Below are 57,671 nucleotides of genomic sequence, written 5' to 3'. Positions count from 1 at the left end.
CTTCCTGTTCGGCCGTTAGCTCGGCAGTGCGCAACAGCTTTTGCAGCCGGTCGGCGTCGGTGCGCAACAGTACGCCGGGCGCCTGGCCGTAGCGGTTGCTCAGGTAAGCTCCCGCAAAGCATAGTAGAGCAGCCAGCAACAATACTGGCGGTAGAAAGCGGGCGAACTTCAACAGGAGTAGATTTGGACGGCACCACGCGGCCCCGCAGGAACCGGCACCCAACAAAAATGCCGCCAATTGGCGGCATTTCCTAGTTATCGGGCTTCTCTATGCGGTGGTGAGGCAAGGAACCAGCCAGGTGTGGGTCGTAGGTGATTCCGCCAAACAGGTAGAGCATCACAACCCGCGCGTAGCGGAACAACAGCGGCGTAAGGGCCACTACCACCGCTGCCACACTCGTCATATAGACCCACACGGGCGGATCGTGCGCAAGGTAGAACAGCAGGATTCCCGTGAGGAAGACAATAGCCGTAGAAAAACCGTAGCTGATGTACATGGCGCCCCAGTAGAAGCCTACTTCCGGCTCATAATGCTGCCCGCACACCGGGCAGCTTTCATACATAGCATCGAACTTCCTAAGGTGCAGGGCGGAATACCGGAACAGCGGGCCCCGATGACAACGGGGGCACTTCTGGGCCAGCATAGCCAGCAGCCCTGACCCAGTGGAGCCGGCCATTACTTGCGGGCCAGTTTCTTTGCCTTGGTGTTGCGGTACCAGAAGTAGCCTACCGCTCCTACCAGCAGGTAAGGAATAGCAGCCATGTACAGAATTCCTTTATTCAGACCGGAGAAATCGTAACCGTCCTTCTCGGAGCGGGCCGATTCTACCTGGGTTTTGCACATGGTGCATTGCGCCGCCGCCGTCTGAGGCGACAGGCTGAACAGAGCACCCAGCACGAGGGCAAACAACACAGTCAACAATGCCTTTTTCATACTTCTTCAACTCCGTTTGAAAGCGAATGGTTTGCGCATTCCCCCAATGAACAGGCGCTTTTTGAACCGTTATCTAGCTGTAGTAGGGTGAAATCATGAAATACACGATAACGCCCGTAATTGACACGTAGAGCCAGATAGGATACGTCCAGCGAGCAATACGACGGTGCTTCTGAAACTGCTCAGTAAGTGCGAAGTAAAGCGTGAACAGCACCAGCGCCACCGTAACGGCTGCCAGCAGGATGTGCGTAATCAGGATGAAGTAGTAAACCGTCTTGATCAGCCCTTCGCCGCCAAACTTCGTGCTGGGCACCTGTGAGTGATACGCCACGTAGGATACCAGAAATAAGGACCCCATCAGAAAAGCGGAGCCCATCATGGCGCGGTGCTTGGCTACATCCTTGCGCCGGATGAAGTAGTAGCCGGCCATCAGCAGCAGTGCAGTAAGCGAGTTGAGCACCGCATTTACGGCCGGCAAAGCCTTCACCTGTGCTCCTTCAATCCGGAACACATTGGGAAAGTAGTACAGGACGGCTACTGCAATGGGAATAACTGCGCCCAGTACAGCCGCCAGTACTTTGTATTTGGTGCTGCCAGGGACGGAGGCAGGACTATTCGTGTTCATAAGTGTACAACAGCACGTTGATTTCCGTCATCAGACGTTCAACGTCTTTAGGTTTCATTCCGTCATAGATGCCCCGCACACGATGTTCCCGGTCTACGAGGTACAGGTTCTGGCTGTGCACAATGCCAGGGCCGGCCCCAATAGGAGCATCAAGTCGAAACTCTTCCGTAGCTAACCGGTAAAGCGCGGTTTTGTCACCGGTCAGGAAAAACCATTTGCCGGCAATGGCGCCATACTGCTCGGCGTAGCGCTCCAGTACCGCTACGGAGTCGTGGGCCGGATCTACGGTATAGGATACCAGCTTCACGCGCGGCTCGTGCCGGAACTTTTCCTGTACCCGGGCCATCTGGCTATTCATGCGGGGGCAGGCACCAGGGCAGGTGGCGAAGAAGAAGTTGGCAACGTACACACCGCCGCCCACATCCTGCTGCGTAATCTCGCGGCCCGACTGTGAAGCAAACCGAAAATCAGCCAACTGGTGAAAAACAGTATCGCGCCGCCACTTTCCTTCCACCAGTGTCGAATCGACACGGTCGGGCAGGAAAGTGGGCAGCGCGTAACGGTTGGTGCCGAAAGTGTATAGAAACACGAAAGCCAGCACCGGGACCAACAGCATGAGGCCCAACAACAGGACGTGTTTGGGCCTCATGAAATTAGTTGAATACGTTCCAGAACGAGTTCTGATATGAACCCTCCGTAATCAGGGCGATGAGCAGCCATACGAGCAGCGCCATCGGAATGAGGATGGTCCAGATCAACGATTTCACTTCATGCTTCAGGTGCATGAATTCAGCCACAATGAAGAAGGCTTTGAAAATCGTGAGGATGATGAAGATGGCGTTGCGGAGCGTGCCCGGGTCCATCAGGAATACGAACACAAATTCGAGTGCCGTAATACCTACCAGCACGAAGAAGGTTTTCCAGATCCAGCCGGTATTCGGTTTTGGAATCTCGCCGGTATGCGTCGTATGCTCGGTGCCTACGTGATTAGCCATGGTACAGGAAGTAACTGAGTAGCGGGAGCAGGAAGCAGCGGCTTATTCAGCCGCGCCTAGTAGCTCTGCCACCCGTGGAATTATACGAGGTAGAAGAAGGTGAAAACGAACACCCACACAAGGTCTACGAAGTGCCAGTACAGGCCGATTTTCTCTACCATCTCGTAGTGGCCGCGCTTCTCAAACGTGCCGTTGGTAGTAGCAATGAAAGACCAGACCAGCAGGCAGACGCCGGAGAATACGTGTGTACCGTGGAAACCCGTGATAAAGAAGAACAGGTCTGCAAAAAGCACCGGGCCATATTGGTTGACCGCCAGGTTGGCGCCATACACGGTAGTACCGTCCAGCATTTTGGTACCTTCGTCGGTGCCGTGGATGAAGTGGCTCCATTCCCAAGCCTGTGAGCCGAGGAAAGTAGCCCCAAACAGAATCGTCCAGAGCAGCCATTTCTGCACATCCTTCTTGTCCATGCGGTGGCCGGCTTCTACGGCCAGTACCATCGTCACGGAGCTGAAGATAAGAATCATCGTCATCAAGGCCACAAAGCCCAGTGGCACACTCTGCCCATGCAGGCCCGGAAAACCGTCGAATACCTTGTCCGGAACGGGCCAGTATGCCGTCGAAAATTCGAAGACTTTGCCGGCAGCGGCATCAAAAGCCGGGTAGCGGTGACGGATCAGGCCGTACGTGGTCAGGAAGGCGGCGAACGTGAAAGCGTCCGACAACAGGAAGAACCACATCATCAGCTTGCCGTAGCTGGCCTTGAAGGGCTCATTGCCTCCGTCCCAGTTGCCGCTACGCGGCCGGTCAGCGGCGTCGGCAGAGGAGAGAGGCTGCGTCGTGGAAATGGTGGACATAAAGTGCGGGGTAAGACGAAACTAGTGGTTCAAAAGTAGGAACAAATACAGGTACAACCAAAGCGCGCCGAGGAAGTGCCAATAGATGGTGCAGTTGGCAATAGGCATCATTTGCCGCGAATGCACCTGATAGCGAAGTGTTTTCAGGTATGTTTTTGCGAGAAAAATCAGCCCGGTGATGAGGTGAAAACCGTGCACGCCCATCAATACATACACAAATGAGCCCGAAGGGTTGGCATCTACGCCCCCAAAATATGTCCGGCCAGCCACTAAATCGGCCCAAGAGAACCATTGTCCTACCAAAAAGGCGAGGCCCAGCAGCACAGTCAGGCCCATGGCCAGCTTCACGCGGCCCAACTCGTCGCGCTTAGCCGAGGCGTACGCCCACTGCATGGTCGCGCTGCTCAGCACAATAACGATGGTGTTGTAGAGCAGGCTGATTGGCAGGTCGAACTCGCGCCAGTTTCCTTCTTCACGGCGCACAATAAAGCCGCTGGTAAAGGCTGCAAACATCATAATGATGCTCACAATCATCAGAATCAGGAGCAGCCGCATAGGATGCAGGCCGGTACCGGGTTCTTTTTCTTCCAAAGTTTCTACGCTTTGCATAGGTTTCAGGCAATGGCCTATCAGTTGCGTAGTACGCAGCTGGTAGGACGGGTTACAATTTATCGAGAACTAAGGCTATCTGCACGATAGGCAGATACAGGAAAGAGCCAAACATGATGCGCATGGCAGCCTTCTTAGTGCAAGTGCGCATCAGGTAAAAAGTTTGCATCAGAAACAAAACGCCACACACTACCGCAATCAGAGCCGAAGTTTTACCTGCCATACCAAACTGTAGCGGCAGCAGGCTCAAGGGAATTAGAAGCAGGGTGTAGGTCATGATCTGAAAAGCGGTGCGCAGATCCTTGCGGCCCGGTGATGGCAGCATCTTGAAGCCGGCGGCCCGGTAGTCATCATCCAGAACCCACGCAATAGCCCAGAAGTGCGGAAACTGCCACATAAACTGGATTCCGAACAGAATCCAGCCGCCGGCACTTTCTGCGCCCACAAGGGCATTGGTGGCTGCCACCCAACCAATAAAGGGAGGCAAGCCACCCGGAATGGCGCCCACAAACACGCAGATTGGCGAAATCTGCTTAAGCGGGGTGTAGATGAAACCGTACAGAATCAGCGAAATCAGCGACAGTGCCGCGGCCAGTGGATTGAAGAAATAAGCCAGCATGGCTAGCCCTGCCCCTCCCAGCACCACTGCAAATACCCAGGCCTCGGATACGCTTAGAATACCCAATGGCAACGGCCGTTTGGCCGTACGCTTCATCAGCTTGTCCAGATCTATTTCGTAGATCTGGTTGATGGTGTTTGCGGAGCCGGTCACGGCCAGCCCTCCTACCATCACCAGCAATGCGCGTCCCCAGTCAAAAGCCTGAGCGCCCAGCAGGTAACCAATAGCGCTGGAAAAAGCTACGGTCAGTGCCAGCCGAAACTTGATTAACTGGAAATACGCCCTGGCTTTGGTCATTAGGAATAGAACAACACGGACGGCGGAAGGACTCCAAACCGGGCCGCAAAGTTACGCAACAACGCTCGTACTACCGGCCTGAAGCCCAGCTTTCGTCTGGCGCTTGTAGTGAATGATGGTCAGAAACTGAACGCCGAACAATACAGTAGCAACTGTCAGGTGCACGGGCTGCACGGCTGCGGGCAATGCGAAGTAGGCCAGCACCATTCCCGCTACTATTTCGAGGGCTAGCAGCACCAGCACAGCAGCGGCTAGCCGCTGCAGCTTGATGTTACGCGTCGAATACAGTTGGGAAGCAACGTAGAGGTTCAACAACAGCAGCACGATGGAGAATGACCGGTGTAAGTAGAACGTGCTACCTAGCTGCTCTACCCACCCCGCACGGTTTGCGTAGCTGGCAGCTGATGCCACTACATCAACCTGCTCCCGCACCTGGGTACCCAGCATAATCTGCCCAAACGTTAATAAAAGGGCAGCCCATAGCCAGAACGTTAGACTGACTTGAGGTGTACCCTCATTGGTTCCACTTGGCTGTTCTCTGGCCAGTTGCGAACGGTCTACGGCATAGATAAGCAGCGCCACAATAAGCAGCGCTAGCGCCATATGCACCGTCACCATTTCTGGAAGCAGGTTGGTGGAGACTACCAAGGACCCCAGCCAGCCCTGAAATCCGGTTAGCAGAAAGGATACAAACGTGAGCCAGAACACTACCGGGGCGCGACGCCAGTAAGGCAAGGCCAGCGCCACTGCCAGAAAGATGAACACGCCAATTAGTGCCCCAAGCAGCCGGTTGACATATTCAATCCAGGTTTTAGTAACGTTAAAATCAGTTTCGATGAACTGCGTAGGGTGCGCAAAAATCTGAGCGGCTACCTCTTCGAATCCAAGGCCACTCAGCGTTTTAGCAATGCGCTGGTTCTTCGCAACTCGCTGCTCGGTGTAGATTTCCTTGTAGTTGGCCGGGAGCTGGCTCACATCCGTAGGCGGCACCCAGGTTCCGAAGCACTTCGGCCAGTCTGGGCAGCCCATTCCGGAGCCTGTACTCCGCACAATACCCCCTACCAGGATCAGCAGATATACTGCCACGACGGTCAGGATACCAAAGAACCGGAAACGGCTTACAAAAGCAGGTTGAATCATAGATACTTGTTGCACGTGTTTCTGTGGCGCACTGACTTTAGAACGTCAGGCGGAGTAATGACAGCGCAGACTTTTAAGGGCACAGCAATACTCCTTTCAGGAGTTTCTATGGGCACACAATGAAAACGGGCCGCCGTATGTACAGCGGCCCGTTTCAGGGTTGTTGCCAGATGGCGGTTACTCCATTTCGCTCTCGTAAGGCAGATTCGAGGACTGCGTTTTCGAGAAAGGCACGTTCTGAGGAATGAAGTCCTCTTCAGCACCAGGCTTGCTGTAGTCGTATGGCCAACGATACACAGCTGGAATTTCGCCGGGCCAGTTGCCGTGGCCAGGGTGCAGCGGCGTAGTCCATTCCAGAGTCGTCGAGCGCCAAGGATTCTCGGTAGCGCGACGGCCGCGGAAGATGCTGTAGAAGAAGTTGAAGATGAATACAAACTGAGCGAAGAACGCCAGGATTGCAGCAATAGAGATGAATTTGTTCAGGTCAGCAAACTGGCTGAAGGAATCAAAGCCTGTCCAAGCGTAATAACGACGGGGGAAACCGGCAATACCTACGTAGTGCATTGGCATGAACACCAAGTACACTCCAATGAACGTCAACCAGAAGTGGATGTAACCGAGCTTCTCGTCCATCATACGACCGAACATTTTCGGGAACCAGTGATACACACCAGCAAACAGACCGAAGAAGGCCGAGCTACCCATTACCAAGTGGAAGTGAGCTACCACAAAGTACGTGTTGTGCATCTGGATATCGAGGGCCGCGTTGCCGAGAATAATACCCGTCAGACCACCCGAAATGAACAGCGACACAAAGCCAATCGAGAACAACATAGCGGTAGTGAACCGGATATTACCCCGCCACAAAGTAGCCAGCCAGTTGAACGTCTTTACGGCCGATGGCACGGCAATAATCAGCGTCAGGAACATGAACACCGAACCCAGGAAAGGATTCATGCCGGTCACGAACATATGGTGAGCCCATACAACGAATGACAGCAAGGAAATACCCAGCAGTGAGCCAATCATAGCACGGTAGCCAAAAATTGGCTTACGGGCATTGGTAGCCAGAATCTCCGATACCATACCCATAGCAGGCATAATAACGATGTATACTTCCGGGTGACCAAGGAACCAGAACAAATGCTGGAAAAGCACCGGCGAACCACCCGTGTGGTTCAAAGCCTGTCCGGCGATGTAGATATCCGAAAGGAAGAACGACGTTCCGAATGAACGGTCGAAGATCAGCAGCAAAGCAGCCGAGAAAAGTACCGGGAACGACAGCAGACCCAAAACAGCCGTCAGGAAGAAAGACCAAATGGTGAGCGGCAACTTGCTCATGCTCATACCGCGGGTACGCAGGTTGATTACGGTGGTGATGTAGTTAACACCACCCAGCAGCTGCGATACGATAAACAAGGCCATCGACACCAGCCACATCGTCATACCCATGCCCGAGCCGGGAATGGCTTGTGGCAAGGCGCTCAGTGGTGGGTAGATTGTCCAGCCTGCTGAAGCAGGGCCAGTTTCAATGAACATCGAGCTGAACATGATAATGCCCGATACAAAGAAGAACCAGTACGAGAGCATGTTCATGAAGCCCGAGGCCATGTCACGAGCTCCTACCTGTAGTGGAATCAGGAAGTTCGAGAACGTACCCGACAGGCCAGCAGTCAGCACAAAGAATACCATAATAGTACCGTGCATCGTCACCAGAGCCAGATAGAAATCAGGGCTGAGTTTGCCGGCTTCGATCCATTTGCCAAATACCGGCGTCAGCCATTCCATCGTGGCCTCCGGCCAGCCGAGCTGTAGACGGAACAAGCTGGAAAGGGTACCGCCCAGGATAGCCCAAAAAATACCCGTTATCAGGAATTGTTTGGCAATCACCTTGTGGTCCGTGCTGAACACATACTTGAACAGCCAGTGCTGGTCGTGGTGATGATCGTCGTGGTGCAGGTGCTCTTCGTGCGAGATGCCCGGCTCGGTTACCCCGACGCCGCCCTGCACTTGAGTGGAAAGATTAGCAGCCATAGAAAGCGTTGATTAACTGCGTTGAATTAGAGCGAAGCTTTGGTAGCGGGCGTCGCTACGGCAGCGGCAGCCTCTTTCACAACCAACTTTTCCTCTTTCTGTTTGAAAGAAGCTAATACATCTGGATTCTGCTCCGAGAACGACTTTTGCTGGGCATACCAAGCAACATAATCGTCTGGCTCATCCACTACGATGTTCAGTTTCATGGCGAAGTGGCCACGGCCGCAAATCTGGTTGCAGGCTAGCTCGTAGTTGAATTTTGGGTTGCCAAGCTGCGCACGCATCTCGTCCGTGGTTTTGGTAGGCGTGAACCAGAACTTGGTAGGCATACCTGGCACGGCGTACATCTGCACCCGGAAGTGCGGCATATACACCGCGTGCAACACGTCGCGCGAGCGGATCTTCAGGAGCACCGGATGCCCTTTGGGAACGTGGATTTCGCCGGCAATAAAGTCGTCGAGCCCGCTCTTGTCCGTCAGATCAAAGCCAAATTCGTTGGTAGCATCAATCAGCCGGTAGTTCACAACACCCAGCTTCTGGTCAGTACCGGGGTAGCGCACCAGCCAGTTGAACTGCTTGCCCATCACTTCCAATACGACCGAGTCTTTGGGAGCGGGACCAGTAATGCGGGTCCACTCTTTCCAGCCGGCAAATACCAGACCTGCCATTACGATGGCCGGAATCACCGTCCAGATGATTTCGATTTTGTTGTTGTGCGGGAAGAAGTAAGCCCGACGGCCTTCTTTGTGCTGATACTTATACGAGTACACAAACAGCGCAACCTGGGTCAGGACAAACACGATGCCGATGATAATCATCGTGGTCCAGAACATCCGCTCCGTTGCGTGGCCATGGACCGACGCAATAGGAGGATTCATTTTGTTGAAATTGTCGCCGAACGACCAGGCAAAGGCCGCACCACCGATGACCATGAATAGGATCATCAGCACCGCATTGACGCGGTTGCTCATCCCGAAGTCACGGGCAGAGCTGCCCGAGAAAATCGAGGTCAGGATCTGGAGGCGAAACAGCAAGCCGAAAACGACGAGCAGCAACACCAACACCAGCAGAATACCAAGAGCAGTCATTAGGTAAAGGAAGAGGTGAGATTTGAGAGGTCAGAAGTGAGAGATGGTTATACTGTTCAGTCTAACTTCTCACTTCTCAATACTCAGGTCTAAGATTAGGTGGTATGATGAACGCTCTCGTCGAGGAACGGGTGATGCAACGGCACCAGCGAAGCCTGGGCGAGGCGTTTGGTCATGAGTAGCAGGAAGCTACCCAGAAACACCAATGCAACGCCGAACTCAATGATGAACCCATTATTCTCCTGCATAGTTGCAGGCATGATCATCAAATAAAAGTCGAACCAGTGGCCAATGAGGATGGCAATGGTTACGATCTTAAGCATGATCATCTGACGCTTCGCATCACGCGTCATCAGCACCAAGAAGGGGAAGACGAAGTTGATGAGCAGGTTGAAGAAAAACAGCCATGTATACTGACCATTGAACCCGCCAAGACGCTGGTTGAAGTAGACTGCTTCTTCCGGCAGGTTGGCATACCAGATCAGCATAAACTGCGAGAACCATACGTAGGTCCAGAAAATGCTGAAGCCAAACATGAACTTACCCAGGTCGTGCAGATGGCCCGCCTGTACCCAGCGCAGATAGCCAGCCTGCTTCAGCAGAATAGTGCACAGCGTGGTGGCAGCAATGCCCGAAACCCACCACGAAGCGAATACATACCAGCCGAACATCGTCGAGAACCAGTGCGTGTCAATCGACATCACCCAATCCCAGGCCGAAATAGACGAGGATACTGCGTACAGCACGAGGAACAGAGCCGATACATTGATGCACTTGTGGAAGTACTCAGTACCGCCGTTCAGATCCTCAGCCAGCGACAGGTCGCGAAGTTTCTTGGTGAAGTAGGCCCAGATGCCGATGAAGACGATCATACGGCCCAGATAGAATCCCAGATTCAGGAAACCTGATTTACCGGCAATGAGGGCGTCGTAGTTAGCATTGCCCTTATCCATGATACCAGGCATTGTCCAATGGAAAATGTCGTGGTTGATGAGGCCGATGCAGAAGATAACTACCATCAGGATGCCACCGGGCACTACCCAGGCACTGAGAGCTTCGTTCACACGCTTAATCAGTACTGACCAGCCTGCATAGGCAACGTACTGAATAGCCATGAACACCGTACCGATGGTCGAGACACCCGTGAAGAACACGTTGTTGTGCCACAGGCTCACGATAAGGCGCTTGAGCCAGAGCGGGCTACCATGATGGCCAGTGCCTTCATGACCGGCACCAGCCGCGCCATGAGCAGCAGCTGCACCTTCATGATGCTCACCGCCGATGTTGAGGTAAGCGACGATTAATCCAACAACCAGCAGTAATACGCCAGCCAGAATAATCATCATGAATTTTTTACGAGTACCGGCTGAAACCTCCAGGTATTCCGCCGTAACGCCTTCATGTTGCGTCAGAGTTGCCATAGTGGATTAGTTAGCGGTTCCGTTACGTGCCTGGTCTCCTTGGCCCGGAGTTTCCGAAGCCTTATCTGCCTGCGCCTCTTGAACAGGCGCCTGCGTTTGTGTGTCAGTGGTTTGCGTAGAGTCAGCTGCAGTTACGCCAGCACTCGAAGCACCTTTTGCTTTCAGCAAGTCAGCAGCACCGTCCGGGCCTTTGCCTTCCTGCAGCACGCGCACGTACATGGCAATCTTCCAACGCTCTTCGGGGTTCACCTGCGAACCATGTGGCATCATGCGGCCTTTGCCCCATTGAATGACATGGTACACGTGGCCCTCGTTCATGGTTTTGTAAGCGCCTGCTGAGTAGTTCGGCACACCTTTGAACTTGATACCTACAGGGCCCTGGCCGTCGCCTTGCTCGCCATGGCAATGCTGGCAATTGCGCAGATACAGTGCTTTGCCTTCCTCCAGACTCTCCTTTGAGTAGGAATATGGATTGCGCAAGGTGGTTTCAGCGGTAGCTAAATCCTCTTTGGCTATGTGCGAGTAGTAGTTAGCTTTCCCACGAGCAACAGTACCCACTACCGGGGTGCGCTCATTGGTACCCATCGGGTTGATGGTATTGGCATTCACCTGACGCAGCGGATCGTACGGAATAGACTCGTACATCTCCGGCGCGTACTCAATGCCAGGATCATCGGCGCGGTTGCAGCCGGTGGTCAGCACCGAGGCAAACAGGATTGCCGACGCTTGCAGACCTAGTTTCAGCGAATGCGTCATTAGAATTTGGTCATTTCTTTTTCGTTCACCTCTGAGGCGCCATTGGCGCGCAACAGCTGCGTCAGATGGTTCAGGTCGGTCTTCTCGTTCAGCTCGATGGCCACTACAAACTTGTCATCAGTAGAGCGGACGTCCAACACGGGCGTTTTCCAGCGCGGATACAGCTTGCTGATGGTGTAGAAGGTAATCACCATGCCATGGCAGCAGAAGAATACCGTCAATTCGAAGGAAACCGGAATGAAGGCAGGTAGCGCAATGTGCGGCTTACCACCGATGATCATAGGCCAGTCGAAACCGAGGGTATAGATCTGCAGCCACAAAGCGAAGCTCAGACCGATAACCCCATAGAAGAAGGCTGCGATAGGCAGACGAGACCGTTCGATGCCAAGTGCATCGTCCATGCCGTGAATAGGGAACGGGGTGAAGACCTCGTAGATTTTCACGCCCGCCTCGCGGACGTTTTCAACGGCGTGCAGCAGCACGTCTTCGTCTTCGAAGATGCCGAGGGCGAAGCGCTTAGTCATGCTTATCGTAGTTTACGGGAGCCGAAGCCGGCACACCATGGGTGGCAGTTTGAGGAGTTGTGTGATGTGGATCATGGCCGGTATAGGTCGGGCCGTTATCTACCGTGTACTTCAGCACCGACTTCACTTCCGCCATGTTGATAACAGGGAAGAACTTGGCGAAGAGCAGGAACAGGGTGAAGAACAGACCCAGCGTACCAACATAGATGCCGATATCGATGATAGAAGGCGAGAACATTGCCCAGCTCGACGGCAGGTAGTCGCGGTGCAGCGAGGTTACGATAATCACGAAACGCTCGAACCACATCCCGATGTTCACGATGATGGATAGCACGAAGGTAGCCGGGATGCTGTAGCGGATACGACGGAACCACACCAGCTGGGGCGAAATAACGTTGCAGGTCATCATCGACCAGTAAGCCCACCAATAAGGACCGGTTGCGCGGTTGATGAAGGCGTACTGCTCGAACTCAACGCCCGAGTACCAGGCAATGAAGAACTCGGTGATGTAGGCTACCCCTACGATAGAGCCGGTTACCATCATGATTTTGTTCATGAGGGCAATGTGTTCCAGCGTGATGTAGTCCTCCAGTTTGAATACGACCCGCGTGATGAGCATCAGCGTGAGTACCATGGCGAAACCGGAGAAGATAGCTCCCGCTACGAAGTAGGGAGGGAAGATGGTAGTGTGCCAGCCCGGAACAACTGAGGTTGCAAAGTCCATCGATACGATGGTGTGTACCGAGAGTACCAGTGGCGTCGAAACGCCGGCCAGAATCAGCGAAACCGTTTCGTAGCGGCTCCAGTGCTTGGCCGAGCCTTTCCAGCCCATGCTCAGCAGCGAGTATGCTACTTTGGCAATCGGACCTTTAGCCCGGTCACGGATAGTGGCGAAATCAGGAACCAGACCTGTGTACCAGAACACCAGCGACACGGTGAAGTAAGTTGAGATGGCGAAAACGTCCCAGAGCAGCGGCGAGTTAAAGTTTACCCACAGCGAGCCAAACGTGTTTTGCAGGGGAAATACCCAGTAAGCCAACCACGGGCGGCCCATGTGCAGAACCGGGAACATGGCGGCGCAGATTACGGCAAAGATGGTCATTGCCTCTGCTGCGCGGTTAATGGAGGTCCGCCATTTCTGACGGAACAGCAGCAGAACTGCCGAAATCAGGGTGCCGGCGTGGCCGATACCTACCCACCATACGAAGTTGGTAATGTCCCAGGCCCAGCCTACGGTTTTGTTCAATCCCCATTCCCCGATACCGTACCAGAGGGTGCGGTAAACGGAGTAGAAGAAGACGCCAAGGAAAAAGAGGGCCACGGCCAGAGCGGCCATCCAACGGACGTTGGGAGCGGCCTCTACCTGGCGGCACACGTCTTGGGTGACGTCGTGGTACGTTTTCCCCCCGGTTACGAGCGGCTCCCGTACAGGCGATACGTGCTGCATAGTGTTTGGACTTAATGGAGTAGATGGGGAGGGCTACCAGATGGTGGACCAAGCGGCCCTCCCCTATGGCTCAGTTTCTAGGCGTTGCGAACTTCTTCCGTGTTACGGATCTTGGTCAGGTAGGTCATGTTGGGCTGCACGTTGATGGCGTCGAGTACGTGGAAGGCTCGCTCTCCGTCTTCGCGGCGCAACAGTTTCGACAGGCGCGACTCCGGGTCACGCATATCACCGAACACGATGGCCTGCGTGGGGCACGACTGGGCGCAAGCCGACACGATTTCGCCATCCTTCGGACGACGCTTCTGCTTCTTGGCTTCCAGCTTGCCGAGTTGGATACGCTGCACGCAGAGTGAGCATTTCTCCATCACACCACGGGCACGAACCGTTACGTCCGGATTCAACACCATACGGCCGAGGTCGGTGAACATGTGGCCGTTTACAGCTTCGAACTTCTCGTTAGAATAGTATGAGAACCAGTTGAAGCGACGCACTTTGTACGGGCAGTTGTTGGCGCAATAGCGGGTACCAACGCAACGGTTGTAGGTCATCTGATTGAGACCTTCCGAGCTGTGCGTAGTAGCGAGTACCGGGCACACCGTTTCGCAGGGAGCGTGGTTGCAGTGCTGGCACATCATCGGCTGGAAGATAACCGAGGGGTTCTCAGAAGGGTCTTCCATGGCCGCGTAGGTATCCAGCTTGCCTTTGGTTTCGAAGTCCTCTTTGCTGGCATCCGAGCTGTAATAACGGTCGATACGCATCCAGTGCATCTCGCGGCGGTTAATTACCTCCTGCTTACCTACTACAGCCACATTGTTCTCAGCCTGACACCCTACTACGCACGAGCCGCAGCCGATGCAGGAGTTGAGGTCGATAGCCATACCCCAGTGGTGGTTCTTGTACTCGTAGTCCTGCCACAGCGACACTTTGTTCGGCTTTTGCGGGCCGTCGGGAGTTGAAATGGTTTCGTACTCAGTTACCTCCTTGGGGTTTTCGCGGTACTGCTTCAGCGTCGACTCCTGCACCACCGGCTTGCGATCCATGATGGTGTGGTGGGTCTGCGTCTGCGCAATGGGCGAGGTAGCACCGGTTTTCTCCAGCGTTACCGAGTTGGCGTACATGATAGCGCCATTGCGCAGCACAGCGAAGGGCAGCACGTTCTCCCCTACTTTGTCTGCAACTTTGCCAGCTTGCGTGCGGCCGTAGCCCAGTGCAATAGCTACCGAACCTGCAGCCTGACCGGGCTGAATCAGCACGGGTAGCTCGATGGATTTGCCGTTGGCCGTAACCTTCAGCACGTCGCCCTGCGCCCAGTCTTTTTCTTCGGCCATTTTGCGCGGCACGGCCACGTAGTTGCCCCAAGTAGCTTTCGAAACCGGGTCGGGCAGTTCCTGCAGCCAGGGGTTGTTGGCTTCAGTGCCGTTGCCAACACCTACTTTCTCGTAGATGCAGAGCTCAACTCCTGTGAACTTAGGAGCTGAATTGATGGCGCTGATAGCCTCAGCAGCACCCATTGCAGCACCTGCCTGAGCAGCTGGCGCGGCCAATGCCGAACCGGTAGCAACCCCGTCGTGTACTGCTTTATCCCATGCTTTGGCATCAGAGCCGGTTACGGCTTTCCACTGCGTACGCAGATAGTTGTAGTAGCTGGTTGGATTGCCGGCCCAAGTCAGCAGCGAATCCTGCGCCTGGCGGGTAGCAAACAGCGGCGAAATAGCAGGCTGCGCAAGGCTCAGGAAGCCACGCTTCGGCTCGTAGTCGTTCCACGACTCCAACCAGTGATGGTCAGGAGCAGCGTAAGTGCAAAGCGAGCCGGTTTCGTCGAGACGGTCGTTGAGCGAAATGGTAGTTTTCACCTTGCCGCCTTTCAGCGCCTCGCCCAGCTGTGCACCCATTGGGTGGTCGAACACCGGATTGGCGTTGTAGAAAATCACGGCACCAACCTGGCCACCGATGATATCTTTCACAGCGCGCTCCATACGGGCATCGTCGCCTTGGCGCACCATAGATGGAGCTGCTACATCTACTGCAGCGCTACCCAGCGACTGGTTGATGGCCGTTACGAGAGCCTGAACAGCTGGGTCGTTAGAGCCCGATACTACCAGACCGCGGCTACCAGCGGCTTTCAGTTCAGCGGCGGCTTTCTTCAGTTGAGCACTGCCAGCAGCACCGCCTCCTACTACCCCGTTGTACAAGGCTACAGCCGTAGCACCCATTTCCGAAGGCTTCACAGGCACGCGCACATCGGCATTGGAGCCGGTCAGCGTGAGGGCGCTTTCAAACTGGAAGTGGCGCGACATGGTACGCTTGTCGCTGCTCACCTTGCGGTTAGCAACATACTGACGTGCAAACTCAACCGGCGAAATCCACGTGCCGAGGAAATCGGCGCCGAGGCTTACGATTACATCCGCCTTGCTGAAGTCGTAGCTTGGCAGCACACCGCCATTGGCCCGCAGCAGGCCCGATGCCGAATTCACGTCGTACATGACATGCTCGGTGCCGGGGTAACGCGAAGCAAACTCCGCAATTACTTTCTTAGTGCTGGGGCTGATGATAGTCGGCGACACGATAACCGTGCGGCCAGCGCCAGCCAGCGCCGTGCGAATTTCCTGATCAACACGGTCCTTCTCTGCTTTCTTGCCTTTGATAGCGAAATGCTGCAGACGAGCACCATCGTACAGGCTCAGAACAGAGGCTTGAGCGCGAGCCGACAGACCACCACGTGTAATTGGTGACTCAGGATTGCCTTCCAGCTTAATCGGACGACCCTCGCGGGTCTTTACCAGCACACTGTTGTAGTCCTGGCCGTTGAAGTAAGTCGAAGCGTAGAAGTTGGCAATACCTGGGTCTACTTCTTCCGGCTTATTCAGGTACGGAATAGCCTTTTTGATCGGGGTTTCGCAGCTGGCGAGGGTGGCAGCGGCAATGCCGAAGCCCATCAGCTTGAGGAAGTCGCGGCGCGGCGCTACCGCAGCGTCGGAAGAGCCATAGGTTTCCTTCACCGGCAGGAAGTCTGCAAACTCCGTGAGTGCATTCTTCACGAACTCCGGCGAGTTCTCCAGTTCCTCAATTCCCTTCCAGTACTTAGGCGACTCTTGCATCGTGTTTTTGGAACTTAGGGTCTTAGAGACTTAGGGACGTCGGATTCTGATATTCCGACTAGTCTCTAAGTGTGCTTTTAAAGGGTTGGGGTCCTGAGAGGCCGGCGTCAGCAAGTGGTCTGAGTGCCGGCCTTTCAAGACCCTATATGGTTAGTAGTGGCACTTCGAGCACTCCGTGCCGCCGTTCGACGATACCGTAAACGGTGCAGCACCGTTGGCGCTGTCGTGCAGCTTCACGAGGTTATTGTAGTAGCCGTTGCCTTTCGTGTTGAGCGGCGTTTCGCGGTGGCAGTTGATGCACCAGCCCATCGTGAGCGGCGAATACTGGTATACCACTTCCATGTTCTGGATGGGGCCGTGGCAGGTCTGGCACTCGATGCCACCTACCTGGGTGTGCTGCGAGTGGTTGAAGTAGGCCAGGTCAGGCAGGTTGTGCACACGCACCCACTGAATGGGCTGCTTGCGCTCAATGGCGCGGTAGATTTTCTTGATTTCCGGCGACTCCGTCTTGATCTGCGAGTGGCAGTTCATACAGATGTTGGCCGAAGGAATGTTGGCTGACTTGCTCTTGTACACCGAAGTGTGGCAGTAAGCGCAGTTGATCTGGTTTTCGCCAGCGTGCAGCTTGTGTGAGAAGGCAATCGGCTGAGTAGGCTGGTAACCCTGCTGCAGGCCTACGCCCATAGCGCCCTGCACTGAGGTATAGAGCACCGCCAGTACGAACACTACACCAGCAATACCGCGCAGAACCGGCGACTTGTACAGACGGGTCCAGTCGGTGCGGGTCTCCAGCACTTCTACATCACGGCCGTCGAGGTCCTTGCGGCCACGCAGCACATCCTTCATGATGTTGGCAATAATAACCAGTGTCACCACCAGTACAATCAGCACCACGACCAACACAATCAACAGGATGTCCATGTACTTGGCATCACCGCCGGCAGTGCCATCTACCGCAGCGTTTGCGCCATCGGTAGGCTTAATGCCAGTATCGGCACCGGGAGCACCAGCAGGTTTACTCTCTTCAGCCGTTACATAGGCCAGAATGGATGTAATCTCCGTGTCGCTCAGTTGGAAGCTGGGCATCTGCTGCTTCTGGTACTGGTTGTAGATCTTAACGGCATACTCGTCGCCGCTGGCTACCATCTTGCTGGAGTTCTTGATCCAGGGAATCAGCCAGGAAACCGGACGGCGCTTGGTAATGCCTTTTAGAGCCGGGCCTACCACCACATCATTGATGGCGTGGCACTGGGCGCAGTTGCCTTTAAATAAGGCATCACCGGCGGCAATGGCAGCAGCGTCGCCACCGCCAGCGGCAGGAGCGGCCGCCGTGGCGGGAGTAGCGGCAGCCGTAGCGCCGGGTGCCACACCTTCTTTGCTCACAGCAGGAGCCGCTCCCACGTCCTGAGCCGAAGTGTTGCCAACGGCAGCAAACGTCAGGAAGAGAGCAAGAAAGAGGCGGGAAAGGGGACGAAGTCGGATGCTATTCATAGCACAGGTTGACTGAAAAAAAGAAACGCGGGGGGTGCTTCAAGGCCACAAATGTAGGTTGGGAAACCCAGAGAACAAACCCGCTTGGGCTAATTTTCGCCCATTTGACCTTGCTTAGACTCATTCTAAAATCAGGCAGCAGCTACTGTTTCACACGGGTCAGCTTGCAATGACACCTATTTATGGCCTTCCTTCTCAACTGATTCAATTGCTTTATAAAGTAACCACTCCTAGTAGGACTAGGTTTTGCCGATTGAGAGCCAAGTGCTTACCTGTTACTATATTCTATCTATTTCTCTTGGGGCCGTGTGGTCCACAGGAGAAAAATCGTATCTTTGCCGGCTCATTGAGTTTTTTCACACAATAATTTTCACCCCGTCGTAATGGAAGTCAGAAATTACGAGACGGTCTTCATTTTGACTCCCGTTCTGAACGAGAGCCAAGTGCAAGAGACGGTCGAGAAGTTCTCGCAGGTGCTTAAGGAAAATAGCGCCGACATCATCAACACTGAAGCTTGGGGCCTCAAGAAACTGGCGTACCCGATTCAGAAGAAAAACACCGGCTATTACTTCCTTGTGGAGTTCACTGGCACGGGCAACATTGTAGACACGCTGGAACTCGCGTTCCGTCGTGACGAACGTATCATCCGCTTCCTGACCACCGTTCTGGACAAGCACGCCGTAGCCTACGGTGAGCGTCGTCGTAAAGGCGAAATGAACCAGCAGAAAGCTAAACAATCGGAAGCCGTTGCCTAAGCCTAAGAAGATGAGTCTCGCCAACGAACGTATCCACAAGCAGGATACCCGCAAGAAGTACTGCCGCTTCAAGAAAAACGGCATCAAGTACGTTGATTACAAGGATCCGAACTTCCTGCTGAAGTTCGTGAACGAGCAGGGCCGCATTCTGCCCCGCCGTATCACGGGTACCAGCCTCAAGTTCCAGCGCAAAGTGGCACAGGCCGTGGCCAAAGCCCGCCACCTGGCGCTGATGCCTTATGTAACCGACTCGCTGAAGTAACCCCCCAACCGTAGTACTGACATGGAAGTAATTCTGAAAGACGACGTAAAGGGCCTGGGCTACAAGAACGACACCGTTACGGTGAAGCCCGGCTTCGGTCGCAACTACCTGCTCCCGCAGGGTCTGGCCGTTCTGGCCGACAAATCAAACAAGAAAATCGTAGCCGAGAACATTCGTCAGGCTGCTCACAAAGCCGACAAAGTGAAAGCTGATGCGCAGGCAGTAGCGGACAAAATTGGTGATGTGGTACTGGATATCCCGGCTAAAGTTGGTGAGAGCGGCAAGATTTTCGGCCGTGTAACCACGCTGCAGCTGGCTGACGCCCTGAAGGCCAAAGGCATCGACGTGGAGCGCAAGCGCCTGTCGTTCGACCAGGACCCCAGCGCGGCAGGCGAATACACCGCTACGGTGGACCTGCACCGCGAGGTGAAGCACAAAGTACGTTTCAACGTAGTAGCTGAATAAGCAACTGCGCTTCTGGAAAGGCCCGGCTGTTTGCGCAGCCGGGCCTTTTTTTTAATCCTGTGGCAGTCATTTACTCGTATCTCCGGAATGAGGTGCTATTTGGCCTACGTTTGGTTGAACCAACGATGTTGAGTAGGTTGCCTGTCCGTTGGCCTGTTTTCGGCCCTATCTTCTAGTAATGTTTCGTACTGAATTACCGCTTGTCCCGCACCCGTACCAGTTGCCGCTTTCCGCGCGGATACTGACAATAGGCTCCTGCTTTTCGGACAGCATTGGCAACCGGCTGGCTGCTGATAAGGTCCATACTCTGGTCAATCCTTTTGGTACGGTCTTCAATCCGGTGCTGGCTTGCCGCCTGCTGCGGGCGGCGGCCGGCGAAGACATGGACTGGCAGCAGCACCTAGTGGAGGCCCGGGGCCGCTGGCAGAGCTACGACCTGCACGCTACCGTAGGCGCGGACTCGCCGGTGGATTTGCTGCAGCAGGTGCAGCAGCTTCTGCGCGATACAGGCGTGTTCTTGGCGACGGCTGACGTAGTGGTACTCACGCTGGGTACTGCCTGGGTACACCGTCTCAAGGAAACCGGTGAGCTAGTCAGCAACTGCCACAAAGTCGCAGCTGATAAGTTCGATAAGGAGTTGCTCACTCCGGATGAAATCATTAATGCGGTAGCGGAAACTCATGCCTACCTGCGGCTACGCAACCCCAAGCTGCGGTTTGTGCTGACGGTCAGCCCGGTGCGGCACATGAAGGATACGCTGCCTTTGAACGCGGTAAGCAAATCGGTGCTGCGGGTAGCCTGCCATTACCTGAGCGAGCTGCTCCCAGACGTTTCTTACTTCCCGGCCTACGAACTGCTACTCGACGATTTGCGGGACTACCGGTTCTACGCCGAGGATATGCTGCACCCATCGAAAGTAGCAGAAGACTACATCTGGGAACGGTTTGCACGCATCTACTTCGATGCTGGCTTCGGACGATTCCGCAAGGAGTGGGAGGCCATACGGCTGGCGCTACAGCACCGGCCCCTGCATCTGGCATCGCCGGAGCACCGGCAGTTCCTGGAAAGTACCCTGGAGAAGCTAGAGCGTCTATCGGCTCAGGCCGATGTACGCATGGAAATTCTGGATGTGCGCCGCCAGATTGAAAGCCTGCCGGAGCCTAAGCAGGCCGCGCCCGAACTGGAGGATACCGAAGAGCGGATCGATATTGGTGAGTACGCTGAACCCTATCCGAGTGCTCCGGTCCGCGCTGTAGCTGCAGAACAGAAAGCTGAAGAAGCGGCTGAAGAAACCGAGGAATACGAAGAATTCGAGTCGGTTTCCGCCTCCGCTGGCATCCAGGATTTAGCTAGTTCTGCCGAAGCCGAAACGGCTGCACTGCTTGGTGAGGTGGCGCCAGCGAAGAAAAAGCGGCGTAGCCGTGGCGGCGCCAAGCGCAATAAAAAGAAGCACGCTGCCCGCCTAGCCGCCGAAGCAGCTGCATCGGAGGCCGGGGATGTAGTTTCCGTATCGGTGCCCGCAGTTGATACCGGTGGACAGGAAGCTCCTGCGGTGCTACCGGAAGCGCCGGCTGTCATTATCTCAGCCAACTCTGACCTGCCGCTGCAAACGGCTATGGAGCGGCGCAAGCGCAATTCGCGCCGTGGTGGGCGGGGCCGACGTTCTGCTGATGCTCAGTCGGAAGACCAGAACGGGATAGCCGGATCGGAGCCGAGGCCACAGGAGCCAGAGGCCGCTGAGTTGCAGCAGCTCATCCCTTCGGAGCCACAGCCAGCTGCTACGGATTCTTCTTCGGCGGCGCTGCCGGCAAGCGAAGCGTCCGAACCCACGTCAGGCGACGAATCTGGTCAGAGCCGGCGGCCAGAGCGCACAGGCCGCTCGGCCAGTGAGAAGCGGGCTGCTGCGCTGCGAAAACCGCACCGCACTTCCTCGCGCACTAAACCGCTATACAATAACAGCGACGCGCCCACTTCCGAGGAGGCCACCGCTTCATTAGCTCCTCCTACCCCACCCATAGCCGAAGCAGTAACGGTGGTAGCACCTGTCCCAGCTACCACACCGCCGGCTACTTCTGTCGCCCCGTCGATACCGGATACGAAAGGTACCGGAGCGTCCGGCCAGCTGAGCGCCAGTGGCAAAGCTACCCGCGCTGACCGGCCCGCCCGTCCGCAGAGCAGGCCTGCAGCCCCCGTATCTATGCCGGCCGTAGCTTCTCCTGCAGCGCCATCGGAGCCAGTTGATGCTGCACCAGCGAAGCCAGCCAGCAAACCGCGCCGGGCGGCCAAGCCCAAGGATGCTGCGCCAGATACCGCTGCTTCCGCGGAAGCAGCGGCGACTCCTGCGGAGCCAGCACGGCCGGTTCGTAAGTCACGGGCGAAGCCGAAAGCCGAGGCACCGGTCGCGCCGACTCCGGCTGTGGCTGCTGAACCAGCTAAAGGGAGGGCCCCAAAGAGCCGTAAGCCTACTGCCATTGTGCCTCCCTCAGCAGAACCTGCTGTGGAAACGCCCCCCACATCCAAGCGGCAACGGCCGCCCCGGCGGAAGCCCGCAACGCCGGACACACCGTCAGAAAACGGGTAAATAAGTTTTAAAAACCCGGCCCTTATCGGCCGGGTTTTGTTTTTCAGTTCATAGGTAGCCGCAAACGCAGCGCTTGTTATTACCGGAATGCTGTTTTGCCAGCAAGCTTACTTCGTTTACACAGACCAACAGGGCGTTAGGTCGCTTTCAACGCTCACAGCATAATATAGCCTGCACACGTTGCTTGTGCCAGGGCTGCGGAGCCAGTGCCCTGCTGTGCTATCTTTACTTTCCGCTTCCAGTCTGACTTCCTTTTGAGCCTTACGTTCGACTTTGTTCAACCGCAGCCTGAGCCGGCCGCCGACCGTGTCACGCTCTTCGCCGACGTGATTCTGCCGCTACCGCTGCCCAAGCTGTATACCTACCGCGTGCCCTTCGAGCTGAACGACCAGGTCGTGATTGGCGGGCGCGTGATTGTGCAGTTCGGGGCCAAACGTACCCTGAGCTGCATTGTGGCGGCCGTGCACGAAACGCCGCCCAAGGACTATCAGGCCAAGTACATTCTGGAATTCATCGACGAGACGCCGGTAGTGACGCAGCCGCAGCTGAAGCTATTCCGCTGGATGGCCGACTACTACCTGTGCACGCTGGGCGAGGTGATAAACGCCGCGCTGCCGGCCGCGCTCAAGCTCAACTCTGAAAGCCGCATCCAGCTGCACCCTGTATGGCTGAACACCGATGAGGCCGACCGGTATCCGCTGAGTGAGCAGGAGCAGAAGGTAGTAGCCACATTGCTCGACGGCGAGGAAGGCAAGTCTATGACGTTCACGGAAGTAGGCGACGTGCTCGGCATTGCGTCCTTCCATAAGGTCATCAAGAGCCTGATGCACAAGGAAGCTATTTTCCTGTTTGAGCATCTGGCCGACAAATACGCACCGAAGGTGGTGAAGAAGGTGCGGCTGGCACATCATTTTGTGGCCGAAGCAGCATTGGAAGGCTTGTTTGCGCAGCTGGCCAGCAAGGCCAAGCAGCTGGATGTACTGATGCGCTACCTGCAAAAAGTGCCGGTCTACCAGAACGAGCACGCCAACCACACGGGCATCGAAAAGGCCTACCTCACGTCGGCGCCGCACCTCTCCCCTTCCGCCGTCAATACGCTCATCAAAAACGGCGTGCTGGAGCAGTTCGACCAGATTGTGTCGCGCTTTCCGTTAGATGATGCCACAGAAGCTAACATGCACTTCCAGCTCAGCGAAGCGCAACAGACGGCCCACGACGACATTCTGGACCAGTTTCAGACCAAGGACATTGTGCTGCTGCACGGCGTGACGGGCGCGGGCAAAACGGAAATCTACATTGAGCTGATTAGGCAGGCGCTGGACGGCGGCGGGCAGGTGCTGTATCTGCTGCCCGAAATTGCCCTCACGGCTCAGATTGTAACCCGCCTCATGCGCGTATTCGGCTCGCGGCTGGGCGTGTACCACTCCAAATTCTCCGACAACGAGCGGGTGGAAGTGTGGAATGGCGTGCTTTCGGGCCGCTTCCAAGTGGTGGTGGGCGTGCGCTCTTCGGTGTTCCTGCCCTTCGACAATCTGGCCCTCACCATCGTGGACGAGGAGCACGAGTCGAGTTACAAGCAGTACGACCCGGCGCCGCGCTACAATGCCCGCGAGGTGGCCCTGATGATGGCCAACTTTCAGGGCTCGAAAACGCTGCTGGGCTCGGCCACGCCGGCCGTGGAAACCTATTACCAGACCCGCGCCGGCCGCTATGGCCTCGTGACGCTCACTAAGCGCTACGGCGAGGCTGGCCTGCCCGAAATTGAGCTGGTGGACACCCGCAAGGCCCGCGAAAGCAAAACGCTGCTCAACCACTTCACGCCGGAGCTGATGGCGGAAATGGAAAGCAAGCTGGCCCAGAAGGAGCAGGTGATTCTATTCCAGAACCGTCGCGGCTACGCGCCTTTTATCAACTGCCTCGACTGCGGCTGGATTCCGAAGTGCACGAACTGCGCCGTGAGCCTGAGCTACCACAAGCAGGCCCACGAGTTGCGCTGCCACTACTGCGGCCACCACGACCGGATGCCGGTGCAGTGTCCGGCCTGCGGTTCGCGCAACGTCAAAACCGTGGGGTTTGGCACTGAGAAGATTGAGGACGACCTGAAGGTAATGCTGCCCCAAGCCAACGTGCAGCGCATGGACCTCGACACGACGCGCGCCAAAAACGCCTACCAGCAAATCATCAGCGACTTTGAGCAGCAGAATACCAACGTGCTGGTGGGCACCCAGATGGTGACCAAGGGCTTGGATTTTGCCAACGTGAGTCTGGTGGGCATCATCAACGCCGACTCAATCATCCATTACCCCGACTTCCGGGCGCACGAGCGGGCGTTTCAGATGTTTGTGCAGGTGAGCGGCCGGGCCGGACGCAAGGGCAAGAAAGGCAAGGTCATCATCCAGACCGCCGACCCGCAGCAGGTCATCTTCGACAAGGTGATGCGCAACGACTACCTGGAGTTCTACGAGTACGAAATCACACAACGGCGCGAGCATGGCTACCCGCCCTTCATGCGCATTATCCGGCTCACGGTGAAGCACATGGACCAGGTGCTGGCTGAACGGGCGGCTATGCTGCTGACCGGCGAGCTGGTGGAACGGCTGGGCCGCGAGGCTGTGCTGGGACCGGAAGCGCCCTACATCTTCCGGATTCGCAATTTTTACCTACAGGAAATCACCATCAAGCTCAGCCGCGAGCATACCGTGCTCAAAGCCGCCAAAGCCGATATTCTGGACGCCATCAACATCATCCGCGACCAGAAAGACTACAAACAGGCACGCTTCGTAACCGACGTGGACCCGATGTAGCACCATCGGGCGGCTACTTGTTGCGGGCGGCTTTCCGTTCAGCTTTCAGCTTCTCACTGGCGAGGCGGCGGGTGCTGTTTTTGCTCCTGAATATCATAAGCGGAATGCTCAGGATCAGCGGTACGAACCCATATACAAACAACGCCAGTCCGCCCCACCCTCCTACGCTAATGCCTCCAATCAGCAGGCCAAGACCCAGCAGCAGGAGCAATACGCCAAAGATATTGACGGTAGTAGTCCGTTTGTCCGCTTCCTTAATCTGCTCAGCCGTCGGGCCATTTGGCTGCTGCTGCACCCGACTGGTGTCGGGTAGGGCCTGAACGAATTGCTGCCGAGGCATGTCTGGCGCAAGCGGCCGGCCGATTGACGGGGCCGGCATTGGCGCTGCAGTTGCTGCGGTTGACGCCAGCAGTACCGGTTCTGCTGGCGTGGCGGCGGCTACCGGCCGGGCATCAGAAGCCGCAGCAACGGGGGAGTCGTCGGCCTGAGACACAGGGGCCGGAGCGTAGGAGGCCGTGCGTGGCAGCAAGGTGGCGACATGGGCACCCTGGCAGCCGCTGAGCAGCAAAACGGCCAGAAACCGGCACGCCAATACGGAATAAAGCTTCATGGATAGCAACAGTAAGTTGCGGCAAGAAACGCTAATTCAGCCACACTACCTGCTTGCTTCCGGTTTTTTAGCGCCTAGTCCGGCAGGCCACAAAAAAACCCCGACCATAGCGGCCGGGGTTCTACTATGTCCGTCAGGCGAAGGCTAGACTTCGTCGAGCAGCCAAAGGATAATGAAGATCAGACCAATGATGGCCAGGATACCGCCGATGATGCCGAATATGTTGCTGATACCGCTCAGCAAAGAAACGAGCAGACCAACCAGCAACAGGATGATACCCGTGCGCAGGTAGCCACCTATTTTGCTGGTGCCGGCCGTTTCGCTGCCCTGCTTAAACTGAACTTTGCTGGCCAGTTTGTCAACCTTCTTGACCACTTTATTGAAAGCTACTTTTTCCATCAGGTTCAGCTTGCGCGGGGCCGCAGCCGCCGTGGCGGGCTGAGCAGCTTTAGCAGCAGCAGCTACCGGAGCGGCAACTGCCGCAGCTACGGGCTCTGTGGTGGTGGCCGGAGCGGCAACCGGGGCTGCGGCTACCGCTGCCGGTGCTTCAGCCACAACATTTTTTTCTTCTACAACTGCAGACTGCGTTTCTGCCACAGCTACTTCCTGCTTTTGCGCTACGGGCGCCGTCATCTTGGCAGTGCCATGGTAGGTAGCGTGGTAAGGCGTGGTTTTGGGCAGCATGGCATACTCGGCGCGGTTGCAGCTGCTGGCACTCAGGGCAATGGCGGCAAGGGCCGCCAGCTTGGGCAGGTGGTGGAAAAGGTGCTTCATAAAAGAAGGAAAGGGTTGGTGAAAACTGCGTAAACAGGCTTTGTACGGGCCAAATTAGAATATGGCGGGAAAATTCGTGGGGTTTGCTGCATTTTTAATCCGGGCAAAACATAGCTCGGCCGTTCTACCACAACCTGGCCGAACCCTTCCGGAGAATAGGATGTTGGTCGGAACACGGTTTATTTGCACCTGTGCGTATGATATCCTCTTCTTTGCTCCAGGCGTCGGTGGTACTGGCTTTGCTTTCGTCCACGTCCTGCACCCAGACTCCTATGGAAAGCTCGGCGGCCCTTGGTGCCGACCGGCATTTGCTCTCCGACCAGTCAATAGCTCCTGACACCAGCGGCTACCGGCTGGCGGCTCCCAAAGACCCCAATGGCATCGGCAAGTACTACCAGGGGCGCCAGATTGCGCACGTAATGGGCCACGAGGGTGCCGACTGGCTGGAACGCAACGACCGGCAGGAAGAAGAGGGTACCGATATCCTGCTGCGCGAGCTACAGCTGAAACCCACCGACGTGGTGGCCGATATCGGGGCCGGAACCGGCTATTTCTCTTTCCGGATCAGCTCGCTGGTGCCCAAGGGCAAAGTGCTGGCGGTTGATATTCAGCCGGAGATGATACAGTACCTGCGCGACAACAAGGCCCAGAACAAGGCCCCCAATGTGGAGCCGGTGCTGGGCACTGTGCAGAACCCGAACCTGCCGGCCGGCGGAGTGGATCTGGTGCTTATCGTGGATGCCTATCACGAATTCGACCACCCGCGTGAGATGATGCGGGCCATTAAAGAGGCGCTACGCCCCGGCGGCCGGCTGGCACTGGTCGAATATCGGGCCGAAGACGTGAATGTGCCCATCAAGCGCATTCATAAGATGAGCGAAGAACAGGCCCGCAAGGAAGTGGAGGCAGTGGGCCTGGAGTTCGTGGAAAACCGCCAGACGCTTCCGCAGCAGCACCTTCTGATTTTTCGGCGCGCGAAGTAGCCTGCCGCTGTGCAGTTTCTTGGGCAAGCCCTTGGCATGAGGATATGCCGGGGGCTTGCTGCGTTTCGGGCCGCAGCTTTTCCGAAGCGGGCGCTATGCAATGGGAGGCAGCTTCTACCTTTGTAGCTATGCCGACCACTTCGCCCGTTGATCCACGCCAGCTTTCCATCCACGACTACACCTACCAGCTGCCGCCCGAGCGCATTGCCCCGGAGCCGCTGCCCCAGCGTGACCAGTCGCGCCTGCTCGTATACCGCCGGGGCGCCATGCAGGACCATACGTTCCGGGATTTGCCCACCGAGTTGCCCACCGATTCGCTGCTGGTTTTCAACGACACCAAGGTGGTGCGGGCACGGCTGTTCTGCCACAAGCCTACAGGCGGCCTGATTGAGCTGTTTTGCCTGGAACCTGTGGCACCGCACCGCGCCATCGAGCCGGCCATGCAGCAAACCGGCGAATGTGTATGGAAATGCCTCGTAGGCAACGGTAAACGCTGGAAAAGCGGCCCTGTCACGCTGGAGTTTACGGCGCAGGGCCAACCCGCCACACTCACGGCTGAGCGCCAGGAGGCTGCTGACGGGTATTCCCTGATCCGGTTCCGGTGGGAGCCGGCCACACTGCCGTTTGCGGAAGTATTGCGCGGGGCCGGCCACCTCCCCCTGCCTCCCTATCTCAACCGCGAAGACACCGACGTGGACGCCGTGCGCTACCAAACGGTGTATGCGGTGCAGGAAGGGGCCGTGGCCGCTCCCACCGCCGGCCTCCATTTCTCCGACCAGGTCTTGGCTGACCTCGCGCAGCGAGGTATTCAGTCGGTGCGCGTGACGCTGCATGTGGGAGCCGGTACTTTCCAGCCCGTGAAGGCCGACCGGATGGAGGGCCATGCCATGCACGGAGAGCCAATCAGCGTGTCGGCAGCCGTGCTGCGGCAGTTGCTGGGGCATGCGCCGCGCCCGGTTATGGCAGTGGGCACCACCAGTCTGCGTACCCTGGAAAGCCTGTATTGGCTAGGAGTGCAGGCGGCACTGGGGCAGCTTTCCGGTGATGCGGTGCCACACGTAGGCCAGTGGCAGCCCTATGAGCCCGGCTCGGAGCTAGCCACTGCCGCTGCACTGCAGGCCTTGCTGGACTTCATGCTTGAGCAGCAGCTTGACACGTTGCATGCCACCACGCAGCTGCTGATTGCGCCGGGCTACCGATTCCGGGTTATCCAGGGGCTGATTACCAACTTTCATCAGCCGGAAAGCACGCTGCTGCTGCTAGTGGCTGCCCTGATAGGCCCCGGCTGGCGACAGGTGTACGAGCATGCGCTGGCCAATGACTACCGCTTTCTGAGCTACGGCGACAGTTCGTTGCTGCTGCCATAGTGCTGCACAAGCTGGTTTGGCAACCAAATTTATCAGCGCCGTATAAGGCTCAGGTCGTTTTATGGCCTCTCCTGATATTTGAACTCATGAAAAAGATGCTCATGCTGCTTGCTGCCGCAGCCTTCTCTACCGCAGCCTTCGCCCAGGGCGACAAAGTAGTTGTCCGTGATGAGACTACTGGTGCTAAAACCGAAGCCACCGTGCGTGACAACGGCACCGTGAAAACCGAAACCCGCACCGGCCGCACTGAAGCCGGACAGAAAGCCTACAACACGAAAGAAGACGTGAAATACGCCGGCAAGAAAACGGGCCGCGTCGTTGAAAAAGGAGCTAAGAAAACCGGCAGTGCCGTGAAGAAAGGCGCCAAAGCTGTGAAAAACAAAGCCGAGGACGTAGTAGATTAGTCTGCCCCGCTTCTATAGAAAAGGCCCCGCTGAATCGTCAGCGGGGCCTTTTCTATAGAAGCGGGGTTATTTCAGGAGCCTGAGCTACTGGCCCACGAAGAAGAGGGCGTTACCAAAAAGCAGCTTTCCTCCCTGCCAGAATCCCCGAAACAACGGATTATCGGCAAGGTAAATGACTTGGCCCCGGCCCATATCCTGCGCACCGAGCACAAAAGTGTCGTTGAGCTTTCGGCGGGCATTGCGGCCGGCAAACCCGGCGGCGTAGTTGTCGCGCTTCAGCACGCCTACGTTCCAGCCTCCTTCGCCTAAGAATCGGTAGTTGAGCGTATCACGAATGAGGGCGAAGTAAGTGTTGCCATAGCCAAAGGCCAACGGGTGGGTATTGTCGAGCAGTACCCGGTAGACGCTACCCTGTACCCGCTCGCCAATCTGCTCCCGCTCGGCATTAGCATAGGGCTTGAGCAGGCGGTAAGGATCGGCTTTGCGGGCAGCGGTGCTGTCGGCGGGCTTTGCTCTCAGCAGGAAATCTTTCTTGCCCGACAGGAAAGCCGCCGCGCCTTCCATGGCAATCAGGCGGCCCCCGCCCCGCACCCAGGTTTTGAGGGCTTCCAGCTGCCGCTCACTGTACACTTCCGAGTAGTCGCCATCGGGCAAAATCAGTACATCGAACTTAGCCAGCGGCACCGAAGGCAAATAGTCAGTACCCAGTACAGTCACCGGATAGCCAATCTGCTGCTCGAAAAAGTGCCATACCTCACCAAAAGCCGTTGGCGAGACACCATTGCCAGCCACCACCGCAATGTTGGGCCGCGCCACGTTGCGCACATAGCCCGAGCCGAGGTCGGCGCCGGAGGTAGAGAAGCCCGACTGCACGGCCCGTACCATCACGCCAGCCGAATCGGCTTGGCTCCGTATTAGCTGGTCGAATTTTGGTCCCAACGCTTCGTTGCCGTTGCGTGTGATGACGAGCGTGCCCGGCAGGTATTTCTGCCCTTCCGACTCAAAAGCCCGGCCCGCAACGCGCACTTTCACTTTCTGCTGCAGCAGCCGGCTCAGGAAGCGCACATCCTGCAGATTATTCCACCGGGCCACATACGCGTACGGCTGGCTCAGAGCGGCCGATGAGGCGGCGACAACAGTAGGCGTATTGGCGGCCTGGCCGTTGGCCGCTATCCGGTCTTTCAGGGCGTAGGCTTTCAGCCCAAATGAGTAGGGCAGCGCCCACGCGGTGATGTCGTAGGTGAGCGAGTCTTCCAGGGCGGGTCGTGGCTCAAACAGCACCTTCACCAGCGTTGATTTGGGCTGATACATACTGATGACCACATCCTGCGCTTCTACCTGCACAGTTTCTTCGCGGCCCGCAAAGTAGTTGAAGCCCCGCAGGCGCTGGCGGCGCGGCGCATAGCCAAACTGAATTTGCTGGCGCTGCAGATACTCCGTGAAAGCGCGCAGCTGGCCAGGGTCGCCGGAACCAGCCACCACGTACGACTTATAAGAGCCACGCGGTGCCGTGCGGGCTTCATCGAAGTATTTCCTGAACTCCTTAACCAGCTCCATCTGCCGCTCCGAAGCGGCCCGAATGGTAGCCAAACTGGCTGCGTGGTGGTGGCTGATGCGCTGGGCCAGCGTCAGGGTGTCGCCGTCGGACTTGGCGTAGCGCACACCGGCCCGGCCGGAGCCGCCCTGCTCGTAGGTCATGCCGATGGCGCCATTGAAGGACGGGTACGTGTCGCCGTAGCTGGGGTAAAACAGGTCGTAGGTTTCGCGGGTGAAGTAGAGCCAGTTGTTTTTATCAAACACGGCGCGGTTGTAATCCCCGATAATGCCCTGAAACTTGCGCTGGAAGTTGGTAATGTCCTCGTGAAACGGCTTGGCCGCCGGCGAAAAGTAGTACGGGTCTTCGGGGCCCATTTCATGAAAATCGGCGTGCACCTGCGGTAGCCACTGGTTGTAGAGAGCCAGCCGTTGGCGGCTTTCCTGCTGCGTCTGCCAGGCCCAGTCACGGTTCAGGTCGAAGTAGTAATGGTTGAAGCGGCCGCCGGGCCAGGGCTCCCGGTGCTCCCAGGCGTAGGGCGAGGCATTGGGCACCTGGGCCCGCACGCGGTTGTACCACTGCACGTACCGCTCATGCCCGTCGGGATTTACGCAGGGGTCCACGAGCAGCACGGTATGCTGCAGAAACTGCCGGGTTTCCGGGTTCTCCGGATTAGCCAGATCGTACAGCACCTGCATCACGGCCTCCGACGACACAGCCTCGTTGCCATGAATGTTGTAGCTCAGCCAGACCACGGCAGGCGCATCGGTGCGGGCGGTACCGCTGGCCAGCCCCGCGAGGCGCAGGTTGTTCTGCCGGATTTCCTCAAGCCGCGCCATGTTTTCAGGAGTTCCAATCTGCACGACTTCCAGCGGCCGGTTTTCGTAGGTGCTGCCGTAGGGCTGCACCCGCATCCGGCCGGCAGCATGCGCCGCTACATGCTCTACATAGCGCAGCAGCGTGGCATGCGGCGTGAAGCGGCTTCCCAGCTCATAGCCCAAAAACTGGGTGGGGTTCAGCAACGGGCCGGTTTCAGCAGCAGGAGTTTGCGCTTGTACCGGCGGCGCGCTCCGCAGCAGCCACAGCAGCGCCATCATCCCCAGATACGCCCACCGGGGCTTACAGTAGTACTTTTTTCTCATCAGACAGGCAGTAGATCGAAGACGAAAGGTACGCAGGCGGCTGTCGTTTGCACGGTTTCCCCGGAAACTGCCGCGCAGCAATGACCAACAGGAAACCGGGACATCAGACCAAGGCCATGGCGAAAAGAAAAAGCCCATCAGAAGTAACTGATGGGCTTTTTCTTTTTATGATGCGTTAAAACCGCGCTACGTTGCTGTAGTCGAAATCCGGGCTTTCCGTTTCCTTCTCCCGCACCTCGTACAGCACATTCTCCACAATCCCCCGGCCCAGCAGGCTCAGACCTGTATTCAGCACGCCCAAGGCCAGGGTGCCGGCCGCTACCCATTCGCCGGTTGGTGCGCCGCGTTCCTTTTTGCTGGCCGCCCATTGCACGAGGCAGGTGCCAAAGCCAACAACAACCAGCCCGGCCGGGGCAAATAACAACCACTTTTTCTTATGCGTCATGGCAAGGAGGAATTTGGAAGCAGGGAGAACAGGTAGGACAATCGGGGAACTCAGGCAGGGCGGCACTAGAGAGCGTACGTTCCAATCGTACCTTTGCCGTCTAGGGTTTCAGAAAATTACTGCTTCCCGTCGGATTTCCTCTCACTATCAACCGCTGGCGTCCATAAAGCCGCGTGTTTGCTGCCTTTTCAGCTGTTATGTCTGCTTACGAAGAACTACTGCGTGAAGCCTTTAGCCGGGTGGCTGACCCCGCCCGTTTCCTGTCTCCCTCCACTCTGGGTGCCTACTCCGATTTTCAGCGCGCCTCCACCAACGACCTGTCGTTCCGGTTTGAGCGGGTGCGTCTGGGCACCGCCATGAGCATTCTGCAGCTGCTGGCCGACCTCGGTGACCATGATGACAGCCGCAACGTAGTGGACGCGCTGAACCGTGCCTTGCTGGCGCGCTCCATCAGCGAAATTGACGCGGCCATGCACAAAGAGGCCAAGGCGTTTGAACGGCTCTACACAAACCTTTACGTGAACGAGGAAGGCGAGCTGCTGCTCAACCTCTTTGAGCGCACCCTCGATGCCGACTCGCAGCCGCTCATGGACAGCACGATTCAAGAAGCCCTGCAGCTGGCCCGCGAGCTGGACTTCACCCGCGACGACGACGAGGACGACGACTAGCTCCGACACCCGCTTTTCATACCGGTTTCCGGCCAGCCTGTAGGGGTCCGGAGCATTGCCGGACTACGCCATCTGGCTATATTGGCCCGCCCGCTGCTCGACACGCCTACTGTTTCAACTGGTCGCGCGTTGGGTTAGCCCGCCCGGTCTACTTACCTTTACTCTGGTTGGCTTGGCCCCTATCTGGGCGTCATCCAGTACCTGCCGCCCTTTTCCGCCCCCGAATGTCTGCCATTCACTACTTAACTACGGCTGCCGAAGTGCAGCAAGCGGCCCACACGCTCGCCATTGCCCCGCGTATTGCCATCGACCTGGAGTTTGACGACATGCGGCACCGCTACGGCCGCAACCTGGCCCTGATTCAGGTGTTCGACGGACATACTGTGTACCTCATCGACCCGCTACCGCTCACCAACCCGGCCCACGATTTGGAGCCGCTCTGGGCCATTCTGCGCGAGCCGGCGGTGGCGAAGGTCTTCCATAGCTGCAAGTCCGATATTCTGCTGCTCGATGAGCTGTACAGCGTGCACGTGCGCAACATCATCGATACCAGCGTGCAATACACGCTCCTGGGCGAGTCGGACAACAATATTTCGCTGGGCCGCCTCATTCAGGCCGAACTGGGGCTGGAAGTGGACAAGGGTGAGCAGAAGTCGAACTGGCTGAAGCGCCCGCTCACGGAAGCGCAGAAGCTCTACGCCGCCAACGACGTGCTCTACCTGTTTGAGCTGACTGACCGGCTGCGCGACAAGCTGGTGGCACTGGGCCGCCAGCACTGGGCCGACGAGGAAAACGCCGCGCTGGAGGATGTGCGCTATAGCCGCGACGAGCGGCCTTACCTGCGCATTGCGGGCAAATACCGCATCATGCCGCAGGAGCTGCCCTTGTTCCGCGACCTGTACCTGCTTCGCGACCAGGTAGCCCGGCAGCTCGACCGGCCGCCCTACATGGTCTTCGCCAACGACCGGCTGTCGGAGCTGGTGCGCGATACGCCCCGCAACCTCAACGACTGGAAATCTGCCCGCGGCCTGCACCCGGAACTGAAGCGCCCACCGTATCTGGAGCAACTCTCAGCCCTCTCGCCCGAAAACTTTGTGGCGGTACCCGAGCCAGCCCAAGCCGGTGAGCAGCGCCGCTTCCCGTTCCGCCGCCGCCTCAGCGGCGACAAAGCTGCCCGCGCCGATGCCCGTGAGCAGCTATTACTACAGCTGAAAACACATATCACCGACGACATCAATATCTATGTCGCCAACCTAGTCCTGTCCAACCGCCTCGTAGCCGACATCATTGAGCTGGGTGCCGAGCAAGTGCTGCGCCCTTGGCAAAAAACCATCCTGCAGGAAACCACCCAGCGCCACGGCCTGGATTATCAGCAGATAGCGCAACCCTTCTAAATCACGGCTTCCAGGCATATTTTAGGGATTACGCTGCTACTACCGCAACAGAAAAGGCGCTTCACTCGAAGCGCCTTTTCTGTTGCACCACCCCTCAAGGGTGAGCAAATGCGTGGCCCGTTCGGCACGACTTCCACACCCTTCGAAACGACTTCCGGGACCTTCGACACGGTTTCCAGGCCTTTCGACACGAGTTCCGGGGCAGTCGACACGACTTCCAGACCCTTCGACACAGTTTCCAGGCCTTTCGACACGAGTTCCGGGCCGTTACTAATGACGTCCGGAGCGTCGTCCACAAAATCCGACCAATCCGTCAAATCCGAAAAATCCGTGGTTTAGAATTGCGCTTCCTCAGTGCTGCCCACCAATGCAGCAGTGCTGGTGAGGTTGCTGGTCACCACGTTCTGCACGGCATCGAAGTAGCCGGTGCCCACGAAGCTCTGGTGCTTCACGGCCCTGAATCCGTGCATCTGCAGCGCAAACTCCCGCTCCTGTAGCTCCGAGTAGCCGGCCATGCCCCGCGCTTTATACGCCAAGGCTAGCTCAAACATGCTGGTGTTGAGGGCGTGGAAACCAGCCAGCGTGATGAACTGGAACTTATAGCCCATAGCTGCCAACTCCTCGCGGTAGGTTTCCATCTGCTCCACGCTCAGCTTGGCGGCCCAGTTGAACGAGGGCGAGCAGTTGTAAGCCAGCAGCTTGCCCGGGAATTTCGCGTGAATAGCCTCTGCAAACTGGCGGGCCTGCTCCAGGTCGGGGTGCGAGGTTTCCATCCAGATTAGGTCGGCGTAGGGAGCGTAGGCCAAGCCGCGGGCAATGCCTGCTTCCACGCCGCAACGCACCCGGTAGAAGCCCTCGGAGGTGCGCTCAGCTTCCTGCAGAATGAAGGGCTGGTCGCGCGGGTCCACGTCGGCCGTGAGCAGGTCGGCGGCATCGGCGTCGGTGCGGGCCACTACCAGGGTGGGCACGCCCTGCACGTCGGCAGCCAGGCGCGCCGCTACCAGCTTGTTGATGGCCTCCTGAGTAGGCACCAGCACCTTGCCGCCCAAGTGCCCGCACTTCTTCGCCGACGACAATTGGTCCTCGAAATGCACGCCCGCGGCCCCGGCCTCAATCATCATCTTCATCAGCTCAAACGCGTTGAGGTTGCCCCCAAAACCTGCTTCGGCATCGGCCACAATCGGTACCATCCAGTGCACGTCGCCCTCGCCGGATACGCTCTGGATCTGGTCGGCGCGGAGCAGAGCGTTGTTGATGCGCTTCACCACTGCCGGCACGCTGTCGGCGGGGTACAGGCTTTGGTCGGGGTACATCTGGCCGGCGCCGTTGGCATCAGCTGCCACCTGCCAGCCACTCAGGTAAATGGCGTTGAGGCCGGCCTGCACTTCCTGCACGGCTTGGTTTCCGGTGAGGGCTCCGAGGCCGGCCACATACTCTTCGGTGTGCAGCAGCTGCCACAGCCGCTCGGCGCCTTGGCGGGCCAGCGAGTACTCAATCTGCACCGAGCCTTGTAGCTTCACTACTTCCTCGGCGGTATAAGGCCGCTCAATTCCTTTCCAGCGCAGATTTGTGGCCCAGTCCTGCTTGATGGCGGCAATGCGTTCCTGCTTGTTCATGGCAATAGAAGGTTGTGCAGACCTGAAACAGGCCGCTGGTTGGAGAAAGAAAAATGAAGAGAGTAGAACAGGCGCACCCGCGCTAAAAGCAAGGCGCTGCCCGGCCGGCTCGAAGCCGGTTTTGAAATCGGGAAGAAGAAGAAAAAGGTGCGTTGAAGTGGCGCTCCTGCCCGCTGGCAGTAGCAGACCTGCTGGCGGGCCCCCGCGGCACGGTTCCGGATGCCGTAGCGCGGAGCCGGGAGCACCACTTCCAAGCGCGGGTGCTTACGCCAGTTGCTCGTAGGCCGGCACGGTCAGGAATTCGATGAATTTCTCGCTCATCACCAGCTTATCAAACAGGCGGGCGGCTTCCAGGTAGCGGCCGGCGGCGTAGCGCTCCTCCCCTACCAGGGCTTTGATTTTCTCCAGTTGGCCGGGCACCAGGCTGCGGTACAGGTCCACTGTCAGCGGGCGGCCGTCGGCCAGCACGGTGCCGGGTGTGTGCAGCCATTGCCACACCTGCGCCCGGCTGATTTCGGCGGTGGCGGCGTCTTCCATCAGGTTGTAAATCGGCACGCAGCCGTTGCCGCCCAGCCACGATTCCAGATACTGCACCGCCACGTCGATGTTGAGCTTGACGCCGTCTTCGGTAATCTGGCCCTGCGGGGCGCGCACCAAATCCTCGGCCGTTACCACCAGGTCCTCGCGCTTGTTGGCTATCTGGTTGGGCTCGGGCATCAGCTCATCGAACACGGCCAGCGCCACCGGCACGAGGCCGGGATGCGCCACCCAGGTGCCGTCGTGGCCGTTTTTGGCCTCCCGCACCTTGTCCAGCCGGACTTTTTCCAGTGCGGCTTCGTTGGCTTCGGGGTCATTTTTGATAGGAATCTGGGCCGCCATGCCCCCGATGGCGTGTACGCCACGGCGGTGGCAGGTTTGAATAACGAGCTGTGAGTAGGCAGCCATGAACGGTACTGCCATCGTTACGTCGGCGCGGTTGGGCAGCCGGAACTCGGGCTTCAGGCCCAGCCGCTTGATGTAGCTGAAAATATAGTCCCAGCGGCCACAGTTGAGGCCGGCGCTGTGCTCGCGCAGCTCATACAGGATTTCGTTCAGCTCGAAGGCGGCCGGCAGCGTCTCAATCAGCACCGTGGCTTTAATGGTGCATTTCTGCTGCTTCAACGACCATTGCGCAAACCCGAACACATCGTTCCAGAGGCGTGCCTCCAGGTGGCTCTCGATTTTGGGCAGGTAGAAGTACGGGGCCGTGCCGCGGGCGCACAACTCGTGGGCGTTGTGGAAATAGTACAACCCGAAATCAAACAGCGAGGCACTGACCGGCTCACCATCTACCAGCATGTGCTTTTCAAGCAGGTGCCAGCCGCGAGGACGCACCATCAGCACAGCCGTTTTGTCATTCAACTTATACTCTTTGGTAGGCGTGCTCAGCGAGATGGTGAGGCGCACGGCGTCGCGCAGGTTGCGCTGGCCCTCCACCACGTTGGTCCAGGTTGGCGAGTTGGAATCCTCCAGATCGGCCATGAACACCTTTGCTCCCGAGTTCAGGGCGTTGATGATCATCTTTCGCTCCACCGGCCCCGTGATTTCCACGCGGCGGTCCTGCAGGTCGGCCGGAATGGGTGCCACGGTCCAGGGCTTTTCACGGATCATACGCGTTTCGGGCAGAAAATCGGGCAGCGTTCCGGCCTCAAACGCCTGCTGCCGCTCCTCGCGGCGCTTGAGCAGCGCCTGCCGCGTGTGGTCGAAGCGGCGGTGCAGCTCGGCCACAAACGCCAGCGCCGACGGCGTCAGGATTTCGGCAAACTCCGGCGAATACGCGCCTATAATTTTCACGCGCTCCGGCGTCAGGAACTGGGGAGCGGCAACGGCCGGCTGGGTATCAGTAAAAGGCGACATAGAACTGGGAAGGTGAAAGTGACCGAAAAGCAACTACCTCGGGAGGATGCATCAAACATACATCAGCGAATTTTATCAAACAAGCGAATTTTCGCTAATTTTTATAAACCCTTGATTTTACGTTGCTTTGCGGGGTCGCGGCGCAGGCAGCTACCGAAAGGTTTTGATTTTTGGTTCTTTGCAGCTGCACCGTTACCAGTAGCCGGCTGCACAGGGCATCCGTTCCCGTTTGTTGTTCCTCATACGCGCAGGCTGCTGCGCGTCCTATTGCCTTATGCTAAGCCACAGCCAGGTTGTCCGGTTGATTTTTGGATTGAAACTGCGCGAATTGCGCCAGGAACGCGGCTTCACTCCTGCCGAGCTGGCCCGCGCCTGCGACGTATCGGTATCCTACCTGAATGAGATAGAGAAAGGCAAAAAGTACCCGAAAGCCGATAAGATTCTGGGCCTGAGCAAGGTGCTGGGCGTCAGCTACGACCAGCTGACTTCCCTGACGCTGAGCCGGCGGCTGGAACCCATTTCGGAGCTGCTGCAGTCGGATTTGCTGAAGGAGTTTCCGCTGGAGATGTTTGGGCTGGATCCGCTGCGCATCGTGGAGCTGATTGCCGACGCGCCGGCCAAGATGAACGCCTTCATCAGCACCATTTTCGAAATAGCCCGCAACTACGAAATGCGCCAGGAAAGCTTCTTTCTGGCCGCGCTGCGCTCCTATCAGGAGATGCACGACAACTATTTTGAGGAGCTGGAGCAGGACGTACGCACCTTTTGCGGCGAGCAGAACCTCAACACGCAGGCGCCCTTCGATACGCGGCAGCTGGAGCGGGTGCTGGTGGAAAAGTACGGCTACACCCTGAACCGGCAGAAGCTGGCCGAATATGTCTCGCTGGGGCGGCTTCGGTCGGTGTTTCAGCCCAAAACCCGCACGCTGCTGCTGCGGCCGGGCCTGAGCAAAGCCCAGGAAGCCTTCGTACTGGGCCGCGAAGTGGCGTTCAACTATCTCGGCCTGAAAGAGCGCCCCTACGTGAATGCCACCTTCCCGGTTCATTCCTTTGATGAGGTGCTCAACAACTTTAAAGCCTCTTACTTCGCCGGCGCGCTGCTGATGGAGGAGGAAAGCCTGGTGCGCGACCTGCAGGACTTCTTCGGGCAAACCACCTGGCAGCCAGCCCGCCTGCAAGCCATGCTCACGAAGTATGATGTGTCGCCGGAGATGTTCATGCAGCGCATCACCAACCTGCTGCCGCGCTATTTCGGGATTCAGAGCCTGTTTTTCCTGCGCTTCGACCAACCCGATGCCGAGGCGGCGTACCTGCTGAGCAAGGAGTTGCACCTCTCGCGGCTGCACAACCCGCACGGCAACGAGCTGCACGAGCACTACTGCCGCCGCTGGATTGCCATCTGGCTGATTCAGGAGGCGCGACACAAGGCCCAGCACGAAACACCGGCGTTTAGCATGGGGGCCCAACGATCGCGCTACCCCAACGAGGACGAGTACTTATGCCTGTCGTTGACGCGGGCCGGCGCACCCGGCGAGCCGGCCGTGAGCGTCACTGTGGGGCTGCTCTGCGACGACAACCTGCGCCAGAAGGTGCAGTTTCTGGATGATGCGGCCATTATTCAGAAGCGCGTAAACGAAACCTGTGAGCGGTGCTCCATTCCGGATTGTGAGGTTCGGGCAGCACCACCCGTTGAAATAGCGCGCCGCCAGCGCCAGCGCGAAACCGCCGACGCCATCAACGCCCTGGTAAACGGCGGCTAAACGGCCGCTTTGGCCCGCAAGCTGTACTGTCACGACTTCCCGCAACCCGCATCAACGGCTGCCCTCCCCGGGGCAGCCGTTATCTTTACAGCATTGCCTAACCTGCTTATCCTCTTCGTTTGACAGTTTCCCCTCGTTCCTCTGTTCGCCGCCGGGTAGTGCTCTGGCTCCTGATTGTGCTGCTGCTGGCGGGTGGCGTGGCGCTGTACGGAGCGTGGCGCTTGCTGTGGCAGCCCAACGTGGCAAAGTCGCCGTACGGGCCGGCCTACCTCTACATCCGCACGGGCGCTTCCTACCAAGCGGTGCTGGACTCCCTGACTGCGCACGACCTGCTACTTGAGCCAGCCTCTTTCCAGTGGCTGGCAGCGCGGCGCAACTATCCCGCCCAGATACGCCCCGGCCGCTACCTGCTCACGCCCGACTTGGGCAACGCTGCTTTGCTCGATAAGCTCATGCAGGACCAGCAGGATACGGTGTCTTTCACGCTCGATGCCTTCAAGTATAAGCCCCAGCTCACGCGTCAGATCAGCCGGCAGCTGGAAGCCGACTCGGTGGAGCTGCGCCGGCTGCTGCAGGACAACGCGTTTCTGCGCCGCCGCTACCAGCTCGACACCACCACCATCCTGACCCTGTTCCTGCCCGGCCCCTACCGCTGCTTCTGGAACACCCCGGCCCGCACGTTTCTGGATTCGGCGGCGGCCACCCACCAACGGTTCTGGACGGCGCAGCGCCGGCAGCGGGCCGACTCGCTGGGCCTTTCGCTGGTGGAAGTGCACGTACTGGCCAGTATTGTGCAGCGCGAAACGGCCAAAAAGGAAGACAAGCCCCTTATTGCGGGCGTGTACCTGAACCGGCTGCGGCGCGGCATGCGCCTGCAGGCCGACCCTACGCTGCTCTGGGCCATCGGCAACTTCGGGGTGAAGCGCGTGCTCAACCGCGACAAGCTCGTGGACTCGCCCTACAATACGTACCGGCACAAAGGGCTGCCGCCCGGCCCTATCACTTCCGCCAACCGCCAGAGCCTGGATGCGGTGTTGAAGCCGGCGGCCCACCGCTACCTGTTCTTCTGTGCCCGCCCCGACCTGAGCGGATTCTCCGATTTTGCCGAAACCTACGCCGACCACAAGCGCAACGCCCGCCGCTACCAGCACACACTCGACAGCCTGGGCGTAAAGCGGTGAGTTGCCAACGTAAATCACGGCTTTCGTAGCCCGAGCTTTCAGCCACTTAATCCCTCAATTACTTAATCACTTAATCCCGCTATTGCGCTACCTTTGCCGCCTATTGTCCGAAACCCAGCCTGCATGACGCGTCGTTACCTTTTTTCTGGTTTACTGTTTCTTTCGATGTCCGCCACAGCGGGCGGTTTCCAGTCGGGGCCGCAGAGTGCGCGGCTTCTGGGCCTCGGCGGAGCCAGCACTGCCTACACCCGCGACATTGCGGTGATGTACTACAATCCCGGCGCCATCGGGCACCTCGATTCGCTGATTCATGTGAGCGTAGGCGGCATGGGCACAGCCCGGCTGTCGTCGTTTGTGGGTACCGACTCGCGGCGGCAGACGCGCCAGGAGCTGGAGCCGCAGCCATCGGGCTACCTCTACGCCGCGGCGCGGGTAGCGCCCAAAGTGAGTGTCGGCCTGAGCATAAATCAGCCTTTCGGTTACCAGACCACCTGGCCATCTGATTGGGAAGGACGTAGCGTAGTGCAGGAATCCAGCCTCACAACCGTGTATGTGCAGCCGACGGTAGCCTACCAGATCAACGACAACTTCAGCGTTGGAGCCGGGTTTATCTATGCCTACGGCGACCTGCGGCAGCAGCGGGCCCTGGGCCAATACGACGACCGGAGCGCCCAGGCCCGGTTTGAAGGCAGCGGCAGCGGCTACGGAGCCAACATCGGCCTGTACGGCCGCACCGCCGACGACCTGTCGTTTGGCATCAGCTTCCGCACCCCGGTCACGCTGAAAGTGGGTAATGGTCAAGCCGCATATTCCGGTGTTCTGGAGCGCGACGCTACGCTTTATCCGGCGTCCATGGGTTTCCGGACCGATATCGAACTGCCTTCCACGCTGTCGGTGGGTCTGGCGGACCGTATGACCAAAAACCTGCTGGTTACCTTCGATTTCAACCTAACCAGCTGGAGCCGCTACGATTCGCTCAACTTCGAGATGGACAACGCAACCCGTGTAACGGCCGGCCGCCGCTACGAAGACGCCATGTCCTTCCGGGTAGGGGCAGAATACACGGCCACCCCTATCCTGACCCTACGAGCCGGGGTGAGCTACGACGAAACCCCTGTCCGCGACGAGTACATCAACGCCGACCTGCCCGATGCCAACCTGCTGGGTGGCTCCCTGGGTCTGACTCTGGCCATCAAGCCCAATCTGCTCTTGGATATGGGCTACAGCTACTCGCAGGGCGGTGAGCGGCGGGCCCGCGTCAATATCTCGCGCGACGTTGTCAGCAGCATTGACGGTTCTTACCGGACGGCCGTGCACACGGCGGCTGTTGGTCTTTCGTATTCGTTTGGTGGCCGCGCAACGCGCGCTGGCCAGTAGTAGTCCGGGCTGAGGCTCGTTTCCATCTCAATCTAACGCCTGCCTACCAGTGCGCAACTTTTCCTTCTCTTTCGGCCGTGTAGCCCTTCCGGCCGTTGCAATGGCCCTGCTACCGTTTGCCGGCTGCTCGCCCGACCAGACTGAGCCGGCTCCCAGCAGCGGCAGCCTCAACCTGACCCGCTACCTCGCCGTGGGCGACTCCTATACGGCCGGTTTCGCTGATGGCGGCCTTACGCGTCAGAGCCAGACGTACTCCTACGCCAACATGCTGGCCAACCAGTTTGCACTGGTAAATACGGAAGCAGAATTTTCGCTGCCTCTGCTGGAGGATGGCGCGGGCACGGGCTATCTGACGCTGGTGGGGCTGCAGGCGAATGGCCTGCCCATCACGCGCAAGGTGCCGGCGGCCGCCACGCTGGGACGCTTTATTAATGTGGCCGGTTGCAACGGAGCCGATACGGTGTACCAATACCCACGGGCGGCTACCACGCTGCCCCAGAACCTGGGCGTACCGGGCCTGCGCCTCACGCAGATTGCCACGGCAGGCCTTGGCAACTCGGCTAACCTGACCCGGGTAGGGCTGTTCAATCCGTATTTTGAGCGGATTCTGCCTGCCAACAGCAACAGCACGTACCTGCAGGTAGTAACGACGGCCAGCCCTAACGCGACGTTCTTTACCTTCTTCGCCGGCCTCGATGATATGCTGCCTTACCTGCTGAGTGGCGGAAGCTGCGGGCCACTGCCCTCGGGTACCACGATGGCCCAGAACGCCGGCCAGCTGCTCACGCAACTCACCGCCAACGGCCGCAAAGGTGTTGTTGCCCTGCCACCGGCCCTGACGACCCTGCCTCTGCTGCGACTCAGCAACGGCGTGGCGTTGCAGGAACGGCTGCGGGCCAGCTCCAACCGCCCAAGCTATACCGTCTACGTTCGGGCATTCAACGGCGCCCTGCAACCAGTGTCCGGCGACGACTACATTCTGCCGGCCGGCCAGCGCCGCATTGGGAAGCTGGAGTCGGTGACGGGCGCTCCGCAGACCGTGCCCTACGGTGATGAGCAGAACCCCATCTCCGGCAGCGACGTGCTGGACTACATCGAGTTTGCCCGCATCAACGGGGCCATGACGCTTTACCGCGACGAGCTACGAACCCGTAACCAGACCACCTTCAAGCAGCCGCTCATTGATGTGAATGACGCGCTGTTTCAGCAGGTGGCTGAGCAGATTAACGTGAACGGCGTGCTGTATACGTCGGAGCTGGTGCGCGGCAATTTCTACTCCCTTGATGGCTACTCGCTCACGCCTCGCGGCAACGCGTTGCTGGCCAATACCTTCCTGCGTGTTATCAACAGCACGTACGATGCGAACATCCCGCTCCTGAACGTGAACGACCTACCGACCAAGGTAAACCCCTAAGCACAGCACCATTATTTGACACAAGAAGCGCGGCTCCCAACAGGTGCCGCGCTTCTTTTTTACCAACTGGCCGGCTGCTCTACGGCAGTCGGTACAGGCGTAGCTGCACCGAATCGAGGCGGGCGACGCGCTGCCGGGCTAAGGTGGCGCTGTACCCCAGGCCCGTATATTCTGAATGCTCCAGAAACAGCAAGGGCGAGGTCAGCAGCGGCTCAGCCCAGGTGGCTACTGGCGTGTGGTGAGCAAGGGAAGTAAAAGGAGCTGCGCCGGCCACGCGCCAGGCCCCGTCGAGCAGCACGAACCGATACCCCTGCTGCCGCAGATTCTGCAGCTGCGCCTCGTTCATGGCAACAGCCAGCGTATCCGTGTCCTGCAGAAAAGGGCACAGACCCAGGCTCACGGTGCTGGCTACCTGCACGGGGCCGGGCTGGTGCTGGTGCAGCCAGGCCGCCACCTGCCCGTAGTGGGTAGGCAGGTAGGCATATATTTCCTGCTGCACCCGGTACAGGTTGAAACCCGTAGCCAAGACAGCTACTCCTGCCAACAGCATCGGCCCGGCCCGCCCGGACCAGCGGCGAAGTGCCCACCGTAGCAGCAAAAACGCCAGCAAGTAGAACAGCGGATACGCCAGCAGCAAACCACGGGGCGCTTTCAGGAGCAGCGACATTCCTAGCAGGAAACAGCCGGCCCACACCGCCAGATACCAGAGAAGCGCCACGCGTGGCAGCTTCAGGTGCCGCCCGTAGTGCCACAGGAGCCACCCAGCCGCCACCGCCAGCACCGGCAGCAGCATCGGCGACTCAAAATCCCAGAGGAAGCGCAGGTAATACAGCCCGTCGAAGCGCAGATGGCCGGCGCGCCCGGCGGCGTTGCTGGCTCCCGGAAACACCAGGTTGTAGTACACGGCTTCCCAGCGGTACCAAGGCACCCCGTCAGCCATTCCCAGCAAGCCAAGCACGGCGTAGGGCGTGAGCAGCACTGCCACTACGCGCAGCAGCGTGCGGGGCTGCCACAGCAGCCGGCCGCCATACAGCAGTTCCAGCAGCAGCAGAATCGGGAGTGTCAGCAGAAATTTGTAGTTGATGCTGAGGCCCAGCGCCAGCCACACGGCAGCCCGTAGCAGGGCGGCCCGGCTTGGGTGCTGCAGCCGCCGGTATTGCGCCTGCAGCAGCCCTACAAACAACAGCAGACTCCAGGAGCCGGCGGTGAAGTCGCGGCCAGAGAACGTGAGAAACACAGAAGTGCCCGCAAAGAGCAGCAGCAGTGCCGTCTCCCACGCCGCCAAGCGGACTTCCCGGGCCACGAACTGCACCAGCCAAGCCAGCGCCGCTACCGCCACCAGCGCGTTCAGGTGCTGAAATACCCGGTAGTCGGCAGTCAGCCAGGCAACGGGCGCATATACCAGGGAGAAGCCCGGACTGCCGTGGTGAAACAGGTTCTGCAGGTTGCCGGTGGCTACTTCACGCACAATCTCCCAATTCCGCACCGAGTCGTAGTCGGGCAGGGCCGCCAGCGCCAGGCCGTGCAGGCGCACTGCCACAAGGGCCGCCAGCGCCAGCAGCGGAAGCCAGAAAGTAGAGGAGCGGGAAGCAGGCTGCACCATGAAAAGCGGCAAGAGAGGCCGCAAGATGCTAGTTTTGCCCGTGAGGTAAGCCAGCGGAAGCCTTATTCCTGTGTGTGTTCCAACCTCAGCCACTCCTATGCGCACTCTCCTACAGCGTGTCAGCCACGCCAGCGTTACCGTAGAAGGCCGCATTACCGGCCAGATTGGCCCCGGTCTGCTGGTGCTGGCCGGCTTCTCTCCCACCGACACAACCAGCTCGCTCGACTGGATGGCGCGGAAGCTCACGCAGCTACGTATTTTCGCTGATGAGGAAGGCAAAATGAACCGCTCGGTGCAGGATGTAGGCGGGCAGGTGCTGGTCGTTAGCCAGTTTACGCTACTGGCAGATGCCCGCAAAGGCAACCGCCCCAGCTATATCGGGGCCGCACCGCCGCCGGTGGCCATTCCGCTCTACGAGCAGTTTGTGCAGCAGCTAGAGCAGCTACTCGGCCAGCCCGTTGCTACCGGCGAGTTTGGGGCAGATATGCAGGTAGAGCTGCTCAACGACGGCCCCGTTACCATTGTGCTGGACTCACCGGAGTAGCAGATTTATGGAGTGGCAGGCTTGCTGCTCGGTTATATCCGTCTATACAGATGGCGCTGCTAGAATTTAAACCCTTCCAATCTACCCCCATGACCATCGAAGAAGCCCAGCAAACCGTCGACCAGTGGATCCAGACGACCGGCATCCGGTACTTCAACGAGCTGACCAACATGGCCATGCTCACGGAGGAAGTCGGCGAAGTAGCCCGCATCATTGCCCGGCAGTACGGCGAGCAGTCCTTCAAGGAATCGGACAAGGACAAGGTGCTGGCCGATGAGCTGGCTGACGTGTTGTTCGTGGTCATTTGCCTGGCCAACCAGACCGGCGTTGACCTCACTGCAGCCTTGCAACGCAACCTCGCCAAGAAAACTCTGCGCGACGCCGACCGCCACCGCAACAATGAGAAGCTGCACTGATGGTGACAGGTGACAGGTAAACAGAACGTCATTCCGAGCGAAGTCGAGGAATCTCGCTAGTGTGGTAAATAATACTGCCACAACATCAGCACGCGAGATTCCTCAACTACGGCTGCGCCTTCGCTCGGAATGACGTTCTGTTTACCTGTCACCACATCACTAATCAAGCTCAATCCGGTCATTCCGGAACACCGGCACCACGTCGTACACATCAGGCCGCACGCAGAATTCCATGTCCTTGTGCGACTCCAGGCTGTTGAGGCGGCGCACGTGCGACGATTTGAGCAAATAGCTCGCTACATCCGGCTCGGCCGCCTGCCATAAGTCCAGCGCGGCCAATGTGGCGTCTGAATCCGTTGTATCGAAGGTATCCGTGAGTCGCGCGGCCAGGGCCCCGGCATACAACGTGTCTTCGAGGCAGAACTTGCCCTTCCAGCCGGCGCACACCACTACCACATCTTTGTTCTGCCGGCGCAGAAATTCCGCTACAGCCGCCAGGTTCAGAAACGCCCCTACTACTACCGTATCGGCCGCCTGGGACAGGTGCAGCGCACGGGTACCGTTGGTGGTGGTGATGGCCACATTTCGGCCGCGCACCGGCACCACGCCATCGAGGTAGCCGAAAGGCGAGTTGCCCAGGTCGACGCCTTCGGCCTGCCGGCCATCCCGCTCGGCGGCCGTCAGGTAGCCGCTGGCGGCCAGCGCCCGGCATTCGGCCAGCTCGCTGACAGGCACCATGTGCGCTACACCCTGCGCCAGCGCCGTCACGATGGAAGAAGTGGCCCGCAGAATGTCGACCACCACGGCCACCCGACCCGGCAGACTGTAGAGGGGCAGCAGCTCCGGCGAGAAGCAGATATCAATAGTTGGCATGCAAAAACTGAGCGAAGAAAAACTGTCATCCTGAGCAGAGCGAAGAACCTTATTACGCCAGAACGACACCCGCCAAAACGGCTCGTGCTGACGTGGCGAGGTCCTTCGCTCTGCTCAGGATGACATTGTAGGTAAATGACAGTACAGCAAATCGGCAACTATGAAGCCGGTTAACGCTTACGCCTCTTCCGTGCCTTTCACGAAAGGCAGTTTCACGACGGTGGCAGGCAACTGCTTGCCACGCACCAGCACGAAAATTTTGCTGCCCGGCGCGCTCAGCTCAGTCTTCACGTAGCCCATTCCGATGCCTTTGCTCAGGCTCGGCGACTGGGTGCCACTTGTCACGTCTCCGATTTTTTCGCCGGCCTCGTTTACCAGCTCGTAGTGGCCGCGCGGAATGCCGGCCCCGTCCATCAGGAAGCCCACCAGCTTGCGCTCCACGCCGGCTTCCTTCTGCTTTTTGAGGTTCTCGGCATTGGTGAAGTCCTTCGTGAACTTGGTAATCCAGCCCAGCCCAGCCTCCAGCGGCGACGTCTGGTCGTCGATATCGTTGCCGTAGAGGCAGTAGCCCATTTCCAGGCGCAGCGTATCACGGGCACCCAGGCCAATGGGTTTCAGGCCATAGGGCTGGCCGGCTTCCATCACCTTGTCCCACACCTGCTTAGCATATTGATTGGGCACGTATAGCTCGAAGCCACCTGCACCAGTATATCCCGTAGCCGAAATAATGACATCAGGAGCCCCGGCAAATGTGCCCTGCACGAAGGAATAGTACGGAATGCTGCTTAGGTCGGTGTCAGTGAGGCCTTGCAGCGCGGCCTGGGCTTTGGGGCCCTGTACCGCAAACAGGCTGATTTCGTCCGAAACGTTTTCCATTTCAGCCCCATTGGTGTTGTGCTGGCTGATCCAGTTCCAGTCTTTGTCGATGTTGGAGGCGTTGACAACCAGCAGATAATCCTCGTCGGCCATCTTGTATACCAGCAGGTCATCCACGATGCCGCCCTCCTTGTTGGGCAGGCAGGAGTACTGCGCTTTGCCATCCTGCAGCTTGCTGGCGTCGTTGCTGGTCACGCGCTGAATCAGGTCCAGCGCATGCGGCCCGCGCACCCGGAACTCGCCCATGTGCGACACGTCGAAAATGCCGACCGCGCGGCGCACCGTGTGGTGCTCGTCGAGGTCGGAAGAGTAGCGCACGGGCATGTTGTAGCCGGCAAAAGGCACCATTTTGGCACCTAACTGCTGGTGCACATCATTCAGAACAACGGTCTTGAGAGTCTCGCTCATCGGGAGAAAGGTGGGATTGGTGGAGCCGAACAAGTGGCTCGGCGAAATTAGCCAATTCTGCTCGGCAGTTCACAGACTTGTATCTTTGCCCGGCGTATGTCTTATTATTTTTTTCCGGGCATAGCAGCTGTTTTCTACCTTGACTTACCCGTCAGCTGCTGGCTTTCTCCTTTATGACCGACGAACTTAAGCAGGACTTTGAATCCGGATTGGTGAAGCACCTGCTGTTCAAATCCAAGCTCCGCTCCTACCTCTACGGTAGTGGCATCAGCCAGGGGCCCATCCGCGACCCGCAGCAGTGCAATTTCGGCCACTGGATTCGGGACCGGGCGCTGGGGCCTTACAAGCACCTGCCGGAGTCGCAGGAGCTGGACCGCTTGCATATTCAGGTACACATGGAGGCCAACCGCCTCATGGATATGCACAAGCAAGGCAACACCGAGGCCGCGCTGGCCGGCCTGCCCATCATCGACCGGCTGGCCGACCGTATCACGGTGCTGCTGCAAACTATGGAGCAGAAGATGCGTAGGGGGCAGTAGTATTCTGCCTGCCTTTCCCCTAACAGTTGCGCATGAAGCTGAAGATTTCTACGAAGCTCTTTGCTGGTTTTCTGGTGATTTCGCTGCTGTTTGTCGGCGTCGTGGTCGTCAACTACCAACTTTCCCGCAAAGTGCTGCGCAACGCCCGCCGGGTGCAGCTCTCCCAGCGCACTTCGGCCGAAGCAGCCACGCTCATGCGCAACATCGTGGACATGGAAACCGGCTTCCGGGGCTATATGCTCATCGGCAAGGAAGAAGTGCTGGAGCCCTACCATCAGGGCGAGCGGTATTTGCTGGGACATTTTGAGCATCTGCTAACCACGCTGGAGCCTTCCTCCGGGCAGCGGGCCCGCATTGTGCGCGGCCGCCAGCTTTTCCGCGAGTGGCTCGACTATTCGCACTTGCTGGTGGGCGAGAAGCGGGAAGCCCGCCGCCGCCTGCCCAACCAGGCCGGCTTGCAGGGAGTAGAGCACCGGGGCTTGGCCGAGAGCCTGCAGGGCAAGCGCCTCATGGACCAGATTCGGGTGCTGTTTGCTGCCTTTGACCAGGAGGAGCTGAAACTGCGCGAGAAGCAGGCTATCAAGCTGCAGCAGAGCATCCGCGAAACCCGCCAGATTTCCATTGGCATCACGCTGCTGGCTATTCTGCTCGGGCTGGCGTGGGCCGCGTATGTAGTCCGACTCATTGGCCGCCGCATCCAAACCATGGTTTCGATGTCGGCGCGGATTGCGGCGGGCCACTACCACACCCAGTTGCATGAGACGGAGGATGACGAGTTGAGTGAACTGGCCGCGTCCCTGAACCAGATGGCCATTACCATCAACGGCAACATCAACCAGCTGGAACGCCGCAATCAGGAGTTAGACCAGTTCGCCTATGTCGTATCACACGATTTGAAGGCGCCGCTGCGGGGTATCGAAAGTGCTTCGCGCTGGATTGAAGAGGATATGGGCCAGGATACTCCGCCCCACATCCGGGAATTTCTGCTGCTGATGCGCCAGCGGGTGCGCCGCATGGAGCACCTCATCACGGGCATTCTGGACCTGGCCAGGGTAGGCCGCGCCGCCCAAGACGACGAACCAGTGTTTGTGCGGCAGCTGCTGCGTGAAATCATCGACTCGCTGAGTCTGCCAGATGGCTTCGAGGTAGAGCTTCCCTTTTATCTGCCGACGCTGGTCACCAACCGCGTGCAGCTTCAGCAGGTGTTTACCAATCTCATCAGCAACGCTGTCAAGTACCATCATCAGCCTGAAGCGGCGCTGTTGCGCATTGGGTGCGTAGAGGACAAAGACTTTTTCACGTTTTCCGTTGCTGATAATGGCCCGGGCATTGCGCCGGAATATCACGAGCGGATTTTCGTCATTTTTCAGACGCTGACTGAGCGCGACACGCTGGAAAGCACTGGTGTAGGCTTGGCTATTGTAAAAAAAATAGTGGAACGGCAGGGCGGCACCATCCGTGTCGAATCGGAGGAAGGGAAGGGCGCTACGTTCATTTTCACGTGGCCTCGCCAACCCCGGCCAGTACCAGAAAAGCGCAACACTGCCACTATATCGGCACCAAAATCAACCTCTGCCGTATAGCCTAAGCCAGCAGCTTGTCTGCCTGGCTTACTTTTATCCACTCAATCCGCACCTGACATGCCCAGTATTCTCTTGGTCGAAGACGACCAGATGGACATCATGAACGTGCAGCGTGAACTTCGCAAGAACAACGTCGACGTACCGCTGCACATTGCCCGCAATGGCCGCGAAGCTCTCAATATGCTGCGTGGCGAGGCTGGTCAGCCTAAAATAGAGCATCCGAGTGTAGTGATGCTCGACATTAACATGCCGCGTATGAACGGTCTTGAGTTGCTGGAGCAGCTTCGCTCAGATCCGGAATTTGTTGGTCTGAATGTGTTTATCATGACTACTTCCGACCTGGACTCAGAACGGCTGAAAGCACAGGAGCTGTCCGTCAGCGGCTACATCATCAAGCCGCTCAGCTTCGATAGTTTCGGGGAAGGCGGCACCACCGTCGATGGCTTCAGCCTCTTTCTCGACCTGCTGAAGATGAAAGAGTAGCGAGCAGATCTGTACAAAGCAAAACGCCGGCCCATACTTCGTATGGGCCGGCGTTTTGCTTTGTACCTGCCTACAGCAGCCGAAAGCCCATGCGGTGGTGTTCAGTGGGCCCGTGCTGCCGAATAGCGGCGCGGTGGCGGGCCGTGGGGTATCCGGCGTTCTGCTCCCAGCCGTAGTGCGGGTAAAGCAGGGCCAGCTCGCTCATACGCTCATCCCGAAACGTTTTGGCCACGATGGATGCCGCCGCAATATGCCGGTAGTGCGCATCGCCTTTGATAAGGCAGGTGTGCTCCAGGCCGGCATACGGCCGGAACCGGTTCCCATCGACAGCCAAATGGCCGGGGCGCACGGCCAGCGCAGCAACGGCACGGTGCATGGCTAGGTAGCTGGCCTGCGCAATGTTGATAGCCGCAATTTCTTCCGGCGAGGCCTCCGCAACGGCCCAGGCAATGGCCTCGCGGCATATGTCGGCGCGCAGGGCAGTGCGGCGGCGGGCACTGATCTGTTTGGAGTCGTTGAGGTAGGGCGGCGAGAAATCGGGCGGCAGAATAACGGCGGCGGCGAAAACCGGACCGGCCAGGCAGCCCCGGCCGGCTTCGTCGAGGCCCGCTTCGAGCGGGTGGCCGGTATGGGAGGCGAGCAACATGCGGCAAAGATAACACCGGCTGGTGCCCCCGCACGCAAAAAGGCCTCCCCGGCGGCCGTAGCGCCCGGAGAGGCCTTTTTTAGGTAATACCTGAAATGCGGTTATCGATATCTATTTGTGGCTGCCAGCAGCGGAACCGTCACTGGGAGGTGTTTCTCCACGGCGCAGGCCCTGCTTGTCGCGCGGTCCTTCGTCCAGCTCTTCGTCCTCGTCGGAGCTGACGTACACGTTGCTGATGGGCCCGAGGCCGTTGGTCTGTACGCTCAGTTCCGATTCGGCCTGCGCATGCTTCAGATTGAACAATGGGTCGCCGGGTTGGGCGTTTTGATTCTGGCTAGACTGGTTTTTGGGTTGGTTGGCCATAGAAAAACAGAACCGACCGGAAGGTGAACGGTCGGCTTTGAAATGGTACGGCGCAGCCGGGCGGGAGGTTGAAACAGAATCTTGGCGCCTCCAGCTTTCAGCCTCTAAAACGCAAAAAGACCGTCGCATCCCGCAACGGTCTTTTTAAATACGGTGCCGGTTGAATAAGTAATCATCCACCCTACTCCTGGCATCAATCCGGCACGGTGTAAGAGAGGCCTTCCTTTCCACAAAACGCCCTCACACCTTGTATTGATGACACAAAGCTACTTACCATCAGCAGCTTGCCCCATTTTATTTGGCCAACTGCCTGATTCCGCCGACCAATCTACCCCCTGGCCCGATGGATGCCCAACCCGTCGCGGCCTTATCTTTACTTTTGACCGTCCGCACTTCTTTCATTCCGCATGCGCTACCCCGACGATTCGCTCGACGAAACCCACAACCCCTGGCAGGTGCTTAGCACCGAAGTCAAATACCACAACCCCTGGATCAGCGTCCGTGAGGACCAGGTGCTCAACCCCAGCGGCGGGCGGGGCATCTACGGCGTCGTGACGATGAAAAACAAGGCCCTGGGCATTGTGCCGGTGGATGCGGACGGCAATACGTGGCTGGTGGGCCAGTACCGCTACCCGCTCAGCGAGTACAGCTGGGAAATTCCGATGGGCGGCGGCCCGGTAGAGTTGGACACGCTGGAATCGGCGCAGCGCGAATTGCGCGAGGAAACCGGCCTGCTGGCCCGCCGCTGGACCAACATTGCGCGCCTGCACACCTCCAACTCCGTGACCGATGAGGAGGGATTCGTGTTTCTGGCCGAGGACCTGGAGCACGGCGAGGTAGAACCCGAGGAAACCGAGGACCTGCGCCTCTGGAAGCTGCCGCTGGCCGAGGCCGTACAGATGGTGATGGACAATCGCATTACGGATGCCGTGAGCGTGGCGGGGTTGCTGAAAGCGGAAAAAGTGCTGGCCAGCCGCGAACAGTAAGCGAGCAGAAAACAGTCTTTCCCTTGTAAACTTTACACTAGGCTATTCTGGTTTGCACGCCCCTGAAACCAGCCTTGTTCTGGCGCGCGGCCTTACAAGCCCGGCACTTCAGCATTTGAATTTTACCTTTGTACCCATGCGGTACCTTCTGCGCTACATCGGTCATCGGCTTTACACCACGTGGGCTACGTTCTGGTTCGTTATGCCCTTCGTGGTGACGTATCCGCTGCAGCTGGCTCTGAGCAGGAAGCCGCAGTGGCACCGACACCTGCACACCCTGAACCGCTACTGGAGCAAGCTGTTCATTTTTATGTGGGGCATGCCGGTAGAAACGGTCAGGAAAAGCCCGCTGCCCGCTGGCCAGCCCTGTCTGTATGTTGCCAACCACAGCTCTTACATCGATATCCCGCTGCTGTTCCGCACGATTCCTGGCTGGCTCAACATTATGGGCAAACTCTCACTGGCCCGGGTGCCGGTCTGGGGCCCTATTTTCGGGCGGGCCTATATTACTGTCGACCGGGACAACGCCATCAGCCGGGGCCGGGCCATGGTGCAGGCGCGCCGCACCCTGGAAGCCGGCCGCTCGGTGATTATTTTTCCGGAAGGCTCGATTTCCAAGAAGCCCGGTGAGGAAATGGGCGAGTTCAAGGACGGCGCCTTCCAGCTGGCCATTGCTGCCGGCGTCCCCATCGTGCCCATTACGATGCCACTGAACCACCGGTTTATGCCCGATGTTGACGGCCTGCGCGTGCGCTACTCGCCGCTGGCCATCACGCTGCACGAGCCGATTCCAACCACTGGCCTCACGGCCGCCGACGCGCCCGCGCTGCGCCAGCGCGTCTATGACATTATTACCAGCGGTTTCCGCCCCGAAGCCCAAGGCATTCCGGAGCCCAGCCACTGGCGTCCATCATCGGCTCCGGCGGCGCCAGGCACCACGCCAACGCCGCAAGCGCCTCAAAAGCAGGAATTGGCCTCTACCAATTCTTAATTCTTCATTTCTAATTCCTAATTCCTCCGTGAGCACCGACATAGCCACCCTGCGCCAACTGGCCCATCTTTCCCGCCTCGAACTCGACGAATCCAAAGAGCAGCAGATGCTGGGCGAGCTGAACAAGATTCTGGATTGGGTAGACCACCTGCGCCAGCTCGACACGACGGACGTGGAACCGCTGGTCCATCTGTCGCACGAAATCAACGTGCTGCGCCCCGATGAGCCCCAGAACACGGTGAGCCACCAGGAAGGCCTGCGCAACGCACCGCGCAAGGATTCCGATTATTTCCGCGTACCAAAAGTGCTGGAATAGCGTCAAGTGCCGGTTTCTCTTCCTGCTCCTCGCACCACCCTGTGGCGCAGTCCGTTGTGGCTGGGCCTTTTTCTGCTGACGGCGCTGGCCGCGCTGCTGGTCATCTATCACTACTTCACCGGCGACGACGCGGCCCTGCCCGTAGAGACGGTAGCCCAACTCAAGCCCGTGCCTACTGTGCTGTCGCACGTACGGGTAGGCTTGGCGGCGCTGCCGGTACGCGTGAATGGCTACCTGCTCACTCAAACGCACGACTTGGTGGGGCCTTACGTGCGGCCGGAGGCGGCTTACGCCCTGCTGCTGCTGCTGGCTGGGGCGTTGGTCTACTTCCTGACTGTCGTCAGCACGCTGCCGCGCATGGCGTTTGTGGCCGGCATGGCGGGGCTGATTTTCCTGCTCATGTCGCTGAATGCTGACCTACTGGGGATTTTCAACTCGCAGCAGCAGTACTTCCTGATCCTGACGCTTGTGGTGCTGGGGCTGCCGGCCTACGCTTTCCATGCTTTCTGGGAAAATGTGCCGATGGGCCGCCGGCTGCTGGTATTCCTGGTGCTGGTTGCCGGGCTGGCGGCGCTGCTGCTCTACCGCTCCGAACTGCCGCCGGAAGCTACAGCGCTGCATCTGGCCAGCTTCACCACGAATGGCGGGGCCATTATCACGGCCCTGCTGGTGCTGTGGGTAGCCATAGAGAATATCAACGGGCTGCTGTGGTTCAATACCCAAGCCGAAAACCCGGGCAGCCGCTTCGGGCTGCTGCCGTTTGTGCTGGCGAGCCTGCTGTATCTGGGCACGTTGGGCCTGTATCTGTGGAACGGCGGCGACCTGCTGTTACTACCGGGCGTGCATCTCGACCCGCTGGTTCTGCTGCTGCCGGCCGTGGCTATCGGGTGGCTGGGCCTGCAGCGGCGCGAGGCGTCTTACGGCGGCTGGCTGCCTTACAAGCCAGGCGCGGCATATCTGTATCTGGTGTTGGTGCTGCTGGCAGCGGCCTTCGTCGGCTATGCCTTCGCCACCGCCAACGACCCGCTGCTGCTGGCCGCTCGCCACTTCACGGCCTTGGCGCTCTTCACCTGCGGGCTGGCGTATCTGGTGTACATCCTGCTCAATTACGCGCCACTCATCCGGCAGCGGCTACGGGTGTACCGCGTGGTATACGCCCCGCGCCGCCTGCCCTTTTTCATCGTGTATGTAATCGGAATCGGGGCGGTAATAGCGGTGGACCTGCGCAACAACACCGAGACGCTGTATCAGGTGCAGGCCGGCTACTACAACAACCTCGGCGACCTGACCCGCCTGCAGAGTGAGCTGGAACCAGGCCGGGAAGGCCTGGCCCTGCTGGCCGAGCGCTATTATGCCGAAAGCGATATTCTCGATGAGCACAACCACAAGGCCAGTCTGGGCCGGGCCGCGCTGTATCGGTTCCGGCTGCAGCGCCAGAACGAAATCAATATTCTACGCCGGGCCCTAAGCAGGCGACCATCCGAAAAGATTTCCCTGCGCCTGGCCTCGCTTTACAATGAGCCGACCGACTTTTTTGACCGGCTGGCGGCTCTACGGGAAGGCCTGAAAAGTACGCCGACCAGCGCACGGCTCAACAACGACCTTGCGCACCTCTATTCGCGCTCCACACTGTCTGATTCGGTGAACTGGTACCTCAACCGTGCCGAAGCTGCTGACCCCGGTAGCACGGTTGTGCGAACCAATCGGCTGGCATTCCTGCTCCAGAACCAGCAGTTTACTGATGCGTGGCGCGTGGTAAAGACGAAAGGTGCTGATGAAGACGCGGCCTGGCAAAGCAATGTGCTGCTTCTGCAAAAGCTGAACCGGGACAGCTCGGAGCCGGAGCCACTGGTAGCGCCTGACCCCACTGCCAACCTGACCGTGCCGGAGTTTGCCCGCCTCTATCATAGTGCGCTTCGGCAGGCTACCGCCCACGACACAACTTATCTGGCGGCCCTCACGCAGCTTACGCAGCGCCCCAGCAACGAGGCGTACTTCGAGCAACTCACCTTTCTGCGGGCTCTTACGCAGTACTACAGCGGCCAGCCAATGCCCGCGCGCACTTCGCTGGCGCCGCTGATGGCCGGCAATACTTCCAGCGCAGCCTACTACCAGAACGTGGCGGCGTTGTGGCTGCTGGAAATGCGTGCTCCAGGTGCGGCTGCTACTGCTTTTGGGGCTGCCGCGCGCACGGGCGCAGGCTACCCCGAAGCCCGCCTGAACCGCGCCTACGCGCTGGCCCTGAACCAGCAGCCGGATTCCGCTCTAGCGGCAGTGGCGCCTCTGCTGCAGGGCCCCGATACGACACTGCAACGTCCGGCCCAGCAGCTACAGCAGGTACTGGCCCTGCAATACCCCCAACAGTACGTGGCCGCTTCTGATGCTGTAAAAGCGCAGTTTTTGGTGTTGCGTGGCTATTCTTTGCCCGTGTCTGAACTGGCCAAAGCGGCAGAATCGGTTCAGAACCCAACAGCGCGCGAAACGGCACTGCTGGCTCTGGCAGCATGGGCGCTGCCGGCCGGCGACTTGACAACTACGCAGCGAATAGTTGCCCAATCTGGCCCTGGCCCGCAACAGCAGGAAGCCAGTGTGTCTAACTGGAACGTGGTGCGGGGCGAGCTGCTGCTACAGCAGAAGAATACGGCTGCGCTTCAGCAGCTCACGGAAAGCGGCTATTTCGCGCCGGCCGACCAGCCCTACCGCCTCTACCTGCGGGCCGTGCTGGCCGACAACCTTCGGCAGCCCAAACAGGCAGCCGTACTCTACCGCCGCCTATCCAGGCAAGCGCCGTTTCTGGAAAAAGGTATGTTGGCCGCCGCCGACTTCTACACGCGGCAGCAAGACTATCTGGGAGCGTATGGCGCTTTGCAAGCAGCCCTGGAAGCCAGTCCGGAGTCTGTAGCATTATTGAAGGCGTATGCGCTGGCTGCCATACCGGCCGGGCTGAGCGAATATGCAACGGCGTCGCTGGGCAAATTGCGGGCATTGCTTTCCCCGGCCGAATACGCTACCTTTCGTACACTGTATGACGCCCGTCGTGCCGCTCAGGCTGCGGCGGCCGCCCCCTGGAACTAACCCGGCCCGGCTATGCTGAACCCCGTTATCGACACCCACGACATCTCGAAGATGTACCGCATGGGCACCGAGGAAATCCATGCTCTGCGCTCGGTTACCATTACCATTCAGCGCGGCGAGTATGTGGCTTTCATGGGGCCTTCCGGCTCCGGCAAGTCTACGCTCATGAACATCGTCGGCTGCCTCGACACGCCTACCGGCGGACGCTACATTCTGAATGGCAAGGACGTAAGCCGCATGACCGACAACCAGCTGGCGGATGTGCGCAACAAGGAAATCGGCTTCGTTTTCCAGACGTTCAATCTGCTGCCCCGCGCCACTTCCCTGGACAATGTGGCGTTGCCGCTCATTTATGCGGGCTACAGCAAGTCGGACCGTGAGGAAAAGGCCATGGCTGCACTGCGCAGTGTGGGCCTAGCCGAGCGCGCCAAGCACCGTCCCAACGAGCTTTCGGGCGGGCAGCGGCAGCGCGTGGCCATTGCCCGGGCCCTCGTCAACGACCCCAGCATTATTCTGGCCGACGAACCCACCGGCAACCTCGATACCAAGACCAGTCACGAAATCATGGACCTGTTCGAGGCTCTCTACGTGAAAGGCAACACC

The 57,671-nt window shown here is 58.5% G+C and carries 53 protein-coding genes (2 of these 53 running past the window's edge); 24 read left to right on the top strand and 29 right to left on the bottom strand.

The window, feature by feature from the left end; translation table 11 throughout:
- The 18 genes from IC231_RS07250 to IC231_RS07165 all read right to left on the bottom strand — a co-directional run.
- Positions 1-139 carry the start of a sensor histidine kinase gene (locus tag IC231_RS07250; protein WP_190783817.1) on the bottom strand. Its footprint begins 3,554 nt before the window's first position, so 139 of the gene's 3,693 nt are visible here — the first part of the coding sequence; the start codon lies at positions 137-139; the stop codon falls past the left edge of the window.
- A 112-nt stretch (positions 140-251) separates the two neighbouring features.
- Positions 252-677 carry a DUF983 domain-containing protein gene (locus tag IC231_RS07245; protein WP_211538925.1) on the bottom strand — a complete coding sequence of 142 codons (426 nt, stop codon included), beginning with the start codon at positions 675-677 and terminating at the stop codon, positions 252-254.
- Positions 677-934, bottom strand: coding sequence for a hypothetical protein (locus IC231_RS07240; RefSeq protein ID WP_190783816.1), 258 nt, complete (start codon positions 932-934; stop codon positions 677-679). Before IC231_RS07240 ends, IC231_RS07245 begins: the two co-directional genes overlap by 1 nt.
- A gap of 73 nt (positions 935-1,007) precedes the next feature.
- A complete protein-coding gene (locus IC231_RS07235) occupies positions 1,008-1,559 on the bottom strand; it encodes a DUF420 domain-containing protein (RefSeq protein ID WP_190783815.1) in 552 nt (183 codons plus the stop codon).
- Positions 1,546-2,208, bottom strand: a complete 663-nt coding sequence (locus tag IC231_RS07230; RefSeq protein WP_190783814.1) for an SCO family protein — start codon at positions 2,206-2,208, stop codon at positions 1,546-1,548. Before IC231_RS07230 ends, IC231_RS07235 begins: the two co-directional genes overlap by 14 nt.
- Positions 2,209-2,212: 4 nt before the next feature.
- Entirely contained in the window at positions 2,213-2,554 is a 342-nt protein-coding gene (locus IC231_RS07225) for a cytochrome C oxidase subunit IV family protein (protein WP_190783813.1), read from the bottom strand.
- 80 nt (positions 2,555-2,634) lie between these two features.
- Entirely contained in the window at positions 2,635-3,411 is a 777-nt protein-coding gene (locus IC231_RS07220) for a cytochrome c oxidase subunit 3 (RefSeq protein WP_190783812.1), read from the bottom strand.
- A 21-nt stretch (positions 3,412-3,432) separates the two neighbouring features.
- Positions 3,433-4,020 carry a cytochrome c oxidase subunit 3 gene (locus IC231_RS07215; protein ID WP_190783811.1) on the bottom strand — a complete coding sequence of 196 codons (588 nt, stop codon included), beginning with the start codon at positions 4,018-4,020 and terminating at the stop codon, positions 3,433-3,435.
- A gap of 52 nt (positions 4,021-4,072) precedes the next feature.
- Positions 4,073-4,936, bottom strand: coding sequence for a heme o synthase (cyoE, locus tag IC231_RS07210; RefSeq protein ID WP_190783810.1), 864 nt, complete (start codon positions 4,934-4,936; stop codon positions 4,073-4,075).
- A 51-nt stretch (positions 4,937-4,987) separates the two neighbouring features.
- Positions 4,988-6,076 (bottom strand): COX15/CtaA family protein, encoded by a 1,089-nt coding sequence (locus IC231_RS07205; protein ID WP_190783809.1) that lies wholly within the window; start codon positions 6,074-6,076, stop codon positions 4,988-4,990.
- Positions 6,077-6,253: 177 nt separating this feature from the next.
- Positions 6,254-8,110 (bottom strand): cytochrome c oxidase subunit I, encoded by a 1,857-nt coding sequence (locus IC231_RS07200; protein ID WP_185889147.1) that lies wholly within the window; start codon positions 8,108-8,110, stop codon positions 6,254-6,256.
- A gap of 26 nt (positions 8,111-8,136) precedes the next feature.
- Entirely contained in the window at positions 8,137-9,198 is a 1,062-nt protein-coding gene (locus IC231_RS07195; RefSeq protein WP_190783808.1) for a cytochrome c oxidase subunit II, read from the bottom strand.
- A gap of 95 nt (positions 9,199-9,293) precedes the next feature.
- The gene (locus IC231_RS07190) at positions 9,294-10,619 is read right to left on the bottom strand and encodes a hypothetical protein (RefSeq protein ID WP_211538923.1); all 1,326 of its coding nucleotides are present in this window, start codon (positions 10,617-10,619) and stop codon (positions 9,294-9,296) included.
- Positions 10,620-10,625: 6 nt separating this feature from the next.
- Positions 10,626-11,375 carry a c-type cytochrome gene (locus IC231_RS07185; protein WP_190783807.1) on the bottom strand — a complete coding sequence of 250 codons (750 nt, stop codon included), beginning with the start codon at positions 11,373-11,375 and terminating at the stop codon, positions 10,626-10,628.
- Positions 11,375-11,899: a DUF3341 domain-containing protein gene (locus IC231_RS07180; protein WP_190783806.1), complete on the bottom strand. Its 525-nt coding sequence runs from the start codon at positions 11,897-11,899 to the stop codon at positions 11,375-11,377. Before IC231_RS07180 ends, IC231_RS07185 begins: the two co-directional genes overlap by 1 nt.
- On the bottom strand, positions 11,892-13,346 hold the full coding sequence (gene nrfD / locus IC231_RS07175; protein ID WP_211538921.1) for an NrfD/PsrC family molybdoenzyme membrane anchor subunit: 1,455 nt from the start codon (positions 13,344-13,346) through the stop codon (positions 11,892-11,894). Before nrfD ends, IC231_RS07180 begins: the two co-directional genes overlap by 8 nt.
- A 77-nt stretch (positions 13,347-13,423) precedes the next feature.
- A complete protein-coding gene (locus IC231_RS07170) occupies positions 13,424-16,444 on the bottom strand; it encodes a TAT-variant-translocated molybdopterin oxidoreductase (RefSeq protein ID WP_190783805.1) in 3,021 nt (1,006 codons plus the stop codon).
- 150 nt (positions 16,445-16,594) lie between these two features.
- Positions 16,595-17,935, bottom strand: a complete 1,341-nt coding sequence (locus IC231_RS07165) for a c-type cytochrome (protein WP_190783804.1) — start codon at positions 17,933-17,935, stop codon at positions 16,595-16,597.
- A 383-nt stretch (positions 17,936-18,318) separates the two neighbouring features.
- Between IC231_RS07165 and rpsF the strand changes: the two genes are divergently transcribed.
- The 5 genes from rpsF to priA all read left to right on the top strand — a co-directional run bounded on the left by rpsF (position 18,319) and on the right by priA (position 24,802).
- Complete coding sequence (rpsF, locus tag IC231_RS07160) at positions 18,319-18,690, top strand: 30S ribosomal protein S6 (protein ID WP_185889140.1); 372 nt, start codon at positions 18,319-18,321, stop codon at positions 18,688-18,690.
- Between the two features lie 10 nt (positions 18,691-18,700).
- Complete coding sequence (rpsR, locus tag IC231_RS07155; protein WP_022822548.1) at positions 18,701-18,952, top strand: 30S ribosomal protein S18; 252 nt, start codon at positions 18,701-18,703, stop codon at positions 18,950-18,952.
- Positions 18,953-18,973: 21 nt separating this feature from the next.
- Complete coding sequence (gene rplI, locus IC231_RS07150; RefSeq protein ID WP_190783803.1) at positions 18,974-19,417, top strand: 50S ribosomal protein L9; 444 nt, start codon at positions 18,974-18,976, stop codon at positions 19,415-19,417.
- A gap of 178 nt (positions 19,418-19,595) precedes the next feature.
- Complete coding sequence (locus IC231_RS07145) at positions 19,596-21,998, top strand: GSCFA domain-containing protein (RefSeq protein WP_190783802.1); 2,403 nt, start codon at positions 19,596-19,598, stop codon at positions 21,996-21,998.
- A gap of 254 nt (positions 21,999-22,252) precedes the next feature.
- Positions 22,253-24,802, top strand: coding sequence for a replication restart helicase PriA (priA, locus tag IC231_RS07140; RefSeq protein WP_190783801.1), 2,550 nt, complete (start codon positions 22,253-22,255; stop codon positions 24,800-24,802).
- Between the two features lie 13 nt (positions 24,803-24,815).
- On the opposite strand, the gene IC231_RS07135 is transcribed toward priA, so the two are convergent.
- Both IC231_RS07135 and IC231_RS07130 read right to left on the bottom strand, forming a co-directional pair.
- A complete protein-coding gene (locus IC231_RS07135; RefSeq protein WP_190783800.1) occupies positions 24,816-25,412 on the bottom strand; it encodes a hypothetical protein in 597 nt (198 codons plus the stop codon).
- A 144-nt stretch (positions 25,413-25,556) separates the two neighbouring features.
- Positions 25,557-26,186 (bottom strand): hypothetical protein, encoded by a 630-nt coding sequence (locus tag IC231_RS07130; protein ID WP_190783799.1) that lies wholly within the window; start codon positions 26,184-26,186, stop codon positions 25,557-25,559.
- A 197-nt stretch (positions 26,187-26,383) separates the two neighbouring features.
- Here IC231_RS07130 and IC231_RS07125 point away from each other — a divergent pair, with 197 nt between their 5' ends.
- From IC231_RS07125 to IC231_RS07115, 3 genes are all read left to right on the top strand, one after another.
- Positions 26,384-27,169, top strand: coding sequence for a class I SAM-dependent methyltransferase (locus IC231_RS07125; RefSeq protein WP_211538920.1), 786 nt, complete (start codon positions 26,384-26,386; stop codon positions 27,167-27,169).
- 128 nt (positions 27,170-27,297) lie between these two features.
- Entirely contained in the window at positions 27,298-28,536 is a 1,239-nt protein-coding gene (locus IC231_RS07120; RefSeq protein ID WP_190783798.1) for an S-adenosylmethionine:tRNA ribosyltransferase-isomerase, read from the top strand.
- Positions 28,537-28,622: 86 nt separating this feature from the next.
- A complete protein-coding gene (locus IC231_RS07115; RefSeq protein ID WP_190783797.1) occupies positions 28,623-28,940 on the top strand; it encodes a hypothetical protein in 318 nt (105 codons plus the stop codon).
- An 84-nt stretch (positions 28,941-29,024) separates the two neighbouring features.
- Here IC231_RS07115 and IC231_RS07110 read toward each other — a convergent pair whose 3' ends face one another.
- Together IC231_RS07110 and IC231_RS07105 are read right to left on the bottom strand one after the other, a co-directional pair.
- A complete protein-coding gene (locus IC231_RS07110) occupies positions 29,025-31,616 on the bottom strand; it encodes a M14 family metallopeptidase (protein WP_211538919.1) in 2,592 nt (863 codons plus the stop codon).
- 175 nt (positions 31,617-31,791) lie between these two features.
- Positions 31,792-32,061, bottom strand: coding sequence for a hypothetical protein (locus IC231_RS07105; protein ID WP_190783796.1), 270 nt, complete (start codon positions 32,059-32,061; stop codon positions 31,792-31,794).
- A 197-nt stretch (positions 32,062-32,258) separates the two neighbouring features.
- On the opposite strand from IC231_RS07105, the gene IC231_RS07100 reads away from it, so the two are divergent.
- Both IC231_RS07100 and IC231_RS07095 read left to right on the top strand, forming a co-directional pair.
- Positions 32,259-32,729, top strand: a complete 471-nt coding sequence (locus tag IC231_RS07100; protein WP_190783795.1) for a hypothetical protein — start codon at positions 32,259-32,261, stop codon at positions 32,727-32,729.
- A 224-nt stretch (positions 32,730-32,953) separates the two neighbouring features.
- On the top strand, positions 32,954-34,123 hold the full coding sequence (locus IC231_RS07095; protein ID WP_190783794.1) for a ribonuclease D: 1,170 nt from the start codon (positions 32,954-32,956) through the stop codon (positions 34,121-34,123).
- A gap of 335 nt (positions 34,124-34,458) precedes the next feature.
- Here IC231_RS07095 and aceA read toward each other — a convergent pair whose 3' ends face one another.
- Both aceA and aceB read right to left on the bottom strand, forming a co-directional pair.
- Positions 34,459-35,739, bottom strand: coding sequence for an isocitrate lyase (gene aceA, locus IC231_RS07090; protein ID WP_190783793.1), 1,281 nt, complete (start codon positions 35,737-35,739; stop codon positions 34,459-34,461).
- 264 nt (positions 35,740-36,003) lie between these two features.
- The gene (aceB, locus tag IC231_RS07085; RefSeq protein WP_190783792.1) at positions 36,004-37,635 is read right to left on the bottom strand and encodes a malate synthase A; all 1,632 of its coding nucleotides are present in this window, start codon (positions 37,633-37,635) and stop codon (positions 36,004-36,006) included.
- 313 nt (positions 37,636-37,948) lie between these two features.
- On the opposite strand from aceB, the gene IC231_RS07080 reads away from it, so the two are divergent.
- The 4 genes from IC231_RS07080 to IC231_RS07065 all read left to right on the top strand — a co-directional run bounded on the left by IC231_RS07080 (position 37,949) and on the right by IC231_RS07065 (position 43,366).
- Entirely contained in the window at positions 37,949-39,394 is a 1,446-nt protein-coding gene (locus IC231_RS07080) for a helix-turn-helix domain-containing protein (RefSeq protein WP_211538918.1), read from the top strand.
- A 119-nt stretch (positions 39,395-39,513) separates the two neighbouring features.
- Positions 39,514-40,575, top strand: coding sequence for an endolytic transglycosylase MltG (gene mltG, locus IC231_RS07075; protein WP_190783790.1), 1,062 nt, complete (start codon positions 39,514-39,516; stop codon positions 40,573-40,575).
- Between the two features lie 165 nt (positions 40,576-40,740).
- The gene (locus IC231_RS07070) at positions 40,741-41,952 is read left to right on the top strand and encodes an OmpP1/FadL family transporter (protein ID WP_190783789.1); all 1,212 of its coding nucleotides are present in this window, start codon (positions 40,741-40,743) and stop codon (positions 41,950-41,952) included.
- Between the two features lie 100 nt (positions 41,953-42,052).
- Complete coding sequence (locus IC231_RS07065) at positions 42,053-43,366, top strand: hypothetical protein (protein WP_190783788.1); 1,314 nt, start codon at positions 42,053-42,055, stop codon at positions 43,364-43,366.
- Positions 43,367-43,445: 79 nt separating this feature from the next.
- On the opposite strand, the gene IC231_RS07060 is transcribed toward IC231_RS07065, so the two are convergent.
- A complete protein-coding gene (locus tag IC231_RS07060; RefSeq protein WP_190783787.1) occupies positions 43,446-44,969 on the bottom strand; it encodes a hypothetical protein in 1,524 nt (507 codons plus the stop codon).
- Between the two features lie 97 nt (positions 44,970-45,066).
- Between IC231_RS07060 and dtd the strand changes: the two genes are divergently transcribed.
- Complete coding sequence (dtd, locus tag IC231_RS07055) at positions 45,067-45,513, top strand: D-aminoacyl-tRNA deacylase (RefSeq protein ID WP_190783786.1); 447 nt, start codon at positions 45,067-45,069, stop codon at positions 45,511-45,513.
- Between the two features lie 89 nt (positions 45,514-45,602).
- The gene (locus IC231_RS07050; protein ID WP_190783785.1) at positions 45,603-45,929 is read left to right on the top strand and encodes a nucleotide pyrophosphohydrolase; all 327 of its coding nucleotides are present in this window, start codon (positions 45,603-45,605) and stop codon (positions 45,927-45,929) included.
- A 159-nt stretch (positions 45,930-46,088) separates the two neighbouring features.
- On the opposite strand, the gene IC231_RS07045 is transcribed toward IC231_RS07050, so the two are convergent.
- Together IC231_RS07045 and gcvT are read right to left on the bottom strand one after the other, a co-directional pair.
- Positions 46,089-46,802 (bottom strand): 2-phosphosulfolactate phosphatase, encoded by a 714-nt coding sequence (locus IC231_RS07045; protein ID WP_190783784.1) that lies wholly within the window; start codon positions 46,800-46,802, stop codon positions 46,089-46,091.
- A gap of 177 nt (positions 46,803-46,979) precedes the next feature.
- Entirely contained in the window at positions 46,980-48,086 is a 1,107-nt protein-coding gene (gene gcvT, locus IC231_RS07040) for a glycine cleavage system aminomethyltransferase GcvT (RefSeq protein ID WP_190783783.1), read from the bottom strand.
- 173 nt (positions 48,087-48,259) lie between these two features.
- Between gcvT and IC231_RS07035 the strand changes: the two genes are divergently transcribed.
- The 3 genes from IC231_RS07035 to IC231_RS07025 are packed head-to-tail and all read left to right on the top strand — an operon-like array spanning position 48,260 to position 50,691.
- Positions 48,260-48,625: a CZB domain-containing protein gene (locus tag IC231_RS07035; RefSeq protein ID WP_190783782.1), complete on the top strand. Its 366-nt coding sequence runs from the start codon at positions 48,260-48,262 to the stop codon at positions 48,623-48,625.
- 32 nt (positions 48,626-48,657) lie between these two features.
- Positions 48,658-50,208, top strand: coding sequence for a sensor histidine kinase (locus IC231_RS07030; protein ID WP_211538917.1), 1,551 nt, complete (start codon positions 48,658-48,660; stop codon positions 50,206-50,208).
- Positions 50,209-50,265: 57 nt separating this feature from the next.
- Entirely contained in the window at positions 50,266-50,691 is a 426-nt protein-coding gene (locus IC231_RS07025) for a response regulator (protein ID WP_190783781.1), read from the top strand.
- Positions 50,692-50,761: 70 nt separating this feature from the next.
- Here the strand turns inward: IC231_RS07025 and IC231_RS07020 are convergent, their stop codons facing one another.
- Positions 50,762-51,337 (bottom strand): ribonuclease HII, encoded by a 576-nt coding sequence (locus IC231_RS07020; protein WP_190783780.1) that lies wholly within the window; start codon positions 51,335-51,337, stop codon positions 50,762-50,764.
- A gap of 111 nt (positions 51,338-51,448) precedes the next feature.
- Complete coding sequence (locus IC231_RS07015; RefSeq protein ID WP_190783779.1) at positions 51,449-51,700, bottom strand: hypothetical protein; 252 nt, start codon at positions 51,698-51,700, stop codon at positions 51,449-51,451.
- 407 nt (positions 51,701-52,107) lie between these two features.
- On the opposite strand from IC231_RS07015, the gene IC231_RS07010 reads away from it, so the two are divergent.
- The 5 genes from IC231_RS07010 to IC231_RS06990 form a co-directional block, all read left to right on the top strand.
- Positions 52,108-52,686: an NUDIX domain-containing protein gene (locus IC231_RS07010; protein WP_190783778.1), complete on the top strand. Its 579-nt coding sequence runs from the start codon at positions 52,108-52,110 to the stop codon at positions 52,684-52,686.
- 136 nt (positions 52,687-52,822) lie between these two features.
- Positions 52,823-53,677 carry a lysophospholipid acyltransferase family protein gene (locus IC231_RS07005; RefSeq protein WP_211538916.1) on the top strand — a complete coding sequence of 285 codons (855 nt, stop codon included), beginning with the start codon at positions 52,823-52,825 and terminating at the stop codon, positions 53,675-53,677.
- 28 nt (positions 53,678-53,705) lie between these two features.
- A complete protein-coding gene (gatC, locus tag IC231_RS07000) occupies positions 53,706-53,993 on the top strand; it encodes an Asp-tRNA(Asn)/Glu-tRNA(Gln) amidotransferase subunit GatC (RefSeq protein WP_190783777.1) in 288 nt (95 codons plus the stop codon).
- A 6-nt stretch (positions 53,994-53,999) separates the two neighbouring features.
- A complete protein-coding gene (locus tag IC231_RS06995; protein ID WP_190783776.1) occupies positions 54,000-57,068 on the top strand; it encodes a tetratricopeptide repeat protein in 3,069 nt (1,022 codons plus the stop codon).
- A gap of 12 nt (positions 57,069-57,080) precedes the next feature.
- Positions 57,081-57,671: the 5' portion of an ABC transporter ATP-binding protein gene (locus tag IC231_RS06990; RefSeq protein ID WP_185889109.1), read on the top strand. It continues 132 nt past the right edge of the window; the window shows 591 of its 723 coding nt (coding positions 1-591); its start codon is at positions 57,081-57,083; its stop codon lies beyond the right edge, outside the window.

It is taken from the genome of Hymenobacter duratus (assembly GCF_014698995.1).
GTDB classification, from domain to species: domain Bacteria; phylum Bacteroidota; class Bacteroidia; order Cytophagales; family Hymenobacteraceae; genus Hymenobacter; species Hymenobacter duratus.
This window is presented reverse-complemented; position numbering and strand designations above follow the sequence as displayed.

Coding starts and splice junctions, on each gene's coding strand:
- IC231_RS07025 (WP_190783781.1), top strand. CDS start 50,266: ATGCCCAGTATTCTCTTGGTCGAAGACGACCAGATGGACATCATGAAC.
- IC231_RS07190 (WP_211538923.1), bottom strand. CDS start 10,619: ATGGCAACTCTGACGCAACATGAAGGCGTTACGGCGGAATACCTGGAG.
- IC231_RS07125 (WP_211538920.1), top strand. CDS start 26,384: ATGATATCCTCTTCTTTGCTCCAGGCGTCGGTGGTACTGGCTTTGCTT.
- IC231_RS07185 (WP_190783807.1), bottom strand. CDS start 11,375: ATGACGCATTCGCTGAAACTAGGTCTGCAAGCGTCGGCAATCCTGTTT.
- IC231_RS07245 (WP_211538925.1), bottom strand. CDS start 677: ATGGCCGGCTCCACTGGGTCAGGGCTGCTGGCTATGCTGGCCCAGAAG.
- IC231_RS07230 (WP_190783814.1), bottom strand. CDS start 2,208: ATGAGGCCCAAACACGTCCTGTTGTTGGGCCTCATGCTGTTGGTCCCG.
- IC231_RS07195 (WP_190783808.1), bottom strand. CDS start 9,198: ATGACTGCTCTTGGTATTCTGCTGGTGTTGGTGTTGCTGCTCGTCGTT.
- IC231_RS07170 (WP_190783805.1), bottom strand. CDS start 16,444: ATGCAAGAGTCGCCTAAGTACTGGAAGGGAATTGAGGAACTGGAGAAC.
- aceB (WP_190783792.1), bottom strand. CDS start 37,635: ATGTCGCCTTTTACTGATACCCAGCCGGCCGTTGCCGCTCCCCAGTTC.
- rpsF (WP_185889140.1), top strand. CDS start 18,319: ATGGAAGTCAGAAATTACGAGACGGTCTTCATTTTGACTCCCGTTCTG.
- IC231_RS07095 (WP_190783794.1), top strand. CDS start 32,954: ATGTCTGCCATTCACTACTTAACTACGGCTGCCGAAGTGCAGCAAGCG.
- rpsR (WP_022822548.1), top strand. CDS start 18,701: ATGAGTCTCGCCAACGAACGTATCCACAAGCAGGATACCCGCAAGAAG.
- gcvT (WP_190783783.1), bottom strand. CDS start 48,086: ATGAGCGAGACTCTCAAGACCGTTGTTCTGAATGATGTGCACCAGCAG.
- IC231_RS07030 (WP_211538917.1), top strand. CDS start 48,658: ATGAAGCTGAAGATTTCTACGAAGCTCTTTGCTGGTTTTCTGGTGATT.
- aceA (WP_190783793.1), bottom strand. CDS start 35,739: ATGAACAAGCAGGAACGCATTGCCGCCATCAAGCAGGACTGGGCCACA.
- IC231_RS07145 (WP_190783802.1), top strand. CDS start 19,596: ATGTTTCGTACTGAATTACCGCTTGTCCCGCACCCGTACCAGTTGCCG.
- IC231_RS07110 (WP_211538919.1), bottom strand. CDS start 31,616: ATGAGAAAAAAGTACTACTGTAAGCCCCGGTGGGCGTATCTGGGGATG.
- IC231_RS07100 (WP_190783795.1), top strand. CDS start 32,259: ATGTCTGCTTACGAAGAACTACTGCGTGAAGCCTTTAGCCGGGTGGCT.
- cyoE (WP_190783810.1), bottom strand. CDS start 4,936: ATGACCAAAGCCAGGGCGTATTTCCAGTTAATCAAGTTTCGGCTGGCA.
- IC231_RS07005 (WP_211538916.1), top strand. CDS start 52,823: ATGCGGTACCTTCTGCGCTACATCGGTCATCGGCTTTACACCACGTGG.
- IC231_RS07220 (WP_190783812.1), bottom strand. CDS start 3,411: ATGTCCACCATTTCCACGACGCAGCCTCTCTCCTCTGCCGACGCCGCT.
- IC231_RS07225 (WP_190783813.1), bottom strand. CDS start 2,554: ATGGCTAATCACGTAGGCACCGAGCATACGACGCATACCGGCGAGATT.
- IC231_RS07105 (WP_190783796.1), bottom strand. CDS start 32,061: ATGACGCATAAGAAAAAGTGGTTGTTATTTGCCCCGGCCGGGCTGGTT.
- IC231_RS07240 (WP_190783816.1), bottom strand. CDS start 934: ATGAAAAAGGCATTGTTGACTGTGTTGTTTGCCCTCGTGCTGGGTGCT.
- IC231_RS07050 (WP_190783785.1), top strand. CDS start 45,603: ATGACCATCGAAGAAGCCCAGCAAACCGTCGACCAGTGGATCCAGACG.
- IC231_RS07130 (WP_190783799.1), bottom strand. CDS start 26,186: ATGAAGCACCTTTTCCACCACCTGCCCAAGCTGGCGGCCCTTGCCGCC.
- IC231_RS07135 (WP_190783800.1), bottom strand. CDS start 25,412: ATGAAGCTTTATTCCGTATTGGCGTGCCGGTTTCTGGCCGTTTTGCTG.
- IC231_RS07120 (WP_190783798.1), top strand. CDS start 27,298: ATGCCGACCACTTCGCCCGTTGATCCACGCCAGCTTTCCATCCACGAC.
- nrfD (WP_211538921.1), bottom strand. CDS start 13,346: ATGCAGCACGTATCGCCTGTACGGGAGCCGCTCGTAACCGGGGGGAAA.
- IC231_RS07015 (WP_190783779.1), bottom strand. CDS start 51,700: ATGGCCAACCAACCCAAAAACCAGTCTAGCCAGAATCAAAACGCCCAA.
- IC231_RS07200 (WP_185889147.1), bottom strand. CDS start 8,110: ATGGCTGCTAATCTTTCCACTCAAGTGCAGGGCGGCGTCGGGGTAACC.
- IC231_RS07115 (WP_190783797.1), top strand. CDS start 28,623: ATGAAAAAGATGCTCATGCTGCTTGCTGCCGCAGCCTTCTCTACCGCA.
- IC231_RS07020 (WP_190783780.1), bottom strand. CDS start 51,337: ATGTTGCTCGCCTCCCATACCGGCCACCCGCTCGAAGCGGGCCTCGAC.
- IC231_RS07180 (WP_190783806.1), bottom strand. CDS start 11,899: ATGACTAAGCGCTTCGCCCTCGGCATCTTCGAAGACGAAGACGTGCTG.
- rplI (WP_190783803.1), top strand. CDS start 18,974: ATGGAAGTAATTCTGAAAGACGACGTAAAGGGCCTGGGCTACAAGAAC.
- IC231_RS07165 (WP_190783804.1), bottom strand. CDS start 17,935: ATGAATAGCATCCGACTTCGTCCCCTTTCCCGCCTCTTTCTTGCTCTC.
- IC231_RS07035 (WP_190783782.1), top strand. CDS start 48,260: ATGACCGACGAACTTAAGCAGGACTTTGAATCCGGATTGGTGAAGCAC.
- IC231_RS07070 (WP_190783789.1), top strand. CDS start 40,741: ATGTCCGCCACAGCGGGCGGTTTCCAGTCGGGGCCGCAGAGTGCGCGG.
- IC231_RS07010 (WP_190783778.1), top strand. CDS start 52,108: ATGCGCTACCCCGACGATTCGCTCGACGAAACCCACAACCCCTGGCAG.
- IC231_RS07045 (WP_190783784.1), bottom strand. CDS start 46,802: ATGCCAACTATTGATATCTGCTTCTCGCCGGAGCTGCTGCCCCTCTAC.
- IC231_RS07235 (WP_190783815.1), bottom strand. CDS start 1,559: ATGAACACGAATAGTCCTGCCTCCGTCCCTGGCAGCACCAAATACAAA.
- dtd (WP_190783786.1), top strand. CDS start 45,067: ATGCGCACTCTCCTACAGCGTGTCAGCCACGCCAGCGTTACCGTAGAA.
- IC231_RS07060 (WP_190783787.1), bottom strand. CDS start 44,969: ATGGTGCAGCCTGCTTCCCGCTCCTCTACTTTCTGGCTTCCGCTGCTG.
- IC231_RS07205 (WP_190783809.1), bottom strand. CDS start 6,076: ATGATTCAACCTGCTTTTGTAAGCCGTTTCCGGTTCTTTGGTATCCTG.
- IC231_RS07065 (WP_190783788.1), top strand. CDS start 42,053: ATGGCCCTGCTACCGTTTGCCGGCTGCTCGCCCGACCAGACTGAGCCG.
- IC231_RS07215 (WP_190783811.1), bottom strand. CDS start 4,020: ATGCAAAGCGTAGAAACTTTGGAAGAAAAAGAACCCGGTACCGGCCTG.